The sequence below is a fragment of the Sphingobacterium sp. LRF_L2 genome, assembly GCF_965644235.1.
Lineage (GTDB): Bacteria > Bacteroidota > Bacteroidia > Sphingobacteriales > Sphingobacteriaceae > Sphingobacterium.
This window is the reverse complement of the sequence record NZ_CBFFRI010000005.1, coordinates 44,135-101,805: the sequence shown is the minus strand read 5'-3', so window position 1 is coordinate 101,805 and position 57,671 is coordinate 44,135. Positions and strand designations below refer to the sequence as shown.

The following is a 57,671-nucleotide window of genomic DNA, read 5'->3' as shown; positions in this document are numbered from 1 at the left end:
AAATTGGCAACGGACAGGTCAAAGTCCTGTGTGGCCGAAGGTGGCAGGAAGGCCGAAATGGATTTCAGGGGTGCTCCCCACATTCCGGGCACCAAGTACACGACGAAGGCAAATACGACAATGGCGAAGATGGTCCGCGGTACGGAAAGATAAGCAAGGGGACTATCGTGCGCGAAGCTGATCTTGCCGATCAGATAGAGCCCCATCAGTCCGAATATGACGATCCACAGTGCCAGGAACACTTCGCGGTCCAGCCAGTCCCAGTGGTAGGCAAGGTCGACATTGGAGAGAAACTTCAGGGCCAGTGCGAGCTCCAGAAAACCGAGTACCACTTTCACGCTGTTCAGCCATCCGCCCGACTTGGGCAGGGATTTGAGCATGGAGGGGAAAACGGCAAAGAGCACAAAAGGTATGGCCAGTGCAATGGAGAATCCCAACATCCCGATGGCTGGTCCCATTCTCTCGCCCTTGGAAGCGGCATCCACCAACAGGGTACCGATGATCGGTCCTGTACAGGAGAAGGATACCAATGCCAGGCTGAAAGCCATGAAGAAAAGACCGATCAGGCCACCCTGATCCGACTTTGCATCGATCCTGTTGACAAAGGAGCTGGGCAAGGTCAGTTCGAAGGCCCCAAAGAAAGAGGCCGCGAAGAGCACCAATACCAGAAAGAATATAAAATTGAATACCCCGTTTGTGGAAAGGGCGTTCAGCGCATCGGAGCCAAAAGTAATGGTGATGAGCATCCCCAGTGCCACATAGATAATAATGATAAACAGTCCGTAGAGAAGCGCCTGCGATATGGCCCTGGCCCGTGAGCCGCTACGTTTGGTAAAAAAGCTGACGGTAAGGGGCACCATGGGAAATATACAGGGCATGATGAAAGCGGCGAAGCCTCCGATCAGACCGGTGATAAAGATTCCCCAAAGGGATCTATCCTGTGCGGTATCTGTTGCCCCTGTTTTTGTTTGGTCTTTGGCCAGGCTATCCTGGGCAACACTATCTGTTGCTCCATCGGCAAATACCAGATCATCAGGAACAGCCAGAAGACTGTCTGCTGCTGTTTGTGAAGGACTATCTTCGACTGCTGGTGACGCTGTAAACGCTACGCCATCCAACGAAAGAAGGCTATCTTGCTCTTGCCCAATTAATGCAACGGGAAAGAGCAAAACAAACCAAACTATAAATCTACATACGACTTTCATATACTTTAGGTAATAATTTTTAAATCAATGGATTCGCTAAACGACTAATAGGATGGAAACCATCAAAATTTATTTCTGTCGAAATAAAACCCTCTCGAACAGGCTCATCTTTTACTAAATCTGTGCTTAGGTATTTTTTATTATCGTCACACAGCAGGGTAACCACGGTAGCGCCTTCTCCGAGCTGTTCCTTCAGCTTGATAGCTCCAATTACATTGGCTCCTGAAGAAATTCCAACCGCCAAGCCGAGCTGTTTGGCTAATTTCTGCGCCATCAGGATGGAATCGCCATCTGATGCTTGGATAACTTCATCCAACTGATCAAGCTTGACAATCGCAGGAATAAATTCGTCTGAAATACCTTGAATACGGTGTGATCCAACTTTATATCCAGTTGTCAGCGTTGGGCTTTCTGCGGGTTCCAAGGGGTGTATTTTAACAAAAGGATTAATCTGACGAAGATAGTTACCAACCCCCATCACAGTACCACCGGTACCTACCCCGGCAACAAATGCGTCGGCAGTTTTACCTACACTTTCCAGCTGTAAGGCAATCTCTCTTCCGGTTGTGAGTTCATGTGCTTCAGCATTGTATTGGTTTTCAAATTGGCGCGGTAAAAAAACGCCGCCTTGCGCAGCTAATTCTTCGCTTAGCCGAATACTGCCTAAAAAGCCTCCTTGTTCTTTGGTGATCAACTCGATATCTGCCCCCATACTTTTTATGATATCGATACGCTCTTTACTTAACCAATTGGGCATAATAATTTTCACCTGATGCCCTAAGGCCTTACCTATAGCCGAAAACGCGATACCGGTATTCCCGCTTGTTGCTTCGACAATGGTATCCTGAGGACGAATGGCACAGTTCATATAGGCTTTATACAAAATGTAAAGCGCCATGCGATCTTTAATACTACCTGTTAAATTATAGTTCTCGCATTTCACATAGATGATACCAGGCTTACCTTTATAGGTATACTGTAGTTCAAGCATGGGTGTATTTCCTACTAAACACCACAAATGCTTAAATTTACTATCTAGTTTGGGAGATAGACATTTACTGATTACAGCTTCCATATTTGTATAAAATTATTTTACAAAAGTTGCATTTAACAAGATATTATTCAACAATAAACATATATTTTAAAAAATATTATTAAAAATTTTAATAATACTGAATTTATTTCAGATGTAATTATTAATTTCGTATTAAATCAAGAAATCTTATTATGGAACTCGACGATGTAGATGTAAAATTATTGCGCTTGCTGCAGAAGGACGCTTCGATGAGCAACAAAGAACTTTCTTATCATTTGAACAAATCGATCGCCGCGGTACATGAACGGGTAAAAAAGCTGAAAAACAATGGCTATATTAAACGTACTGTAGCTATATTGGATCGCAAACGCGTAGGAATTGACTTAATTTCTTTTTCTCAGGTTTTTCTAAAAGCCCATACGGCCGAAGTCTTAAATGAATTTGAACGAGAGGTCGCCAAATTTCCGGAGGTGATGGAATGTTATCAAATGGCTGGATCCTATGATTTCATGCTCCGGATAGCCACAAAAGATATGGAAGCTTATCATATGTTCTTACGGCATAAATTGGCTGTACTTCCACAGGTAAATACCGTACAAACGTATTTTGTTCTCTCTGAAACGAAGAGCGAAACGGCGTATCCTATTTAGGGATGTCCAACTGATTGTATGTAATATAAAGGCTTTGCTTCTATTTTTCGTAAGTTAAAACTTAATTATGTAGGGACTGACACAGCAGGTACTCGTATCGGCTCTTGCAATTATACTATTGTACATAAAAGTGAATTTATGTAAGTTTGGACTAGAACAACATCGTTTATGACTAAACTATCTGTTAATATAAACAAAATCGCCACTCTGCGAAACTCACGAGGTGGGAATATACCGAATGTCGTATCCACAGCATTGGCATGCGAACGTTTCGGAGCAGAAGGAATTACAGTACATCCTCGACCTGATGAACGACATATCCGTTATCAGGATGTCTATGATCTCAAAGCTGAGATCGTAACGGAATTTAATATTGAAGGAAACTGTCAAGAACAGAAATTTATTGATTTAGTTATCGCAAACAAACCGACTCAAGTCACGTTGGTGCCGGATGCACTCCATCAAATCACATCTAATCATGGGTGGGATACGATAACGCATCGCGATTATCTTCGCGAAATGGTGAAACGATTTAAGGATCAGGGAATCCGCGTGTCAATTTTTGTGGATCCAAACGAAGACATGGTAGAAGCGGCTGCGGAAACGGGTACAGATCGTATTGAGTTATACACCGAATCTTATGCTGCAGAATTCGGCTTTGACAAGGCAACAGCAATAGCACCTTATTTTAAAGCGGCAAAGAAAGCAGAGGAGGTTGGACTTGGTTTAAACGCTGGCCATGATTTGGATCTTAACAATTTGAAGTATTTCAACGAACATATTCCCGGCTTATTGGAAGTGAGCATTGGACACGCCCTGATTGCAGATGCCTTATATCTAGGCTTGGAAGAAACTATTAAACGTTACCTCGCTTGTTTAAAGGCCTGATGGATGTTTAAAAAAAAGGGGACTGCAATAGTCCCCTTTTTTTTAAACATTTATCTTAAAATTTTTACTTTATACCTTTAAATATTCTATTCCAACGAATCTTGCTCAGGAATGTTCCATCAGTGTCATAACTCATCCAGGTGAATAAGGCTTTACCAACAATATGATCTTCAGGAACAAAACCAAACTCACGCGAGTCAGACGAATTATCCCGATTATCTCCCATCATCCAATAGTAATTCATCTTGATCGTATAGGTGTCTGCTTTTGAACCATTAATATACACGCCATCATTACGCTGCTCTAACGTATTCCCCTCATACACTGTTATTAATCGGGAATAGATAGGCAACGTTTCTGCGTTAAGCTTAACAACATCGCCTTTTTTAGGAATGGCTAAAGGGCCAAAATTATGGAAATCCCATTTCTTATTGTTGTCATGTGGAAAGGCAGATCCAGAATTATCATAGGGAAGCACCTGCTTGACATTTGTCCATTTCTTCACCTCCTCTATTTCTTCAGAAGTTACGTACAATAAATAGGGCTCTGCAATGGCTACGCCAGTCATCGGATCCTTTGCGTATTCAAAACGCTTCTCAATCAACCGTTCTAAGTTCAATCCCGATCCATCGGTATAGATTAAGTAGGCATGCTGTACATCGTCGGAATCGTATCCCACCTCATTATTTACATAAAGAACAGCATTACGCATTTCCACGACATCCCCAGAAATAGCAACAGCTCTTTTGATATAGTTTTCACGCTTATCAATTGGCCTATTGTAAGGCGCATCTGCTTCCATCGGAAAGTTAAAGACAACAACATCATTTCGCTTGACCTCCTGAAAACCGGGCAAACGCTTATACGGTATTTTTATCAGTTCGGAATATGCTTTTCCGCCGGTTATAGGCATCGTATGATGTGCAAAAGGAAATGCTAATGGCGTCATTGGAATACGTGGTCCGTAATTTAATTTGCTTACAAACAGGAAGTCTCCGATAAGTAGGCGACGCTCCATTGATCCCGTTGGAATCATATAAGCTTCAATTAAAAATCCACGAATCAAAGAGGCTGCCACGGTTGCAAATATTATAGCATCGGCCCACTCTCGTGTTACCGTTTTTTTATAAGGGTACTTCTTGCGAAACTCTTCTGTATTCGACACGCCTAAATATTTCACAGCAGGATCTCGCCCCCACAACGGCAAATAAATGAACGGAAAAAGAACAGCTACGGCCGTTTCCCAAAAACGACGTTTTCCGAAACTCTTCAGAAAGTCTAAATAAAGTCCATAGAAAATAAAAATATTTACAATGGGGACGATAAGCAATATAACCCACCAAGCGGGACGATTAGTAAGCTGTGTAAGAATATACTCCCTATAAAAGGGAACGATTGCTTCCCATCCTTGTTTTCCAGCTTTTTTAAACAGTAACCACAAGCCGTAAAGCGCAGAAATGGTGCATACTGTAAAGATTATATACCACATATTTTAAATGTCAATATTTAAAAGTAAAATTTAAAAGGCAAAAGTCAAAACGCCCTTGTCTTTGGATTCTTAAAAAAGATCTAGAAGTTAAAGTCAAACATCTCCGTCACTTGGTAGAATCCTTTCTTTTCCTGCAGCCATTCTGCTGCAATGACCGAACCTAAAGCAAAGCCAGCACGGCTATGTGCAGTGTGTTTAAATTCAATTTGATCTACTTCAGAGCTGTAAAGAACGGTGTGCGTCCCCGGTACCTCTTCAATCCGATGACTTTCAATTAGAAGCTCTTCCGAGCTTGGAATTAATTCATCCCCTTCACCAACGAGGTTGTTTACCCATTGTGATTTGTCGTCCAAACCGTCCAATATCCCTTCCGCAATTGTAATAGCAGTGCCACTAGGCGAATCTAACTTATGTATGTGATGAATCTCTTCTACTTGCACATCGTATTGCTTATAGGGATTCATTGCCTTGGCTAGCAACTTATTGATATGGAAAAATACATTGACACCGATACTGAAATTGGATCCGTACAACAAGGTCTGATCTGCTTCTAAACAAACGGATTTGATCTCCTCTAAATGTTCATACCACCCGGTTGTACCAACAACGATAGGCAAATTGGCTTCAAAGCAGAGGCTTATATTTGCAATAGCCGCCGCAGGCTCACTAAAATCAATCGCGACATCCGCACCAGACAGATCATCGATGCCAACAGATTCTCGATTATCTTTATCGACGATAAGGTAGATTTCATGACCACGCTTAACAGCAAATTGCTCAATAAGCTGACCCATTTTTCCATACCCTAGAAGTACTATTTTCATATTTATCTGATTATTTATGCTTGAGCTCTCACGTAAATGATGAGTTCTCTAGTCTTGGTTTGCTTCGCTATTATAGTCTATTTTTCTAAATGCCCTATTGCTCGATACAGGAGTATTTCCTATCTATCTCACGTCATCGCTACAACTCTACGCTTACTAATTTATATTCATTGTTAACTTAATCCCCGGTGTTATGCGATAGCCGCTCAGCACGTTACTACTGGCATAGCCTGTCGAGGGGAGGAACGTCGGACTAACCTTCATCGTCATGTCACGACCAATATTCCATCTATTCTTTAACATCGAATCGACATAAGCTTCAATGACATTGAGCCCCCACCATCCCGCTGTAATCAAGATCGTCAAATCTCTGTTACGACGCCCATAATCTTTATAGGTCACTAATCCGGTTGTACTAAAATTTAACAAATCCGGATCGAGTTTATCAGAATCATTGACGGAAATCCGGTATTCAAGTTCATCCAAAAATTTCTTATAATACCATTGCCAATAGTCGAAGACGAAATATCCCGTTGCAAGCCCCCCATAGATAATCGGAACTTTAATCCACCACAATCCCTTATTGGTATACTGCCCCCAACCTGGCAACATCAGAGACCGTTTCCAGGCAACATCCGACAAATGCTCAATTTCTAGACGTGCCGAATCCTTTTTTATATCCTTGTAATAATACTTCGCACGCTCCTTCTCAGCCCGTTCTCTCGCTTTACGCTCCTCACGCGTCTCTTTTTTTACCGTATCCTGTACCGCACGAGCAATGGAGTCTGCCACTTGCAACTTCGACTGAAGGGAATCTGTAGCAACTTTCTGCTCCTGTGCTTGGAGGAGAAAAAGAGAAGAGAAAAATAAAAATAACGTTAAAAAATGCCGCATTACCAATCTAAAAGCTCAAGGATACGACTCAGGTCGTCTTCACTGTCAAAAGGAATTTCGATAGCTCCTTTTCCTTTGCTATTTTTCAAATTTAAACGTACTCTTGTCGAAAAACGAGACGCCAAATCGTCTTCTATCTTTTGATACTGAAAATCCAACTGCTTTCCAACTGGCGCTTTTTTCGGTTTACTTTGCTCTTGGATATTCCGCACTAAAATTTCCGTCATCCGTACAGACAAACCTTTCTCAACGATCTCCTGATACACATACAACTGCTTATCCACTTCACCCACATTGATCAAAGCACGGGCATGCCCCATAGAAATCTCGCCATCCCGAATTCCCGCTTGAATTGCCGGGGGTAATTTGAGTAGACGCAGATAATTCGTAACTGTAGAACGGTTTTTACTCACACGTTCTCCCAGCTCTTCTTGCTTCAGGTTACATTCTTCAATCATACGATGAAAACTTAGCGCAACCTCTATTGCATTCAGATTTTCACGTTGAATATTTTCGATAAGCGCCATTTCCAGCATTTGCTGGTCATTTGCTGTGCGTACGTAAGCCGGTATTTCTGCAACTCCTGCCAATTTGGATGCACGTAAACGGCGCTCTCCACTGATCAGCTGGTACTCATTTTTGCTTACCTGACGTACAGTAATCGGCTGAATCAACCCCTGCAATAAAATGGAGTCTGCAAGTTCGCGAAGCGCCTGTTCATCAAAGTCTGTCCGTGGCTGAAAAGGATTGACAGCAATCTGTTCTACTTTTATAAAATTAATGCTGCCGGCCACAGCTCCAGGACTTTCTTTAGCTATACCATTGCTCCCCGTATTCTTTGAAACATCAATATCCTCGCTTTGCAATAATGCACCAAGCCCTTTTCCTAATCCTGTTTTTCTTTGTAATGCCATACTATACTGTTGCTGCTTGCGAATTTTCTGTTACTAGGCCGTTTTTTTGCAATATCTCCCGCGCCAAATTCAAGTAGTTAATAGCCCCCTTGCACGATGCATCGTGCATAATAACCGAGATCCCAAAACTTGGGGCTTCACTCAGACGGGTATTCCGTTGAATAATTGTATCAAAAACAAGATCGCTAAAATGTGTACGCACTTCTTCCACCACCTGATTGGAAAGACGTAAACGAACGTCATACATCGTAAGTAAAATTCCTTCGATCTCGAGATTGGTATTTAAGCGGGTTTGTACGATCTTAATGGTATTCAACAATTTCCCCAAACCTTCTAATGCAAAATACTCACATTGAACGGGTATGATAACAGAATTGGACGCTGTTAACGCATTGATGGTAATTAACCCTAACGATGGTGAACAGTCAATGATAATAAAGTCATAATCGTCTTTAATCTGCTCCAACATTTTCATCATCTTGAACTCCCGTTCGTGCATATTGATCATTTCTATCTCTGCACCGACAAGATCAATATGTGCGGGAAGTAAATATAAATTTGGCGTATCTGTAGATTGAATTGCATCGTGAGGATCCAAGTCATTGACCAAACATTCGTAAACACTAGCCTTTATTCCGCGAGGATCGAATCCAATTCCAGATGTCGAATTCGCTTGTGGATCTGCATCTACTAACAACGTTTTGTGCTCTAAGACAGCCAAACTTGCCGCCAAGTTAATAGATGTTGTCGTTTTTCCTACACCGCCCTTTTGATTAGCTATTGCAATAATTTTTCCCATGAGATTGAAATCCTTTCTAAATCTAAACATCGAAGATGCAGACCTTTTCCAAAATTAACCCAAATTTACATTCCTTAGGTAAAGAAAATGCTTAAATCATGTTAAAATTAGTATTTTTGGCCAAAGCTCCTAATCGCCGACTAAGGTTGCTAAGATACAAAAAATAGCGTTATACCTTTGTAAAGATTTTTGGGCTTTTTGTAACAGAACTATCCGCATGAATTTAATTATATCAGGAACAAACAGAGAACGCAGCAACTCTATAAAAGTGGCCCAATATTACCAACAGGAACTCGCTAGAAAAGGAGAAAACTGGAAAATTCTTTCACTTACTGAACTACCAGCAAACTTCAGCATATCTGACCTTTACGGCAAACGAAGCTCCGACTTTGAACCCATACAGAAAATGGTATCAGACGCACAGAAATTCATCTTTATTATACCTGAATACAACGGCAGTTTTCCTGGCATTTTAAAACTGTTTGTTGATGCATGCGCCTTCCCCGCCTCTTATTACCACAAAAAAATTGCACTTGTGGGACTATCTTCAGGAAAGTATGGGAACATCCGAGGATTGGACCATTTTACAGGCGTGTGCAATTACATGAGAATGCATGTGCTACCACTAAAAATACATTTAGCAAAAATACAGGATGAGCTCGACGAGGAGCAACAGTTTCACGATGAATTAACGCGTAAATTTATACACGAGCAAATCGAGGAAATTATACGATTTTAAACGCTTCCTTTGATAATATTTTCAAGCAACTCATCAAGGTTGCTTCTAAACTGAATATCATCAGCTGGATATTGCTGCAGTGTTTCTTTCATTTCTTCGTAGCTAAACATCTGCCAATCTCCCTGATGATATTCCAATGCGGTAAGATTTTCGATCCAATCTCCCGAATTCATATAAATACAGCTTCCTTTCTTGGTTTCCACTTTACGAATCTGCGGCTGATGAATATGCCCACAGATCACATAGTCGTATTTGTTCTCAATGGCTAAATGCGAGGCTGTCTCTTCAAAGTCTGTGATAAACTTTAACGCTTTTTTCACCGAATTTTTAATCTGCTTCGACAGTGAATACTGCTCCCGCCCTAAACGGGTCAAGCACCAATTCACCAGCGTATTGAGCTGAATCAAGCGATCATACCCCCAGCCCCCCAATTTTGCTAACCATTTGGTATGTTGAATAGATGCATCAAAAACATCCCCATGAAAAATCCAGCTCTTTTTTCCATCTAAATTCAACAACAGCCGGTTGGTTAACGTAATATGACCAAACTGCATTTTCCCAAACTTGCGCAACATCTCATCATGATTACCTGTAATATAAACTACTTCACAACCTTGATAAGCCAGGTCTAGGATATATTTTAAAACACGCAAATGGGACTCTGGAAAATAGCTCTTACGAAACTGCCAGATATCAATGATATCACCATTGAGAATAAGTTTCCGTGGATTGACAGAGGATAGATACCGGAGCAATTCTACAGAGCGACATCCATAGGTTCCAAGATGTACATCGGATATAACAATCAAATCAACGTCTCGCTTCATATTCGTTTTTTCAAAGTAACCACATTCACGTTAATGTATGATTGTGAAGACATTAAGTAATTATCAAATTTTAAAAAAGAAATGGAGAGCGTTGAAAAACAACACAAAAAAGAAAAGCACCGAAAAATCGGTGCTTTGTGGAGGCTACTGGATTCGAACCAGTGACCCTCTGCTTGTAAGGCAGATGCTCTGAACCAGCTGAGCTAAGCCTCCTTTTATTTGGTGGAGAATACTGGATTCGAACCAGTGACCCTCTGCTTGTAAGGCAGATGCTCTGAACCAGCTGAGCTAATTCTCCAAGCCTTTTCGCTTATTGCGTGTGCAAATATAGGTCTAAAATCTGATTTGCAAAATTATTTTTCGTTTTTTTTACCAACGAATCAGCAATACACTAGCTACCAGCAAAATAATTTCTACGGCTAATCATAAAACTTCCAAGATACACCAAATCTAAAGTTTGCATCGTTCATTGGATAACGGCGAACGGTATAGTAACCTTTCGGATAAAAGGACTGGTTGAAGAAATTATATGAAACAAATAGATTGACACGATCGATATTTCCGGTGAACCATAGGTCACCAATAGGATAGGTGGAGTAGTTAATCCCTACATTATCGTTGTAGAATTGACCTGAATTGATCGAATATGATGGCGATCTAAAAGGAGTATTAAACCGGACATCCATACCTAACCGGAAGTCCATGACATTGTACAATTTGTTGGTATAGTAGAAACTATGCCAGGTGTAGAACTCCGGAATGGCTAACACATCAGCGGCATCGCTTTTTTGATAAACAACCAGATTATCCAGGTGAAACCGTCTAAATCGGAAGTTTTGTCCCACGGATACTTTCAGAAGGTTGAGATTTCCGGTTTGGGCAGGCGTAATTTGACGCAATAAACTCTCATCATTATCTGGATTATCTACTTCTTTAAAGTATAGGTACTTGTCCATCAGAAAATATTCCGCCTTCCCGGAGAATCCAATCTTCTTATTTGAATAGGCGAACGATAGATTTTGTGTTTTTGTCTTATCCCAAGCATAACTCCATTGGTGATAAGTATAGTTGATACGATCAAAGATCATCTCTGGCGACTTATTTTGAGAATAGGCTCCAATATTAATCTTACCCGCATTCTCACTTAAAAATACGTCGGCATTGGCCTCGTAAAGATAGTCGCCAGCATTCTGTCCGACTACGATCTGATTGACCGTAGCCCTTAGATCAACCCGATCACTGAACTTATATCCTAAGGTTCCCTTGACCATACTATTCTGGTAAAAATCAGAAGTGAGACTATCCTTATACCAAATAAGGTCATTCTGAAATGCTAGATCAAGCTTTGCTTCATTTTTGAAAACTCCTTTGCCCCGCAAATAAAAGCTGTAAGTAAACTCATTCGTAATGGTCGTAATACTAGTTGTATCGTCAACCAGCTTAACGTCGGCTAATGGAAAAGCTCCTTGCAAATCTTCTTCATTTTTAAAGAAGACAAACTTGCGCTGCCTAATAGAACTGTTATGCGCAACACTATTCGTTGGGTGAATTTCCATATCGGGGGTTCCAGCATACAGGGTATCTAAGCGTCCGATAAAATACGATTGTCTTATGAAGAGTCCGTTATCTTTCCACTTATTGTAGGGACGATTGGCATTTGTTCCGGTTAGTCGGGTGGCATATCCCATATTCGATGTACTCGTCGTATCCTTGAAGACATCGTTACCGTATATAGTCCCAGCGTCGTCTACCACCGAACCATTTTCTGGTGAATTCAGATTATTGAAAGTTGCATTGAGTAAAAGGTTATACCTGCTATCCTTGGACTCATACCAAGAAAATACAGCCGCTTTTCGATCGTTATATTCCTGATTATTGTAATACCCATCGGTATTGGTTGCATAATACTCTGCACCAATGTTTAAACGAGGATTTATATTTTGCGCCAACCTTACCCGAAACACCTGATCGTCAAAAAAGAATCCTACGGTATACAATTCTGAAAAACGGGCCCGTGCCCGGAAATACTGAATAGAATCCGAATGGAGGGCATACCGCTCTAATGCGTGAAAACCTGGCTGAAAACCGATAGTCTTATTGGGATTGAAAAGGAGATCTCTTGTCGCCAACCCGTAGGAACCGAGATTAATGGAGGGATTCCAAGGGAGGTTCTGTTTATTATAATATTGGAAATTGACGTGAGAGGTATCCAGTTGAACAGTACGTGTAGACTGTTTCATTATGTTCAAGGTGGTATAACGCACATACTTTGCAGTGAACACCACCGAATCCTTCTTGTTATCTTCTTCTGCTCTTGCAGAATCTAAAGCGCTGCTAAACTCTTCCTCGACCTGTGCATTCACATAGGCTATACCTGTCATAAAAAAAACGAAAAGAAGGAAGAGTCGCTGTACGTATCTGTTCATCAATACCTATTGTTCTAAATGTTACGCCAAAAATAAGGCTAAAAATTGCATTTATTGCAATGCTATTAATTCTTTTAGAATCTTCGTCATCTTTGGCTCGGCCTCTGTGGCCACATCGACAATTTCCTGGAGCGATACAGGTTTTAGATCGGCATGGAATCCCTCGTCGGTAATCACCGAGATCGCAAATACAGGAAGCCCCATGTGATTGGCGACAATAACCTCCGGAACGGTACTCATACCGACAATATCACCTCCTATAATGCGCATGTAGCGATACTCTGCACGAGTCTCTAAATTTGGGCCAGGAGCAGAAACATACACTACTTTATGCGCACGGAACTTTAGTTCACTGGCGATTTCCAGCGCTTGATGTACCATTTGTCTATTATAGGGTTGACTCATATCCGGAAATCTTGGACCGAAATCGTCGTCGTTTGCTCCACGAAGGGGATTATCAGGCAAAAGACTGATATGATCGTCTATAATACCTATATCTCCCTTTAATATACTTGGATTTAAAGAACCTGATGCATTGGACACAAAGAGTTTTTGTATTCCCAAGGCTTTCATAACACGTACGGGGAAGGTAATTTCTTGCATATTATACCCTTCATAGTAGTGTAAACGCCCCTGCATGGCCACAACCTTGCGACCATTCAATGTTCCAAAGATCAATTTTCCAGAGTGAAACTCTACCGTCGAAATCGGAAAATTGGGAATATTGGCATACATCATTTGATGACTTACCTCGATTTCGTTGACAAGTTTACCCAGTCCTGTTCCCAGGATTATGCCAAATTCAGGTTGAAAGTCGCCTATTTTTCTACGTATGACATCTACGGCTTCTGCTATGAGTTGATACATGGGATGATATAATCTGTTTATTCAAACTTAGGTTATTTTTTGCTATCGCACAAATTACACATAACGCCCGATTTAGACTTTAACAAAGATTAACCGATTATTTATAACACAAAAGCCTATCGTAATCTGATAGGCTTTTGTTAAGACGTGGGAAATACTGGGTTCGAACCAGTGACCCCTACCTTGTCGAGGTAGTGCTCTAAACCAGCTGAGCTAATTTCCCTAAGGACTCTTTGCGAGCGACACAAAGATACATTTTTTGCAGATTTGAGCAAGAAAAATCGCGCAATATTTAACTGGATTTCGATGCTCGTCCAACCTTTCCCTGTGAGGTTGCCCCCAATAGCAAGAATGTTGTCAACCCGTTATAGACAATTAGTTCAAAACCTATACGATAGCCCGTGTGCGGAATAATGTAATAGGTATTTAAGAGATACCAAATAACCGGTGAGAGTATGCAGAAATAAGGCACCAAATTATCGTTTGCTTTATAACGCGTCAATATTCCAAAGGAGAAAAGCCCTAACAATGGACCATAAGTATAACTGGCCGCTGTAAAAATAGCAGTAACAACAGAATCATCGTTCAATAAACGAAAAACCAAAATGACCGCCAACATCAATACACTAAATACAAAATGTACAACATTGCGCTGCTTCACAAGGGAGGGATGGTTTGGGTTTTCCTTTTTATTAAAATTTAGAAAATCTACACAATAGGACGTTGTAAGAGCCGTCAACGCTGAATCTGTTGTCGCAAACGTAGCTGCTGTTAATCCCATCATGAAGATGACTCCAGCAGATACCGATAAATAATTTAATGCAATTTCCGGATACAGGTAATCTCGGGTAAGCAAACCACTGATATCAATACCTTTATCTGCCACATAGATATAAAGAAGTGCACCAACAGCCAAGAAGAAAAGATTAATAACAACAAAGACTCCGGTAAAGGTTAACATATTTTTTTGTGCTTCTCCAATAGTTCTCATACTGAGATTTTTCTGCATCAGATCTTGATCCAATCCAGTCATGGCAATGGTTGCAAAAGCTCCTCCAATGACGTGTTTCCAGAAATGGTTTTTATCACCTAAGAGATTCTCCCATACCATGATCTGGGAATACGAACTCTCTTTTACTTTTTCAAAAGCCTCCATTACCGACAAGCCTAGCCCATCCGCCATAAAATAAATCGAGAGCAACACCGCCAATAGTAAACAGAACGTCTGCAATGTATCGGTAATGATAATAGTCTTAAGCCCTCCTTTATTCGTATAGAGCCATATTAGTACCAAACAGCCCGCTACGGTAACGCCAAAAGGAATACTCCAGGCATCGAATATAAATTTCTGTAAAATGATCGCCACCAGGTAAAGACGAAATGCAGATCCAACGGTCCGAGAAACCAAAAATATCATGGCCCCCGTCTTGTAACTCTTATACCCCAATCGCTCTTCCAAATACGTATAAATGGACGTTAAATTCATACGATAATAGAGTGGAAGCAGCACATAGGCAATAACAATAAAACCTAAGGCATTTCCCAACACGAATTGAAAGTAGCTAAAATTAGAGGCGCCAACGGCTCCAGGTACAGAAATAAATGTTACCCCCGACAGCGCGGTACCAATCATCCCAAAGGCAACCATGTACCATTTGGAGTTTTTGTTAGCAACAAAAAAAGTTGAATTATCTGCTGTATTACGGGATGTAAAATAAGAAACCGTCAGAAGCAGACCAAAATACACGAAAAGAAAGGTCAGAAGGATAAAAGGAGACATGTTTAAGTTTTAATGTTGATTAGTTGTTAGCAAATAGTAGCCGCTCTATTTCAGCGCATGGCTATTCTCGATAGCTTTACGCACACTCCCGTAGCGTTCCAATAAGGTGGTAGCAGTTTCTTCGTCCAGCTTTGTTTCATCCATAATCATTCGCACCCCTCGAGCAACAAGCTTAATATTGGACAATTGCATATCCACCATTTTATTTCCTTTTACACGCCCTAATTGTATCATAACGGAAGTACTCAGCATATTCAACACGAGTTTTTGCGCTGTTCCTGACTTTAATCGAGTAGAGCCTGTGACAAATTCAGGACCTACAACCACTTCTACAGGATATTGTGCAACTTGGGCAATAGGCGAACCATCATTACAAACGATACATCCCGTTATCAAGCCTTCTTCGTTTGCACGTTGAAGTCCGCCGATCACATAAGGTGTCGTACCTGAGGCCGCAATACCGATAACCACATCATCTTTACTCATTCCGTATTCCTTCATATCTTTCCAAGCCTGCGCAGTATCGTCTTCCGCAAACTCGACAGCCTTGCGTATCGCTTTATCTCCCCCTGCAATCAAACCAATAACCCAATCGAAAGGTACACCAAATGTAGGTGGACATTCGGAAGCATCCAATATACCTAACCGACCACTTGTTCCGGCTCCAATGTAAAATAGCCTCCCCCCCTTCTTCATACTATCCACCGTGACTTGTACTAGTTTTTCCAATTGAGGTATAGCTTTCTCCACCGCAAAAGGTACAGTTTTATCTTCGTTATTCATGTTTGTTAGCAATTCTGCAACAGACATCTTATCTAAGTCCTGATAATTCGACTCCTTTTCCGTAACTCTATTCATATCACTAATAAAAACTTCTATTCTACAAATATGCAAATTTACGCATAAAACATGCATAAAAACGCATTATTTTTTTGTTTCGATTCTTTTTCCTGCCGTGAGTTATAACAAACCTGCTAACCAACGCTTGCCATACAGTTCTTTAGGCTCTCGCGGAGCCTTTCTTCTGATAATCAACGTCAAACATAGATAATTTTATATGGATTTGTAAGGACAGTTAAAAAAAAAGATGATATGCGATCTGATGCAGAATATACTGTTATCCCTTATCTGATCGGCAAATCCCACTTTCCAATAAAAATGGAATGAATACAATTCAATCTAACACTTTATTTGCTACTTTCATAAGCTACTTTCATGAGCGAATTTGCCCCTCTTGCATCTTGACTATACTCCCAAAACATAACCCCATTACCACTTTGTTTCGCCAATTCAACTTTATCTTTTATCGTGTTTATTCCATTGTAGTAGTACGCTGTATTGTTGAACAAAAATTGATCTTCTGTAGGAACGGCACCGTTATCAAGCAAACTTGAGAATGTCATCGAATTATTATTGGCACTTTTTCCATATAAAGGCAACCCCAATACAGCTTTTTCTCTAGGCAAGTTCTTATCTGTCAACCAGGTTTCCAAAACCCGATTAGCCATAACCAATGTAGCATGATGATCTGGACTATCTGGATCAATACCAATACCATCGTATGCCATTAGATTCACAAAATCCATAGCTTCCAGTGCGCCATTAGTAATCCCCTCTTTGATCGGCCCTGCATACAAACCCGCTGTCACAGCTACACTCAAATACTTATGCCAAGAATGGAGCTCGGCAGACAATTCACTGGCAAAAAGCTCAAAGGTTACATCACTACCATAGTTTGCCCGCGGATACTCCCAATCCAGATCAATTCCATCTAAGTCGTACCTGACAGCAAAATCTACTAAGTTCTTCACCAACAAACTTCTCGTTTGTTGATTTGCTGCAATCGTCCTAAACATAGTCTCATTTCCTTGTATAGAAAATGCCGTTTTTACACCATGTTCTTTCGCAAGTTTATTCAACGCCTCAAAGTTGGTGTGGCTTGTTAATGTTTGCAACGAACCGTCTTCCTTTGGTGTCAAAAATGCAAAATGCAGATGGGTGATATAATCCAGCTTTACGGTATCAAAAGACGAGATTGAATTCGTATGATAACAATAGGCTATACGTTTAAAGTTGTCGTCAGCAATGTATTCCCCATCGGGCTTTTGCACTTCTGAAGCTCCATAGCCTTCCGGAACCCAGACGACTTCTTTATTACAAGAGCTCAATATAAAAAGCGATACAACCGCATAAATCATGCTCTTACTTATATTCATATATGCTAATAAATTATTCATTTGTTTTGATTTTATTGATCATTTTTTCTCACACAATTGATACGCTGTTTAATTCGTGCGCTAGCAACTAAAAAACTTCATTTGTTATAACATTGGAATGGTCCAAAATCCATCAGTGACCATAGACCATTCCAATAACGATCATCGTTTTACCTGATCAATTGCCAATCCGTAAGGGGCATACCCTTTGACCAAGAAGCTAGGCACTTCTGAACCATCCAGCTTGTATCTCTTGATTCCTGAATTACTTGCAGAACTACCTAAAGTTGGCGGATTACCACTTCCATTAATATCTGTATTTGATCGATAGCCATAATAAAGATAACCCTCACCATTTTCGTCTACATCAATATCGAGATTAGTAATATAGATATATTCTCCCGCCGCTCCTTGATTACTATACGCTCCCGTTCCGATAAGCATCGTCGAACCATTATCAATGGCCACGATGTTCGATCCATCAAGATTCGCCCGATACAATCCTTCGGTACGTCCAGCATCAGCTCGATTTGTCGCAAAATAGATCTGGCTGTTTACTTGATCGACAACGAATGCCCGTATTGCGTGAGACTGTATAGCTGTAGAGAATTTACTAATATAGTTACCATCCAGGCCATACTTATAGATTCCCTTTCCTGTAGTTCCTGCATAGGACACCCAGATTTCATTCCCGACTTCCTTAATGTCTGATGCGAAATAGGTACTCACTCCCTCTCCGGCAATAGTAGCATTGATATTAAATTTAATCGATGGATAAGCTGCCTCCGAAGACCCCGCATTGAGAACCCGGACACCCCAGTTTCTACAGGTCCACCAGATATTACCGTTCTTATCTACAGTATGCATCCATGGATCATCGCGGTAATCCAAGGCAGAAGCGACCGGCTTTGTAATCAAATTCTCACCTGTTCCGTCCAAATTATAAGATTTCAATGCACCGTCTGCAATAGCTGCATCACCCGAAGAAAAACGAGTTCCGAAGCCCGTCTCTGAAAGATAGAGTTTACTTCCTTTTACAGACAAACCAAATGCATTATAACCGGTCGTTATACCAACCGACTCTACCTCACTCTGCGTATTTGTAGTCAACTTATATTTGTAGACTCTGCGCGTGAAAGCATCCGTGAAGTAAATAGTTTTGGCCAATTCCCCTTGCACAAGGACTATTGTCTCCGTTGTTAGTGTTTCTTCACCATCGTTAACTGTAAGCGTAACCAACTGCGGACCTTCGACGGTAAATGTCACTTTTGGATTTGCCTCAGTAGACTTCCCAGAGGCACCAAAATCCCAATCGTAGGTAACCTGTTTACCCGGAAATTTGAACACCTGCGCGGAGAACGTCACTTCCAGAAAAACACCGATATTCTCCGGTACTAAGATCGCTGGTTGCTGCTTCTGAACAACAAGTTTTTTTGTTGTTTCCTTCTGCTCACCATCCTTCCAGGTCGTTAATTTCACCTCATATTCTCCGGGCAGCTCATAAAACAGCGTATCCGGAACCATCTTGTCGGTATTTCCTGTTTCAATGGTATCTCCCATAGCCGTGATGGTTTTCGCATCTGAAAACTCCCAAAGGAACCTATCTGCATTCTTAGAACGATTAGTTAAAAAAACCTTTCCTGGCGCATAAATCTGCCCTGTTGGAAAATCAAAATTGGAGATATATTCTCCTTGTTGCCCTATGGAGGTAATCTCTTGTTTAGCGCAACCAAAAAGAAACATCATACTTGCTACAATAGCGTATAAATATTTAAAGTCTTTCATCATCTTAAATATTATTCTCAAATACTCGTGGTGTGGTTGTTGTAACAGTACCTGTTGGTGTAACTGCATCCACTTGAATGGTTATAGTGTATGTACCTTTTTTACCTACAGATTTTACAGCCGTCAACAAGGTGTTTACATGTAGATTTTCCTTTAAATTGTTTATACCCAATTGCGTCAACGCATAGGCACCAGCATTTGTAAAATGTGTACTTGGCGCATCGGGAAACAGTAGAAGATAATCTTCACGATTTATGGCATAAGCCAAAATACTTTTCAGTACTTCAAATTCACTAACAGAAAGTGTTGAAAGAAGGGAAGTATTGCTTGGATATCGTCCATCCAGTCTCTTTAATTCATAATTTCGACGGACAACATAGTTATTGGATGCTGTTACCCAATAACTATCCAATTCATCTCGCTCAACAACATTCCATACCGATTTATTTTTGATGGTGTCATTCAACACAAGTGTGGAAAACGTGACACCACTAACCTCCTGGTCCTTTGTTTGGATAGTACTTCCATTTTCTAAGCTCACGAGGATACCAAAGGACTCCACGATTGTTTCCTGAAATTCTATTTTTTCTATCTTATCATCTCGTTGCCAAGAGGATGCTGTAACAATAACAGTATCGCCGATAAGAGGCTTCGTATTGTTGAAGCTGACGCTCAATTGCGCAGAAAATTCACCGTTGGTTTCACCGAGTTCAGTAATCGGATCGTTTTTATCACAGCTATTCAACAATAAAAGTGTACCAACCGATGCTATATAATATTTTATCTTTTTCATAAGGATTCTAGCGATTTGTCAATGTTGATTTGCTTGCCCACCAAAGCGGTGTAAAAACCCAATCTCTTGCATTAGCGCCTAAGCGTTCGATTTCCTTCGGATTATAGATGTACTCGGTTTGAGGATCGTATACAAATCGCTCAATATATCGCCCACCCCATTCTGCCAACGCAAAACGTGGATAATACAAGTCTGGATAGGCATGTGTCCCATAAGCATATCGACGAATATCGACCCAACTTTCGCCTTGCAAATACAACGCGATCCATTTTTGCATCATAATATCCGAAATCTGCAAGGCCTGAGGATCTTGCACAATTTTTGATGAACCTAGAAAATTGATCACTTGTCCTCCGTCGACTCCCAAGCGCTTTAAATTTTCTTCAATCCCTTGCCTATATGCCGCCAATGCTCCCGATCTATCGTTTAAATAAAACAGGGCTTCTGCCTTAATAAAGTATAACTCTTCTTTGATCAAATAAGGATAAGCCGAGGAGTCTGCAGTCCAATATCCATTATAGAGATTTGCAAAATCCTGATAAACGACTCCAGAGGGAAGAGCTAGATCACGAAGTCCTTCCGACATTTTCGCTCCTAGATATTTTCCATTTGTTCCTGGTGTAGTCAATTTATAAAGTCTCGGATCGTATTGGCCCGCCTCAGCATTAATCGTTAACGCTTTCATCAATACGTCTGTAGGCAAGCTGTTTAAAAGATCATTACGGATATCCGCAAATTGCCACTCGGGATTGGCTCGACTTTCTCCCCAAAGGTTTTTCTCCCAGTTGGACGTTGACGAAGCTGGATACCTAAAAATAGCATCTTCGAAACCGGAGATAGCGCGATTTACAACAGTCAAAAGATCTGAATAACCATTGGTAAAATTAGCTGTGTGTAACTTTAGTCGTGATCTTATAGCATCTGCAAAGGCTATCCATTTATTATAATCCCCCCGATACAATAGATCTGCTGATGCATTCATCGTCCGTGCCGCCTCACGCACATTCCTCAATTCTTCTACCCCTTCATCTAAAAGCTTTTCAACTCCGGCATATATTTGTTCTTGGCTATCGTAAACGGGATTAAATGAGCCGTTATATGCCTCGTTGAACGGCATATCTCCAAACACATCTGTCGCTGAAAGATAGCTTAGCGCCAATAAAATTTTACCTACTCCAACGTAATTGTTATCTCCGTCTTCTAAAGCACGCACAAGCATACCCGCTGGCCCCGCAATATTCGACCCAACGTCAAAATAATGCCAACGCCAGGCTCCCATTCGCGTAATACTGTTATAATTCCACGTATCGGTCTGCGCATTTGAGTTCCCCAGACGTGTCGTAACATAATAACTATGGTATGAAGCAAATCGGGCTTGCGAATACAACGAATACGCTAAATTGGCTTGTATAGCTGGCAATCGCTGATTAGACGGTACAGTCACAGGTTGTACGGGGTTGTAATTTAGATCCAGATCGTGGCAAGACAACAACGTAATGCACGTGACAACGAAATATAGAATTCTACATGTATTTTTCATAATCTTATAATCCTATGTTTAAACCAAAAGAGAAAGATCGTGGTAATGGTATCGCACCATTATCAACCCCCATTGAACTAGCTCCAGATCCTCCTGCATTCGGTCCAGCACTATTCACCTCTGGGTCTCCTCCAGAATAGTTCGTAAACACAAAAGGGTTCTGTGCAGAAAATTCAAGCCCTAATCGCTTAACACCTAATAGTTCACTTATCTGCTTTGAAAATGTGTACCCTAGGGTGATATAGCGTACACGCGCCCAATTAACCTTCTCCACGAAATTGGTTCCCACCTGATAGTAGTTATTTGCAAAAAAATTATAATTGAGAACGACGGGTTGTTCATTTTTCACATAGGAACCATCCTCTTGTGCAACAACGCCGTTAAAGACAAACTCCTTATCCCGCCATTCACCAACATCATAGCCCGTACCGACAGACATCATACGCTGACGGGAGGCATTGAGAATATCACCGCCGAATCGAAAATCCCACATAAAGGAAAGATCAAATCCTTTATAACGGAACTTATTTAACCATCCGATATTAAATTCAGGCTCTCTATTGCCAATATCTCTTTCAATGCCATCAATCAACGGATAACCTTGATTATCCACGATCACATAGCCTTCCTCGGTTCTTTGATAATCAGTACCGACGATCCCCAGCACATGTTTATCTAAAGTAGTGGCGGCAGATCCTGCCGTTAGTTGTGCATTCGTATATTTAAAAGTCACGATATCACCCGCAAAGGCTAGCATTTTAGACGTATTTTTCCACGCATTGACAGTCGTACTCCATGTGAAAATGTTATTTCTCCAAGGAACCATGTTAATCGACGCTTCGTAACCTCTATTTTGTAACGACCCTGCATTAAAAGTCATAATCACATAACCTGATGGCAAGGGCACGCGAGGCGTCATGATCATATCAATACTTTTCCGTTCATAGTACGTCAAATCGATATTCAATCGCTTATTTAGAAAATTCAGCTCGGTACCGATTTCAAATTCTTGTGTTTTTTCAGGCCTTAAATCAGGATTGCCTCCTGTAGAACTAACCACAAAGCCGCCTCCTGTTGTTAACGTATTGACTAGATTTGTATTGGTGCGGTATATAGGCGCATCTTTACCGACTTTTGCATAACTTACTCTTAACTTACCATACCAAGCCTCTGGGTCGATCAACTCACTGAAGGTGAAACTCCCCGAATAGGATGGAGAGTAGAACTGACGGTTCTGGGGAGAAAGCGTAGACGTCCAGTCATTTCGTCCGGTGACGGCAAAGGAAAGCATATTTTTATACTCAACACGAAAGTCGCCATATACCGCATAGCGTTGTCGACGAGTCAAGAGATCGGTTAGCAGCACATTGTTTCTATCGATCACATTGGGGGAGTAGATATCTGGAACAAGGAAATTTTCACCAATATAGGATAATCCATCAGACTCATAATAATCGCTGTTTCCTCCTAAGATTAAGGAGACATTGAAATCGTTTAAGAAGGTATGCTGTAAAGTTGCGTTAAAAATAGACGTGACATATTTCGAAGCACTGTTTGATTCGGAAATACGTCCCTCGAAATTTGCTCCTGGTGTTCCCGGAGCGGTTACAGTACGATACTTGGAAGCAGTATAGTCCTGTCCTAAACGATAAGAAAGTGTCAGCCAATTCAAGGGCTTGTAATCCACATTAGCATTCACAATAAAGCGATCTACATTATTGTTCCTTGGATTACGCATAACACCCCACATTGGCGAAATCCGCGCATCACGCCCGTCATCTTCCGGCTCTATATACGAGTACCACGGCTCGCCATTAGGACGCTCATACTGTAAAATATCATAACGTAAGGGGTAGGTCAATATGCTATTGATCCATCCGCCTGTACTACCTCCATTCAAACCCTCCTGGATATTATTCTGAACGTAATTTGCCGATGCTGTTGCGCTGATCTTATCGCTCAGCTTGGCCGTGCCTTTCATGAGAAAATTGATCTTATCCTGATGTGTATTAGGAATCATAGAGCCTGCTTTCCGATAGCCCCCAGACATGTAATATTGCAGGTTTTCAGAACCTCCATTGATGTTTAAATTCACATCATTCGTCATTGCGGTTTGAAAAAAACGCTCAACATTATTGTAAATTTTTTCGTCGTATCGAAACTTACGCCCCCAGGAAGATCCTGACGATTCATCGTATGTCCCACCAGTTCCTGTCGTATAAATTGTTTGCTGACGTGGCAAACGCCCCATCGTCTCCACAAAACCTCTATAAGTACCTGCAATCTGCATAACTCCTGCTTTCCCCCGTTTGGTTGTGATGATTATTGCCCCTGAAGCCGCATCAATTCCATACAAAGCTGCCGCTGCTGCGCCTTTTAAAATAGAGATATCTTCAATGTCTTCTGGATTAATATCTGCGACCCGATTGACGGTTCCATTCGAAGAGGCATTATTCACGCGGATTCCATCTACAATCATAAGCGGTTGATTATCGCCTGTAAGCGTTGTTGATCCGCGAAGAATTATTTCAGTCGGTAGACCTGGCGAACCTCCAGAAGAAGAAATTTGAGCCCCAGCTATTTGTCCCTGTAACGCGTTAATGATATTGCCCTGGTTTGAGGCCCGCAAGTCATCCCCGGAAACACTTTGAACGGAATAGGTTAAATTCTTTTTACTCCGCTCGATCCCGAATGCAGTTACCACAACCTCTTCGAGTGCTGAATCATCGCGGATAAGTACAAGTGAAAGTTCTTGATGCTCAACTTTCACATCTTGTGTTAAGTAGCCGACAAATGAGACTCGCAAAATATCACCCACCTTGGCTTGGAGAGAAAACTTTCCTTCGACATCAGAAACTGTAGATATCGTCGTTCCAACAATCGAAATTGTCGCTCCTGCAACTTTTCCGTCCGCATTGGAAACAACACCTTGAATCACCGTCTGCATGGCATCCATTGAGTAGACCTCCGCCCCTTGCGACCTAACACGCGCAAGCTCTCCATTATTCGTTACCCAGGAAGAATACGCAGGAAAAAAGCAGCCCAAAGCAATGGGAAAGAATAAGTATTTGTGCATTCTTAATTTAGTTAGTTTAGAAAAACTGATTAAACTATAATCAGGCTAGTTAATTGCGTTTTTAAACGTAAAAAAAAATGTACGCGCTAAAACATGCACTAATATAGTTAATAAATGTTAAAATCAAAATTTTAATGCATTTTTTTTCCGACTGATTCATAAACCAAAAAAAACACGCATGAAAGCGTGTTTTTTTGAATCTAAACAACTTTATTCAAAATCTGGATATAGCAGATATTTCTTGCGCATTTTTTTATATGCGTCAAGCTCTTTTTTCCAGCTATCTCTAATCTCTTGCTCCGATTTGCCTGCTATAATCTGAAGTCGCAAGGCATCCGTTCCCGCGAGTTTATCGAAAAATTCTGGACGGGTAAAAAACTTACTTTTATCGGGCATTTTATGGTAGAAATCCAGCAAGTATTTTAACGTAAATTTTTGTTGATGTGCATCCAAAATACGTAGATCCAATCCATACATCGTCGCTCCTTTACCTTCTACATGCTTTGTCATGCCAGATTTCTCACCAGGAACGAACGTAAAATTCCCGTAAAGAGGATCTGTAAATCCCAGCACTTGAAAAGGCCAATCTGTACCACGTCCAATGGATATATCAGTAGCTTCAAATAGACATAATGAAGAATACAGACGGACAGACAAATAGTTTGGCAAGCTCGGCGAGGGGATAACAGGCAATTCGTACATCGTCTTGTGATCCCAGCGCTGAATCGGAACAACAGTCAGTGCACACTGACGACCTTCGCTTAACCAATTTTCGCCATTGATCATCTTCGCAAGCTCACCGATTGTTACCCCATGAACCATCGCAATCTTATGATAGGATACGTTAGACTGGAATTTATCATCGGTTCTTACCGGACCGTCCACCTGATCGCCACATGGATTTGGACGATCAAGCACAATCAGCTCCTTGTTATGCTTTGCACAGAGCTCCATCACGCGATGTAGAGATGTAATATAGGTATAAAAACGAGCACCCACGTCCTGAAGATCGAAAATCATAACATCAATAGACTGCACAATTGAATCTTGCTTTTCGTTCCCTCCATACAGTGTGAATAGAGGTAAGCCCGTTTTGGCATCAACCTCATTACTCACTTTCTCTCCACGTTCTACTTCGCCACGAAAACCATGCTCGGGAACGAAAGCAAATTTTAGATTTACTTTTTCTCTAAGGAGTACATCGACAAGATGGTCTTTATTTTCGCCAACAATAGACGTTTGATTTCCCATAAGCCCTACCTTCTTTCCTTCTAATAAAGGGAGATAAATAGCTAATTGATCCGCTCCAGGAATGATGGTCGCGCTATTTCTGACAGTATCAGCTTCTCGTTCGATAGTAGCAGCTGGCTTGTTGCTGCTGACGGTATTGCAAGAAACCGCAACGACGCTGTATACAAAGGTAAAAAGAAAGCCTATGGTCTTTTTCATATTTATGCGTTTTTAATGGTACAACAAACATAAACAAGAAAATTGAAATATAAAAAAATCCCGAGATTGCATCTCGGGATTTTTTTATATTTCACCTTATTCCGCAGTATCCCACCAAATACGTTTAGCCGTATAAGTTGCAGAAGTGGCATCAGGATCTGCCGCTAATACTTTTTCTTGATTATAAGAATTTCCATACACCGTTATATTAAATCGGCGCGGCCACATATTATTCGAAGGAAAAGCAATAGTATACACATTTCCTGGTCGATTTAGCCCTTTATAAATACCAGATGATTCATTATATTGCCCAGAGCTATCCGTACAATATTCCATTCTTCTAACATCATTAAATAACTCAGGAGAGTAGGAAAGAGAAATATACTTCTGAATCATAATCTGACTAAGAGTTAACTCAGCGGCATCACTAACAACAGAGGTACTTGCTAGATAGTCTGCCGGATCCAGCCCCAAGTGATTGAAATGAGCCTCTATTCCAGCTCGATAGGCCTCCAAAGCTTTTACCTTCTCTCCTTGCTTAAAATAAACTTCCGCCTTAATAAAATTCATTTCAGAATTTGTAAGCAAAAGCCCCTTACTTCCACGTTGGGTATACCATGTCCCCGTTGATGTCGCCGTTGAACGAAGACCAGCATAACTGGCATTACCTGCCGCAACACCTGCTGTTGTTAAATTTGGGATATCAACTCCAGTAGTAACACTTTTAGTTCCATCGGAGGCAATAATATATGGCACCAAAATCCCAAGCCTTGGATCAACAGAATCATTATTACCCGTTGGGGCCCCTAAATATGTTCCAGACAAATAATCGATATACAATTTCGACACGCGGGTTGCACTATTGTTTGTATACTGTAGCGCCTGTGTAGCAGTAAATCCTGAAATTTCCTCGTCTTGATATTGATAAACAGCACTCTCTGCAACACTTGAAGGAGCCTGTTCCAAAGCCGTAAGTATTGCAGATGGATCATACTGATCCGTCTTTGACAAGTGATTTAACATCCTTGCTTTAATACCGTTCGCTAATTTAATCCAGTTTTCCGTATTTCCACCATAAAGAACATCGCCCACAGACAGTTCAGGAGCCCCCGTTGACTGCTGTTGCCTTAATAAGGTAACGGCTTCATCCAACATAGGCAGCAGAGCATTGTATACATCTGCTCCTTGATCGTATCTAGGACTCATAATATCATCTTGAAATGCCTCTTGATAGGGAACAATCCCGTAAAGATCCGCTAAAGTACTAAATCCCCACACCCATATTATTTTACCCACAGCAGCATAATGATTTGCACCAACCACCTCTGCGGCATCTATCATATAGGGTATATTTACAGCACAATAGACATACCAAGACTGATAGGGCCAATTAACTGACGCGTTAGTAATTTGCCAAGACTGCAGATAATAATTATTACTTGTAGTACCCGTAGCCGCTAGCTGTCCAGATATCAATGCAGCTCTTGTTCCTGCACTTTCATACCCATCAACAAACTGCGACAAGATCGCTGGCAATCTTATTTCCACAGAGGCATCTGTCGCTGTAGGATTATTAGGATCGTCATTTACATCAAGCCATTTTTCACAAGAAGATATAACAAGTGTAAACAAGACGGACAGAATCGATAGAATTTTTTTCATGTTATTAGAATTTTAAATTAACACCAAAAGTGACACTTCTCGTGTTAGGTACACCAGCATAATCAATACCGACAGAACCAGACCCAACAACACCTGCACCTGCAGCGCTCGTTTCAGGATCCATTCCTGAATAATTAGTAAACAGCAATAAATTTGTTGCATTTAAGCTTAAAGACGCTCCTTTAATATACTTAGACTGCTCCAATAAATGCTTTGAAAAATCATATGAGAGATTTACAGAACGCAAACGCACCCAATTTACATTCTCAATAAAGTTCGTAGTTTGCTGACTGTAATATTGCTGATAATATTTTTGATCCGCCACGATTTCTCTTGTTATTTTTTCATATTCACCTGTTGAAGGATTCAATCCTACTCCCGATAAAGAAATGGTCTCACCACGCTTAGCTGTTTGGCCACTCAAACCATAATAAGTCAACAGATATTCAGTCCCATTTAATACATCTCCTCCCTTTCGGAAATCTACTAAAAACGATAAATTCCAATTTTTAAAGCTAAAACTGTTATTTAAACCACCAATAAAATCAGGTTCGCGGTTACCAACCTGCTTTAACGTTGTGTTTACTGTAGGCAAACCTGTGCTCCAGTTTAAAATATAGTTGCCTATATCATCTGTTACCCACGTCCGCCCACTAATTGCCATAAAATCTCCATTCTCAAAAGAAGCCGCCTGTCCGCCAGCAACTTGTACATCTGTTACATACAAAATGGATATATCACCAGGTAAATCTTTCACTTTACCTGTGTTATGCGAAAAATTCAAAGATAAATCCCATGAGAATTTCTCCTTCTTAACAGGCGTCGTATTTAACGTCATTTCCACCCCTCTGTTCTGAAGAGTACCCGCATTGACATACTTCAAGATCCCTCCTGTGGCATTGTCTACTCTAGGGGATAGAATTTGATCAACAGATTTATTATCGTAGTAAGTAAACTCCATGCCAAATTTGTTGTTGAATAATTTTAAATCCGCACCTAATTCAAAAGACTGCGTCTTTTCGGGAATCAAAACACCATTTCCCAACGTGTATTGATTAATAACACCTCCTCCTATAGTATTCAATGGTGTCCCCAAATAAGTTTTTGTTCTATAAGCAGGAGCATCTTTACCAACGGATGCCCATGACGAGCGAATCTTTCCGTAGGAAATTATATTATTTTTTTCAAAAAGCTCGGTAAAGATTAAACTTCCGCTAAAAGATGGATACATAAAAGATTGATTCTCCTTCGGCAAAGTCGATGACCAGTCATTTCTTAGCGTAGCACCTAAGTATACAAAATCCTTGTAACCAACTTTAAAGTCACCGTAAACACCCATCCTCCGAATCCGAGTTACATTATCATAAGAAAATTTATCGACATCTGCAGCATTATTGAACGAGTAAAAATTTGGAACTAAAAAATTTTGAGCTTTCGTAGCTGTAGCTTTCGCATAGCTATCCTCGGTTGCACCACCTAGAAGAAAATTAAAATCCCAATCATCAGCTACCACTTTGTGAAAATTAAGCAATAAATTGTGCGTTAAAAAATTGTACTGTCTAATATTTTGGGAAATCATCCCCTTCTGATATGCTTCAATTACAGAAGATCCTGCCGATATTTTGGAGTTATATGTAGAAGTATAATTATCCAACCCCATTCTATATGTAGCCTCTAGCCAATTTGTTAATTTAGCTTGTGTATAAAAAGTACCTAAAAACCGATTAGTCCTGTCCATTTGCGGATTCTTGTAAATAGTCCAATAAGGATTATCCGTGTTGTCTTCCAAAGGAAGTGCTGGAAAAAGCAAATTCTGACTACCATCCGCCTTCTCCCAATCCTTCATATTTTGATTACGAGGCCATGCTATTATAGACTCCATGTAACCATTCCCCCCGGAACCGTAAAGCCCAGTTCCGGTTAAAGTTTTTGTTGTATTACTATTACTGAAACTACCATTTGCACCAAATGTAAAAATCCCTAATTTTTGTTCCGCATTTAAACGAAAATTGGTTCGATCATAATCTGTTGTAGGCACGATTCCTGTTTGCTTTATGTTTCCTCCAGACAAGTAGAAATTACCCTTTGCATTTCCTCCCGTAACATTAAAGTTATTGTCGTATGTGACGCCCGTTTTGAAAAAATCTTCTAAATTGTTATAAATAGTTTCACCTTCTTCAAACTCCTCCCCCCAAGAGTAGTATGTTTCGTCAGTATAGTTTCCATCCAGATTCGATCCTTGTTTGTAAATCCCCTGCTGTTCCGGCAACTTATTAACGGTATTAATACCAAATCGTGAACTTACCCCAACAGATGTCACACCCTCTTTTCCTCGTCTTGTGGTAATCACAATAGCACCTGCTGCTGCACGAATTCCATATAAAGCTGCTGCTGTTGGCCCTTTCAAAACAGAAATAGACTCAATATCCTCAGGGTTTACATCCATCGCCCTATTACTATTGGTCGTCGCTATGTTAGTATTCCCGTCAAAAGCAGACATGTCACCCATTCCTGTAGAATTATCCATAGGCATACCATCAATTACGAATAAAGGTTGATTGTCCCGTTCTAATGAAGTCCCCCCTCTTATAATAATGGATGCAGAAGCCCCTGGAGATCCTCCAGAATTAGTTATATTCAAACCCGCAATCTTGCCATTCAGGGAGTTAATCATGTTTGGGTTTTTATTTTTCATTAATTCGTCACCCTGTATATCTTGAACAGCATAGCCGAGACTTCTCTTCTCCCTTTTTATTCCAAGCGCGGTGACCACAACTTCATCTATCGCCGTATCATCTTTCTCCAACTGTACAGTAATCTGATTGGATGTCACCAATACGTCTTTTGGTTTATATCCGACCGCGGAGAAACGCAGCGTACTACCTGCTGAAGCATTTATTAAGAACTTCCCGACTTGATCCGTCTGCACGGTATTGGAAGTTCCCCCCACAGAAACTGTTACACCGGCGATAGGGCCATCGCCGTCACTGACCGTCCCGGAAATTTGATTTTGGACGACAACATTCTCTTTAGGAAAAATACGACGATTCTCAGCTGCTCTTGCAGACTTAGACCCAGCATAGCCATGCTGCATCGCACACCCTAAAGCCACTGTTAAAAGTAGAGCTTTGTTCATTTTTGTCTGTTTTTGGTTAATTCATAAAAGAAGGCTCAATGGCAGTCTTTTTACTACTATATGAAACAATAGTAGTGATTTTCCATCAAACACGCAACACATTGCATTATTTTTTTTATTTTAGAACCAAAAACAACCCAAAAAACCGCAAATAAAATATTTAAACGCACAAATACGCAAAAAAACTTATGTGATTTTTTAATTAAGAACTATAACAGCGTTTAACCCTAAATTAAGGCGCAATCTCCCCATAAAATCGCTGCCAGGATCGTCTTTATCGGTAAAATAATTGGGATCTACTTCTTTCCACCACTTCGTATCTTTAAAAGATTGATACTCGTTATGTCCAATAACATACTCTATTGGATATTTGCTCATCAAATACTTGATTAATGCTGTATTTGCATTTAATTGTGCTTCCGTCAACGGATAACGGGCCGATCCAATATTCTCAATCCCTATTGCACAATAGTTCAAACCGATAGTATGACGAGCAAAAGTCGTTTCAGGAAGTAATTGATAGATTGTACCGTCCCGACCAACAACAAACTGAGCAGAAACATTCAGCGAACTGGCTTTTTGAAGATTGGCTCTACCAGGCAATTCTACAGGATCAAATACACGTATGGTTTTGGTTACGGATAAGACATCAGTCCAATGCACGACAACTATCTGAGGGAGTATATCAACACTGTTGTTTTTTATACCATGCCTCTCTTGGAGATATTCAAGAGACAGGCGCTCACGCTTAGCATTCCAAGTTATTGGCCTTTGTACGATCGTCGGGCGGTCCTGTGCAAAGACTTGACCCGAGAGACTGAATTCAAACAAAAACAATAACAAACCTAAAACCCTAACCAGCATAAAAACAAAACTACCGAAAAATTTTCGGCAGTTCTGTAAATAATTAGTTATAAAAACGATGCTATAAAGCTTTCTTTGCTATATAATCGCTTTCATTACCTAAGCGGTCAATCGCACGGATAACGACTGCTTTCAACGGCTTTCCATCTTTTGTTTTTGGAAAACTTCTTTCCGATTGCTCTTTATCTAAGATCTCATATTCCCATGTATCACCGTACTGCGCATAAGCAACCCATAAGAATACCTGCTCTGGCTGTTTATGCAACCATTTTGCAAACACACTACTCGTTTGTTGCGTCAATAGGAGGCTAGGCGCCAACAAAGGATTTGATTTTAGCCAAGGCGATCGTGGTATTAGCGCCTTATGTGCATAAGGTCCCGACTTTAGGGCCTGTGTCATAGCCGGGCTTTTTGTTAATCCAGCTATACTCCAGTGTACAGCGCCGATACTCTCGGGCACGATTTTTCTTGTTTCCGCAATCTGATTGACAATCTCCTGAGGCTTGTTTCCCACACGAATTTCTACGGTATTTAGCCCTGGCCAAAGGTGACGCTGATGAACGTTTTCCGATTGCCACCAACGGAGTAGTGCTGTAAAACTTTGTCTTGTAGGCTGTATTGGCCAATATAATTGTGGTGTGAAATAATCTATCCAACCTTTATTCAGCCAAAGCTTTGCATCCGCATAGAGTTCATCATATTGCGATGACCCGGTGATACCAGCGGGGTAACCTGGCTTCCAAATACCAAAAGGACTTATTCCAAACTTCACATAATTTTTTTCTGTTTTTATTTCGCGATACACACGTTCGATAAACCTGTTCACATTGTCTCGGCGCCAATCGCCCCTAGACAAGGAACCGCCGGAGCGTTTGTAAGTCGACCACGATGCATCATCTGGAAAATCCGCCCCCCCATTGTACTCAGCATAGGGATAAAAATAGTCATCAAAATGAACCCCATCAATATCATACCGTTTCACAATATCTAGGACAACTTTGGCCGCATGATCTTGCGTTTTTGGATTTGCTGGATCAAACCAATACATGCCGTTACGCAAACGAACAACCAACTCCGGAGCCTCTCTTACCATGGAAGCATTAGTTACCGCACCACCACTCGAGTGATGCGCCCGATAGGGGTTTAACCAAACATGCAATTCTAAGCCACGCTTATGTGCTTCCTCAACCCAAAAAGAAAGTGGGTCATAAAATGGAGTCGGTCTTTTCCCCGTTTCTCCTGTCAAAAAATAAGACCAAGGTTCGTAAGGACTTTCATATAGCGCATCTGCGGATGGTCTCACTTGAAAAAGAACGGCGTTAAAGTTATTTTCTTTCAGAAAATCAAGCAGCTGAATGGCCTCACGCTTTTGCGATTCACTATTAAAGTTTCCTCTAGTCGGCCAATTGATATTCGCAACTGTGGCAACCCACGCCCCTCTAAATTCTCTAGAGATAAGGGGGAGATCCACACGTAAAGGCTCCTCAACAGGAGCTGGCTTTGTAGCCACAGGCTTAACCTGCGTAGTGGTAATCAATGGAACCGAAGCTGCTGACGCAGGGTCTGCCTGGGGAATCACATCTGTTTTTACAACCTCAACGATAGGGGATTTTAACTCTTTTGCAGCTTTTTTATTCTTACGTGATGCACAGGACATGAAAATCACAGAAAGAATAAAAAACAAAAAAGCCAAGTTCTTTATTGTTTTCAAACTCATAGGTTACAAAACTACACTTTTTCCTATATGGAATGAAATGTGGAAATACCGAATGTTTTCCTTGAAAAGCTAACAGCACTTAACCCCTTCAAAATAAACCGACTGCACATCAAAACCTTCGTTAAACACGAGAACATTCGCCTTAGACTTTTCATTTAGATTTCCTATATCCGAACGCTTGATCAATGCAGCAGGATAAGTTGTCGCCATCCTTATCGCTTCATCTATTGGTATACCACCTTGCCGAACACAATTTCGTATAGCCTGTAACATTGTTAATGCAGAGCCACTTAGTGTGCCATTGGGCAACGTGTAGTGATCGCCTTGGAAGACATGTTGATAAGGTTCTTGATCACAGGAGCCTACCGCATCGGTAATTAAAAACAGACGATTCCCAAGCAATGCTTTACTGGTTCTTAATGCCTGAAAATCCACATGTATTCCATCTGCAATAATCGACGCAAAAACATTATTTTGATAGAATGTGCCTCCTGGCAAGCCCGTATCTCTATGGTGAAAAGGCGACATCGCATTCCAGAGATGTGTTACGGCTTGGATTCCTTTTTCAAACCCTATTAAAGACTCCTGAAATGAGGCATCACTATGCCCTGCACTTAATAAAATCCCTTTTCTTAATAATAAGTCAAGACTTGCCTGATCTATCTTTTCGGGTGCAACAGTCATCATCTTCACTGCCCCAAGATCTCCAGCCAATAAATAGTTGATACAATCCGGCGACGGTGAAATAATCAATTCCTCGGGGTGGGCCCCTCTTTTTTTTGCATTCAGAAAAGGTCCTTCGAGATGTAATCCAAGAGCGACTCTTGGAGCAGCCTCTTGAAAAACAGCAATTGCTTCTTTGAAGATTTCTAGTGTATTTGTAGCCAGTGTCAGCATAAAAGAAGTGCATCCTTGGAAAAGAAGACTCTTCTCAATACGAGCTAGCGCTTCCACGCTTCGGTCTGCAGAAAACACATCTGTCCCCGTCCCGTAAATTTGCAAATCTATGAGCCCTGGACAGATGTTCGCCTGTTGGACATCATTTAACACATAGTCGACAGGAACTTCCGATACAACCGTGATCCCTTCGATCTTGCCTGAATTGAGAAGCAATGCATAGTCTGTATAGTACATATCTCCATTATATATCTTTCCGTTGACCAATACGATTTTTGTTGTATCCATAAGGTTTATTTGTTAACCTGCACAATTTAAGGAATTTCAGAAAGAAGCTATAGCACAAAAGATTACTAAGAAATCTTATCCCAAGAGATCCCAGGACTACGCTGAGAAAGATAATGTACCAACAACCTGTTCTTCTCGAGCTGAAGATTAGGATCTTCTTTAAATAGCTCCAGCACGGAGCTTCTGGCCTCGGTGAGAATCGCTTGGTCTGACGCAAGATTGGCTATCTTCATTTCCAATATGCCTGATTGCTGTGTTCCTGATATATCTCCTGGACCACGAAGTTGTAGATCAACTTCTGCGATTTCGAATCCATCTGAAGTTCGAACCATCGTTTCGAGACGCGTGCGTCCTTCTTTACTCAGCTTATTTCCTGACATCAAAATACAAAAGGACTGTTCAGCACCTCTTCCCACACGACCGCGTAATTGATGAAGTTGCGAAAGTCCAAAACGTTCTGAATTCTCGATGATCATCACAGAAGCATTGGGCACATTCACTCCAACTTCAATAACTGTGGTCGCCACCATAATTTGTGTTTCTCCCTTTACAAACCGCTGCATCTCGAAATCTTTGTCCTTCACAGGCATCTTGCCATGCACAATACTGATCTTATACCCTGGCAACGGAAATTCGCGTTGTAAATTTTCTAATCCAGCCTCCAAAAAAAGCAAGTCCATCTTCTCACTTTCCTTAATTAGGGGATACACAACATATACTTGCCTTCCTTTAGCAATTTCGTCACGCATAAAGCCGAAGACCCGCAATCGCTGATTTTCAAAAAAATGTACCGTCTTAATCGGTTTACGTCCAGCAGGCAATTCGTCAATAACGGAAATATCGAGATCACCATACATTGTCATCGCTAATGTCCGAGGTATTGGTGTAGCTGTCATAACCAACATGTGAGGCGGAATTACATTTTTTCTCCAGAGTTTCGCCCGCTGTTCCACACCAAAGCGATGTTGTTCGTCGATAACGACGAAACCGATATTTTTAAACTTGACTTTATCTTCTATTAAGGCATGTGTACCTATCAGAATATCCAGCGATCCATTTTCAAGCTCTTGGTGCACCAACCGCCGCTCCTTTGTGGACGAGGATCCTGTGAGCAAGCGAACACGGCAGATATCCTCTCCCAACAACGCTGTTATACCGGCAAAATGCTGTTGAGCAAGAATTTCAGTAGGAGCCATCATACAGGCTTGATAGCCATTATCGATTGCCAATAACATAGACATCAAAGCCACAACAGTCTTACCGGAGCCCACATCTCCTTGCACAAGTCTATTCATCTGTGCTCCGGTATTGGTATCTAAACGTATTTCTTTAATAACTCGTTTTTGCGCATTGGTCAGTGGAAAAGGCAACCGGTCATTGAAGAATGTTGTAAATCGCTCTCCGACCTGGCCAAACCTGTGTCCTCTATATTTTTGTGTATTCAATTGTTTATTCCGCAAGAGACGTAGCTGAATAAAAAAGAGTTCTTCGAATTTTAATCGCCGAATAGCGGCATTTAACTCGTTAACCTGTTGAGGGAAATGAATCGAAAGCAGTGCCTGTGGGTATGCCAATAGCTGATGTTTCTCCAAAATATAAATTGGCAACGGTTCTTGTAAGCTTCTATAAACCGTCTCCAAAGCAGTCTGTTGTAAACGCTGTATTCCCTTTGTATCGAGGCTGAATTTCTTTAGCTTCTCGGTCGAAGAATAGACCGGCTGCATCGTTAAATTACCTATTTTCTTTTCCTGCGACTGAAATAATTCCATCTCAGGGTGCGTCACAGAGATCTGCCCATTGAATTCGGTAGGTTTACCATACATCACATACGCAGCCCCTACTGTTAAACTTTTTTTCAACCAAGTAATACTCTGAAACCAGACAAGCTCTATGCTTCCCGTATCATCTCGAAATTGACCAACGAGTCTACGCGCTCTTTTTTCTCCCACTTCTTGAATGGAGATCAAACGTCCAAGAACCTGGGCACCAATCATATCGGCATGAAGCTCCCTTAACTTGTGAAATTTGGTTCTATCAATATAACGGAAAGGATAATACTGCAGAAGATCACCAATGGTGAAAACCTGCAACTCTTTTTTCAAGACATCAGCTTTCTGAGGCCCTACGCCTTTCAGGTATTCGATCGGAGTTATTACAGATAAATCAGCCATTTTATTAGAGTGGCTAATTTAAGAAAATTATTCTTTAGCACTCATCACTAAAAAGGCTAGTTATCGCCAACCTCTTCATCATAAATAAAAACTGGCTTGCCTTCTTCGCAAACTATTCCGGACGGCTCCCGAAACGCCTCACAACTAATAAATGCAGAGATAAGCGGGGCATAGACTTTAATCAAGGCATTATAGTCCTCTACCATCACTTTCAACTTTGCCACATCGACAGATTCATGATAAATAAGCCGACCTTCACCACAGACGCTATTCATATCCATTTTTAACCAGACAGACGGATCTGTGCAGACTTCTGGTTGAGCAAACGCTTGTATAGCGTCATACTTCTCTCTTTCAAGCTCCGACAGTTCCTCTTCGGATAGATTTGTGTAAGATAGATCGTCCTTTGCACAAGATATTAATGTGATCGCAATAATAACAAAACAACGCACAAGCGATTTGAGATGCAGTAATTTCATATCTATTATTTTTTATTTATTCATTTATAATTTCTTGTTCTTGAATAAGAACAGGCTTCCCTTTTACACAATCTATCCTTATAGGAGGAGAAACAAAACGACAATCCGAAAAAGCATTGTATTTTTTGTTAAATGCTTTCTGCGCTTCTGTAAATTTGGAAACTAGAGCGAGAAAAGCTTTTACATCAATGGATTTAGGATAGGCTATATAATGGGTTGGCCCGCCACAGGCCTTGGCACCGATTGCTGCAAACAACCATTCTTCAGTACCCGTACAGGGGACGTCTTTTACATAAGCGTCAATCCTTTCCGAAAGAAGCATCAAGTGTTCTTCATCTGTCGATCTGGTGCTCTCGCTGACTTTTTCACAAGATGTACACAGGAAACCGATAACAACATAAAGTAATACGAATTTATTTTTCATAACGGTCTTTTATTGGGCCCATTTTTACTTCTTTAAACGTCAACAAACAACAAGACGCGACAGCTGCTTTTTCAAAAGAAAAATAATTTTCGCATCTCCTCGTATCGCAGCTCTATTAATGAAACGTCATGCACATGCCCCTCTTTTCTTTTTATCCTTCCTGTAAAAGCCAACGGACCGTACCGGCGATACTTCAAATAAAAAAGCCGCTAGTTTATCACATAGCGGCTTTTTTGTAAATATATTTTCTACTATGCTTTCCAAGCAATAACAGATATTTCAACATTTACATTTTTTGGCAGCGTTTTTACGGCTACACACTCACGCGCAGGCTGATTTGCTGTAAAATATTGCGCATAGACTTCATTAATCGTCGCGAAATCGCCCATATCGCTGATAAAGATTGTGGCCTTCACAACATCTTCAAATGTGTAATCTGCATTATTCAAGATGGCCTGTACATTTTTTAGAACTTGGTGTGTTTCATCTGCAACACCAGAAGTAACCAATTCCATGCTGCCAGGAATTAACGGAATTTGACCGGACACATATAATGTGTTGCCTGCTTTGACAGATTGATTGTACGGACCGATAGCTGCAGGTGCTTGGTCGGTATTTAAGATTTGCTTTTGAGACATATTACTTTATTTTGAAAAAAAAATCTTGTAAATAATAGCCAATAAAAAAACAGAAATGGCCATAATATTCATGACACGCATTGCTTTTCGATTAAATCGAGAGGATTTTGAAAGTTCTGGTCGATTCTTATTGGGTTTCATATATAAATTATCTATTTTCTAAAGGCCATATAGAATATCCGGATTTCCTTTGGAGAGCTCCCTTCGTTCGGTTATCTTCGATGAGCCCTTCGGGTTATTTTCATTTGTATTTGTGTTTATTCATCGTGTTTAATTCTAACGGCATCAATGAGCTCATTACATTCGGTTTGCAATGATGAACATTTCATGTATATCTAATTTACGTGGCAGAGTTTAAATTAGCAACCCTGATTTCAATTTAATCATGCCACCAGATCTTTTAATATAACAAGTTATTATATGGATACCGAGCATTATGCAAATCAACAACGATCTGATACATTTTCTCCTTGAACTCTTCTACATTTGTTTTGTTGGTTGCCGAAATGAAGATCGCTGGATCAGAATTCTTCGCCATCCAGGAATTTCTAAAATCTTCCAATGTAACTTTTATTTCCTCTCCTTCCTCATCCTCGGCTACAGGAGCTTTGTAGGCATCAATTTTATTAAATACGGTAACGACCGGTTTATCCAAGGCATTAAGCTCTTTTAATGTCTCATTTACAGCCTGGATGTGATCTTCAAAATTGGGATGCGATATATCTACAACATGGATAAGTATATCTGCTTCGCGCACTTCATCAAGTGTAGACTTGAAACACTCTACAAGATGATGGGGTAACTTACGAATGAAACCAACGGTATCGGACAACAAGAAGGGCAAGTTATCAATGACGACTTTGCGGACAGTTGTATCTAAAGTCGCGAAAAGTTTATTTTCGATGAGTACCTCCGACTTGGAGATCATATTCATGATGGTCGACTTGCCGACATTGGTATACCCCACCAAGGCCGCACGGATAAGTTCGCCACGATTTTTTCGCTGCGTCTCATTTTGCTTATCGATTTGTTTTAGGCGGTCTTTAAGCAAGGAAATCTTATTTAAAATCATTCGGCGATCGGACTCAATCTGACTTTCACCAGGCCCACGCATTCCGATTCCGCCTCGCTGTCTTTCTAAGTGGGTCCACATGCGCGTCAGACGAGGTAATAAATATTGAAGCTGAGCTAGTTCAACTTGGGTTTTTGCTTGAGCAGTCTGCGCATGTTTCGCAAAAATATCCAAGATCAGATTCGAACGATCCAATACTTTGACCTGAAATTCCTTTTCAATATTTCGAAGTTGAGAAGGAGATAACTCATCATCAAACACAACCATATCGATTTCCTCAGCTTTAATATGCGCTTTAATTTCTTCCAATTTTCCACTTCCTACGAAAGTAGCCCGATCTGGATAAGCCAGTTTTTGCGTATAAATAGCTTTAGTCGCTCCACCAGCAGTTTCGACCAGAAAGGCCAATTCTTCCAGGTACTCATGTGCTTTTGCCTCTGTTGTATCTGGAGTTATGACAGAAACGAGTATAGCTGTTTCTTGCTTTATTGCGGTATCGTATATTTTTGTTTTTGCCATTTGTCTTCTCTTTTTTATGGTAAAATGCCTGTACAATAGGCATTAGAAACGTTGATGTTGTTTGTTATACTGGAACCAGCAAGCATTTTACGGCATAAAGTTCTACCATCCGCTTGTTATTCTGTTGCCTACTCGCTTTTTTTCACGCGAATAAGGATACAAAGATAATTGTTTTTATGTACTCTTCGTTCTCCTAGGTTATTACGACAACGTATTTCGTTTCAAATTATGTAAATTTGAAGCAGTTTATTATGCTATTCAGCATAACCTTTTGAAGAAGAGATCATGGAACCGCAATACATGCAGAATAAAGAGGTACAATTTATCGACTGGGGACTAGTAGACTATCAAGATGCTTGGGACCGACAGGAAGAGGTTTTTGCAAAAACGCTGGCCGTCAAACAAGACAATAGAGTCAACAGCCTGCACGAGCCAACTCCAAACCACCTTATTTTTACAGAGCATCCTCACGTTTATACGTTGGGAAAAAGTGGACATCCAGAATATTTGCTTTTAGATGAGCGTGGTCTCATAGAAAAAAAAGTAAAATTTTATAAAATTAATCGCGGAGGAGACATTACCTATCATGGTCCCGGCCAAATTGTAGGCTATCCTATTTTAGATTTAGATAACTTCTTTACCGATATTCATCTTTATCTCCGCACATTGGAAGAAGCCATTATTCTTACTTGTGCAGATTATGGCATTCAGGCAGGTCGCTATGAGGGATATACAGGTGTTTGGATTGATGCCGACAATGAGCGCGCTCGTAAGATCTGTGCGATGGGTGTTCGGGCATCCCGCTGGGTAACAATGCATGGCTTTGCCTTTAACGTCAACTCGGATCTCAGTTATTTCGGTAATATTATACCCTGTGGAATTGACGATAAAGATGTCACCTCGTTGGAACGTGAATTAGGATATACGTTAGATTTAGCTGACGTGAAAGATAAGCTGAAAAAACATATCGCAGATCTTTTTGGTATGCGACTCGTCTAAACAGTTCGATTGAATTGGCATTTTCTTGCCAATTATCCTGCCGTAGAGTTGCGCCATTGTTGCAACTCTCTATCCAACAATGTAATTTGTTTTTCTAGCGATTGGATTGTTTTATCCTGAGATTCGATAACTTTATATAAAGCATTTGTCATGGATGATTCTGATCCCGAAAGAATGGAATCATCATTCTGGTACATTTTTCCTTCCCCCATAATCAGCCAGGTCGGATTAACGTCTTTATGACTGCACAAAATAGTCGCGATTGCGTCAGAATTTAGAGCCGATTGTTTTTGGATTCCTTTAAAGTTTGCATAAGATAAGCCGAGCTCCTTAAAGAAGTCCGTTTTACTAATTCCCTTACTCTCCGCTATAGCCAATACTCGATCTTTGATGTTCGTCATTTTTTATCGTTTATCTTTAAGAACCCCCAAGGTCATCTGCAGTATAATACATTTTAGCGGAAAACAATGCTAGAATCCATTGTTTCTCGCACATCAAAGAGTGCTGTTTCTTCATAGCGAGTGGCCACCGAAAGTTTTATCTGCATACAATGAGATTCAAATGTTTGGTAAACTTGTTCGACTGTATTATTTTCGCCCGACAGATGCGATAGAATCAGGTGCTTGAGGCGTGGCGAATGATTTTCCACAAAGGCTTCCAAAGAAAGCGTATTAGATAGATGCCCCCAACCACTTCGGATTCTATTTTTCAGGTAAAAAGAATAGCGTCCTTTTTCAAGCATTTCCTCGTCGTAATTCGCCTCTAAGAGTAATACATCACTGTGCTGTATTACATGTTTAACATTTTCACAAATCCGTCCGACATCCGTCAAAACACCAATATTTGTTTGGCCGTCGCTAACGAGAAAACTACAGGGCTCTTTGGCATCATGATATTTGGGTATACCATATACCGTCAGCCCCCCTACATCGACCTTATCGTTTGGCAATATCAGCCGCACCAGATGTTCTGGCAGATGTAAACGGGAACCTTTATAGGAACCGGCCGTGATATAAACGGGAATTTGGTAACGCTTACAAAATACTGATAAGCCACGAATATGGTCGGTATGCTCATGCGTAATAAAAATAGCATCAATAGCCGATGGATCTATACCTAGGTTAGCCATGCGTAGTTCGACATGCTTTGTGTTAATCCCTACATCAATCAGAATCTGATGTGTATCCGTCCCCACATAGTAACAATTTCCATTACTTCCGGAAGCAAGCGCACTATATTTCATAAATAATTATTTATAAGCGTTAGAGTTCATTGGAATAAATAAGCTCATTTCACTTGTTCTAACTTTTAAGATCCTTTGGAAATCCAGATTTCCTTTGGAGAGCTCACTTCGTTCGGCTATCTTCGAGGTTATTTGCATTCGTGGTTGCGCTTTGCAAGCATGGACATTTCATATTAACATTCTGGCAAGCTCAAAGGCACTTTGATAGCAAGGCCACCATCTGCCGTTTCTTTATATTTCACATTCATATCTTGCGCTGTATCCCACATTGTGCTCACCACAGCATCGAGACTCACTTTCGCTTTATCCGGATTGGAGTTTAATGCCAACTGGGCTGCCGTAATCGCTTTTACGGCCCCCATAGTATTACGTTCTATACAGGGAATTTGTACTAACCCACCAATAGGATCACAGGTAAGGCCTAGATGGTGTTCCATAGCAATTTCCGCAGCCATCAACACTTGTCGTTGTGATCCCCCGAGGCATTCGGTTAACGCTCCTGCAGCCATCGCAGAAGAAACTCCTATTTCTGCCTGACACCCACCCATAGCGGCCGATATTGTAGCTCCCTTTTTAAAGATAGATCCTATTTCTGAGGCTGTAGCTATAAATTGAATGATCTTGTCGTCTTGAAAACTATCGTGAAAAGTAATATAATATTGCAATACAGCCGGTATAACGCCCGATGCTCCATTGGTCGGCGCTGTCACAACCCGCCCAAAAGAAGCATTTTCCTCATTAACAGACAATGCAAAGCAACTCACCCAATCTAAAATATAAGCAAATTCTTTTCCTCCAGTGCGAATTGCGTTAATCCATGACTCATAATCCAGGTATTCCCTTCCCTGCAATAAACGCTTATTCATCTTCGCCGCTCTACGTTCCACGTGTAAACCACCTGGCAATACTCCCGTTGTATGACAGCCTTTGTAAATGCAGTCTTTAAGCGTATGAAAAATCTGCAGAACCCCTTCTCGCGTAACTTCTTCCTTCCGCCAAGCCAGTTCATTCTCCATTACCAATTCAGAAATTTTCAGTCCCGTCCGCATACACCAGACCATCAACTCTTGAGCTGTATCCACAGGAAAGGGTAAATCGATTTCACTTAAAGCACCTTCGGCATCTTCTTCTTGCACGACAAATCCACCACCAATCGAATAATAAGTTTCAGAAATAGCCGTCCCATCTTTTAAAAATGCCTGAAAAGTAACAGCATTTGGATGAAAAGGTAAACTTTCGGAATATAAAAAAGAGAGATCGTTTTTGTAGGAGAAAGGGATTCGATGTGTTGCCCCTAAAGTGATTTCTCCCGAATTCTTTATCGTATCCACCTTAGGCATAACCTGATAAACATCAAAGGTGACAGGGTCATCCCCACTGAGACCAAGCAGAACCGCAATATCTGTACCGTGCCCAACACCTGTTTTCGCTAAGGAGCCATAAAGCAAGATATTGATGCCTTCCACGGCATACAACGCCTCTCTATTTTTCAGAACGTCGATGAAACGTTGTGCTGCACGCCAAGGTCCCAACGTATGTGAACTGGAGGGGCCTATACCGATCTTGAACATATCAAAGATGGAGATACTTTCTTTCGCCATTTTCAGAATTTAAGCTGCACAAAAATATCGTTTAAACAGCAAGATAGGGAATTATTCCTAGCAATTTTTAGAACCAACAGTTAGCAATATGCTAACTATTTTGTACCATTCTTAAAAATTTTACATTTACGCTCTTTTCAAGCCACCAACTCTCTAGATTAAAACACCGAATTTCAACAAGTTAAATACAAAAAACCTACTCCCGATCTTTAAATCCCGTCAGCAAATTGAAACTTTCTATTGACACTGATAGGTAATTTACCACTGGCACGCACCTGTCCCAATAGAACTTTCAGTGCAGCTTTCTGCATAAAGCTATCATTCTGGTAACCCATAATGATTGAGGCACTGCGATAGATCGGCACATTGTCCAGCGCATAGGGATTCGTAAACATAACCGTTATTGTACGTCTGCCAGCAAGCTTATTGACAAAGGCCTTAATAGCATCACTCAAATCAGACTCACTTTTCGGTCTTGGACGATTATCGTGTATCACGAGCACAATTTGTGCATGCCCGCGAATTTGCTTCGACAGGTCTTTCAACTCCTCCTCTGTTTCCTTTCCTGTAATGAAGAAATTTGTACTTTTTGCAAGCTGCTCTGTCAATCCTTTTTCGAAATCTTGAGGCTTATTGATCCCTAAGGAGACGATTGCAGTTTCCTCACTTTTTACAAAGCCCTTGATTTTTTTATCTGCTTTTAGCACTGTGACAGATGCTTCAGCCAAACGTTGTACAAGAAGCTTTGAGGAGGGACTATTCAGATCCGCAAATAGATTTTGTAAACCAACCGGGCGATATTGATGAAGCCCTAACCAGTATTTTGCAGCTAAAACACGCTTTACCCGGGCATCAAGTTCAGCCTGTTTCAACCGACCGTTCTTTACGGCCTTTTCTACTAAATCTATTGCTCTCGCACTGTTTTCGGATATTTCCAACAAATCGTGCCCTGCTTCAATAGCCATCACATCAGCCTCTCCGTTTGGAAAAAACTTTTTCACACCTTTCATATCCATTGCGTCAGTAACTGTAAGTCCTTTGAAACCTAACTCTTTCCGCAACAAATCGGTCACTACTTTTCGAGAAATAGAGGATGGAATATTTGGAGTAGCATCCAAAGCAGGAATATTCATGTGTGCCACCATAATCGCTGGAGCCCCCGCTTTAATGAGCTCTCGAAACGGAAAAATCTCTAGGGTATCTAATCGTTTCTTTGAAAAGTTGAGCTGTGGCAAATCATGATGGGAATCAACATCAGTGTCTCCATGTCCTGGAAAATGTTTAAGCGATGCTATAATACCTCCATTGACCATACCATCCATATAAGCTTTTGCTTTTCTGGTTACATTATACTTACTATCCCCAAAAGACCTAAAATTAATAACAGGATTTTGCGGATTGTTATTGATATCAACTACCGGTGCAAAATTAAAATGCATCCCCAGTCGTTTGAAATCTTTGGCCACTTGTAACCCCATTTCATACAGTAGATGCTCATTTTGAATTGCTCCAAGCGTCATTTGATAAGGGTATGATATCGTGGAATCTGGAAGACGCATACCTAACCCCCATTCCCCATCATAGGTTACCAAAAGAGGTACTTTGCTCAATTTCTGATAACGATTTAACATCTGGGCATGACCTACTGGCCCTCCTTGAAAGACCACCAATCCACCCAATTGCTCTTTTTGGATAACCAACGCTACAGAATCTATATATTTTGCGCCCAAATTTGTGTGTGCACGAACGAGAAACAACTGCGCTATACGTTCTTTTGGTGTCAATTTACTGAACACAGAGTCTACCCAAGCATGCTTACTGTTGATAAATGTTACAAAATCTACTTTCTGTTGTGCACTAGCGTATGTGCAGACAATCAGCATCCAAAAAAGAAAAATCGCTTTTTTCATCCTATTTTAGTTCCTTACGAGGAATCGAATTACGTTAAAAAAAATTGAACTCACAAATTTAAGCGTGTTTAAAAAAAAACATGCACAATACCGCATGTTTATAAATCGTATTTTTTTTCTAGGAGTAGGGCCAGGTCTAAGCTATTGGTAATATCTTCATTCGCTTCTCTTTTCCAAAGCATATCAATAATGAGAAGCAAAAATTGTGTTTCTAACTCTGGACTTTCATACCCCAACTCTGTGAATGCTTTCACAAGAATAGGCTGTACTGGTTTCATAAATTGTTCATGCTGTTGCTTTGAGAACCCATTATGAGACAACCGTTCTTGTAATTTCCAAAACAGAGGCTCTTCTGTCACGAGTTTACTAGGCAAGAAAATCATATTCCTTAAAAAATCTTTCGGATTTTTATACATCATCATGCCACGATGATGTGAAAGGACACGGCGATAACCCGCTTTTACTATATTGGCAAGCAACGAATCTTTATTTCCAAAATGTTTAAAAATCAACGCTTCAGAAACACCCGCTTCCTGTGCAATCTCTTTAGTCGAGGTATCCACATAGCCTTTGGTAGCAAACAGGGAAAGCGCTACTTTCATAATCTTCTCTTTACGGCTTATAGTCGTATCTTTCATCTGAAACTATTTTTAACAAAGATATCATTTTTGTAGGTACAGCTTTTTCCATTTTTTATATGCAATGTATTTGTTGCTGTACAGTTTATACATTTAATTTCCTTCAACTATTTGCTAAGAACCAATGGGACCTTGAACGCGAGTGCATACATCTAGATCCTAATCCTAAGGATTGGAAAGAAGTACGCCTCCTGCCTGTTGGAAAATAGTCTTCTTTTTTTCAAAGACAGCGTCATCTATAGCCTTCGTTAATGTTGTCAATATTGCCGTTGAAAAGCCCTGTTGAAGGCTATCCATAGCGGTATAATACACACAAAATTCAGCGGCCAATCCACAAACATGGACTTCTGTTACATTCTTATCTTTCAGATACCCTGCTAAACCCGTACTCTTCTGATGTCCATTATCAAAAAATCCAGAATAGCTATCTATTTCTACATCCGTCCCCTTTCTAAAGACTGCTTCTATTCTTTTAGTATCCAGACTAACAGACAGTGCCGCTCCTTCAGACTCTTGTATACAATGATCTGGCCAAAGTGTCTGATTCAAACCATTTACTATAATCTGATCGAATAGTTTATGATCTGCATGTTGGGAAGCAAAACTCTTATGTCCCTCAGGATGCCAATCTTGCGTAGCTATGACCAATTCATATCCTGACTGTATCTGATTTATTTTTGGAATGATGGTATCTCCGTCTGGAACAGGCAAAGCTCCTGTTGGCAGAAAATCATTCTGAATATCTACGATAATAAGTGCTTTCATCGGATTCAATCTATGGTTAACATGTATCCAATACTTCTGATATTCGTTATCTTGATGCGCTCATCTTTGGATAAATATTTTCGAATTCTACTAATAAACACATCCAAACTACGCCCAGTGAAATAGGTATCATCGTTCCAATATGCCCTAATAATCTCCTCTCGCGGAACCACCTCATCCTTATGCTCGAAAAGCCGACGCAGCAACTCCGTTTCTCTAAATGATAACTTTTCTTGTTCGTCGCCAAAAGTTAACGTAGACTTGATGGTATCTAAAACATAATGACCTATTGCAAATTGCTTTGCTGTTGTCGCCGTAATCACTTTTTTTGTTAATGATTCAATACGAACAATAAGTTCCTCTATCTTGAAAGGTTTGCGCACATAATCATTTGCACCGAGGTGAAAGCCTTTGACCACGTCTTCGGTTTGCGTCATAGCCGTAAGAAATAATATAGGTGTACTTAGATCTACCTTGCGTATTTCCTGTGCCAAGGTGAATCCATCCATTTGAGGCATCATAACATCAAGCACGACAATATCGGGCTTCCGGTGTTTGAAAGCAACAAGAGCTTCACGACCGTTTTCTTTATGGTTTACCCGAAAACCATGTGCCTCTAAGCTGTCTGCCACAATAAGCGCTAGACTCGTTTCATCTTCGATATACAGAACATCAACCATTTTCTATTTCTTTGGTATTTTGATCTTAAAAGTACTACCTTTTCCAAATTCACTTTTTACACGGATGCTACCGCCATGTTGTTCTACGACATGTTTTACATAGGCTAGTCCTAAACCGAACCCCTTTACATTATGCAAATTCCCTTGAGGAACTCTATAAAACATATCAAAAATACTGTCGACATGTGTCGCTTCTATTCCATCGCCTTGGTCAATTACCGCAATAAAAACCGCTTCTTCATTCTCCTCGATAAGGATCTTAATCTTAACAGGTTCCCTAGATGAATATTTGATCGCATTATCCAGTAAATTACTGAGCACATTTTTGATATGCGCTTCATCCGCAGCGAACATCAAGACATCCTCTTTTGCCTCACAAGTCATTTCCACAGACTTCTTAGTTCCGATACGCGCCGTCTCCAACGTATTTCTGACAACAGCAATTAAATCAAATGGACGCTTCACTACACGTATGCGATGCGTCTCATCAACATCCAACTGCAAAACTCTTTCAATCATATTACTTAGATGTTCCAGCTCCGACTTCGAAATATCAAGATATTTGTTCATACGAACTTTATCATCACTCGCCACAAAACGTTGAATGGCTTCCACCGCCGCCATAACTGTTGCGACAGGGGTCTTGAGTTCATGAGTCATATTATTGACGAACGCCTTTCTCAATATGGCTAGTTGGTTCTGTCTGCGAATCGTCTTGAACAAATATAAAAAAGTACCCGTAAAAGCGGTCAACAATAATAGAGAAAATAAAATCTGCCCCGTTAGCCTAATCAGCAAATAAGGGAAAGGATTTTCAAATTTAGCAATCAAAAACTGCTCATTCCCTGGATTTATAAGAATAGGACGCGTGATAAGTTCTCCCTTTTTTGCACGTTGTTCTATAAAATGCTCAAATTTATCGCGATTGATAACTTCTGTCGTTAATTGAAAGCCTATTTGAATACCATTCCGTTGTAGGGCTCGGGCGAGTCGAGGTTCTAAGGTATCCAACAATTGCGCATTGAAATCCATTTTTTCCAAAAGATAGAGCGGCAACAATTGATTGGACTCTTCTTTGTTCCGTTCATTCTCTGGAGATTTCCGTCCACGCCAACGCCTCACATCACTCGTATCAAGCACGTACTGTAGCGGTTTTAAATCCAAATCCGGATAAACTTTATTTAACAGCATCATAAGCCCCCGATGCCTTCTATTCGAATCTGCAGAGTCTGCTGCGGCCAGCTTACCATTTTCCGAAAACTCTTTTTGGTAGTAATTCTGCAATACATTGAACAACGAACGCTCCGCTGTTCCTATAAACAACTCTCGTTCGCTTTTATAACTGCCGTAAAGCCAAAAAGACAATACAAGCATAATTCCAGCAGCTGTCAAAATAATGACTGCAAGCAGAAGATTATATTTCTTAAACATCATGAATACAAATGTAATTTAGGAGATTGAAAGCACATTCGCAAACGATCAAATTTTAACAAAATATATGCTTTATTAACACTTTGGAGATATCCATCGCTATAAATTCACACTTTAAGTTGTTTTAAACGATATTTACTCCCTTAAACAATTATGATATTTTAACAAAATATAACACTCATTAACCAATCTATTTTCATTACTTTTGCTCCCAAACATTCAGTATGAATCATTTTTTCAAGAGAAGTATTGGCTTTTTAGGGGGGATAATCCTAATTTTTATGCTAGCGATAGGTTGTAACAAAGACATGAGTGTCATGTTGGACAATTCTGCTACAGGAAATGTGGGCGTATCTTTAATAGATACTTTTACGATAAATACGTCAACGGTTCAATTAACAAGTATACCATCCGCCTCAAGAGGATCGGTATTAGTTGGACGAGTTAGCGATCCTAGCTATGGAAGTATTTCTTCTAGCTCTTATTTTCGATTGGGTTTTTCATCATTTACAAATGACATTCCGGAAACAGCTGTATTTGACTCCATTAATCTTGTCCTTAAACCCAATAATTCGCGGTATTATTTCGGGGATACAACGAAAACACAAACTATCCGTGTCCATCGTTTAACACAAAGATTGGAAACAAAGACTGCAAACCCTTTATTCCCAAATCAATCATTGCCTGTATACGTAAGTGGTGCATCTATCTTTTCCTCACAAAAATTCACGTACGAAGAAACACCTCTTGGCGAATTGACCTTTCGTCCTCGTGTTACAACAGTCGATTCGTTAACCATTAAATTAGACAACAGCCTCGGTAACGATCTATTTAATCTTATAAAACTAAAAGATATTAAGGTTTCTTCAAATGAAAACTTTATCGATTATTTTAAAGGAATGGCGCTTGTTCCAGATGACGAGAACACCGTTGCGTTTGGGTTTAGCGATACTGTTCAAGTGAAGGTAAATTACAATTATTTCGCTGCTGATGGGAGCAAGAGGAGAGGCGAAAAAGTATTGAATATTACAGATAGAACATATCAGTATAATCAAATCGATTATGATAGGACAAACACCTCCTTTGCCTCTCTATCTGCCACGAACAGAGAAATAAAGACATCGGAAACTGATGGTGAAACGTTTATACAATCTGGCAGTGGTGTTGTAACAAAAATAACTTTCCCTTCTTTAAAAGATTTTTTATTAGAAGAGAATCTTTCGGTCAACAAAGCGGAGCTCGTCATAGAAACAAGCAATAGTGGTACTGGAATGTATGCAGCACCAAGTGCGGTACAACTGTTCATCGCTGATAAGGAGGGGATTCCTGTTTCTTATGTCTCAATACCTTACAGACCTCAGAATATACAACAGACGGCTCTAGTAACAGAATCTCAAATAGGAAAAAATAACCGTTACACATTTGACCTGATTCAATACTTAAAAAATTTAAAGTCAAGTTCTACTTACGATGAGGTTTCTTTCTATCTAAGCAGTGCAGAACCGACTTTATTCTCCACATTTAATACTGCTTTCATTGCAAAAGAGAATGAAAAACCAAAAATAAAATTGAATATATTGTACACTAAATTTAAATAATTTATGAATAAGAAAAATTGGCTATTATTAATCTTAGCCTGTGCTGTTGCTTTTACGTCCTTTAATTCCTGTAAAAAAGATAACGATGATGATAGTACAGACACGGGGCCAACGGAATGGACGAAATCGGTCGTTTTCAAGAATGCCCCAAGAAGCGGCGCTGCTTCCTTTACAATAGCAGAAGAAAATAAAGCGTATGTAGTAGGTGGTTATGTAAACCCAACTGTTGGCATTTCCCTAGATGGAGCAGCATTTAATGGAACAGCCTGGAGCAATATCGCTGACTTTACAGGCCCAGCAAGACATGAAGCTGTAGGGTTTGCTGTAGGAGGAAAGGGCTATGTAGGGACAGGACAGAATCTACAAAATGAACTTTTTAAAGACTTCTATGCTTACAACCCTTCAACAAATTCCTGGACTGAAGTTGCTGAGTTTCCAGGAGAGGCTCGCCATGGCGCAGTGGCTTTTAGTCTTGGTCAATATGGATATGTTGGACTCGGAAGAAACGTTGCCGGCCAGAACCTAGGGGATATGTATAGATATAATCCTATGACAGATTCTTGGACTGAAATGGAGAATTTGCCTTTTGTTGATAAGACATCCTACGCGTTTAGCTTCGTAATCGGCGATAAAGCGTACGTAGGTGGTGGGTATACAAATAGTAATGATCTGCCTGACGGATTCTACTCCTTTGATGGCACAAACTGGAAAACACTGAATAGCTTGAACCGTTCTGACGACAGCTATACCTACGATGCTAGAAAACAACGCGCAAGCACGTTTGTGATAGGTAACTATGGTTATGTCGTAAGCGGAAAAGGCACATCTGGTAGCGTAACAAGTACTGTTTGGAAATACGAGCCGTCAACAGACTCTTGGACAGACAAACACCAAGCTTTGACAAAAGATGCGCGTGAGAAAGCAGCAGGCTTTTCTATCGATGGAAAAGGATATGTTGTTACAGGTGTATCTGGTTCTACTGTTTTTGATAACATGTATCAATTTACTCCGGTACGATAATCTAATTTTACGGATTAAAAAAAGCGGAATGAGTAACTCTCATTCCGCTTTTTTATGTTCTCTCCGGTTCTCAGCATGCGTTCATATCTTCAATCGCTTACATCAATCCACAAAGCACATTCTGATTAAACGCTTTTCATATTTACTTCACATAACATATATAAACGAAGTTGCAGAGATTAAAATTATACATGATCAGATACAACTTCATAATGCACATTCCCAAACAAGCGTGATATAAAAAACAGAAGGGCTTTATCAAAGAATGATAAAGCCCTTAAACTCCTTAAGAAGAAGAGACTTAAATTAGACCTCTCTTACTTAATAATTCAGCAATTTGCACGGCGTTTGTAGCAGCACCTTTTCTTAAATTGTCTGCAACAATCCAAAGATTTAATGTTTTATCTTGTGATTCATCGCGACGGATACGCCCCACCAAGACTTCATCTTTTCCATGAGCGTCTTTAGGCATTGGGTATTTTAAATTTGCAGGATCATCGACCACAATAACTCCTTCTTGCGAAGCCAAGAGTTCGCGAACTTCGTTTACATCAAATTCGTTTTCGAATTCGATATTTACGGATTCCGAATGCCCCCCCATCACCGGTATACGAACTGTAGTCGCTGTAACGCGAATAGTGTCGTCTCCCATGATTTTGTTGGTTTCCTTGATCATCTTCATCTCCTCTTTCGTGTACCCATTCTCTTGAAATACGTCGATATGTGGGATAACGTTCAAATCGATTTGGTAAGGATACGCTTTTTCTCCCTCTTTACCTGCACGTTCATCCATCAGCTGATTAACCGCCTTAACACCAGTTCCTGTAACCGACTGGTAAGTAGAAACGACAACACGCTTGATTTTATATTTTTCATGTAGCGGTTTTAAAACCACAACCATTTGTATTGTTGAACAATTAGGATTTGCGATAATTTTATCTTCAGCAGATAAAACATCACCATTTACCTCTGGCACGACCAATTTCTTAGAGGGATCCATACGCCAAGCCGATGAATTATCGACTACGGTAATCCCTGCTTCCGCATATTGAGGGGCAAATTCTGTTGAGGTACCTCCACCAGCAGAAAATAAGGCCACTTGAGGTTTAAGTGCAATAGCTTCCGTTGGAGTCACGACCTTATACTTCTTTCCCTTGAACTCGATTTCCTTACCCTTGCTCTTTTCTGAAGCAACGGGAATCAATTCTGTTACGGGGAAATTACGTTCTGCTAAAACGGTCAAAATCTCTGACCCAACAAGGCCTGTTGCGCCTACTACTGCAACTTTCATACTTAATTTATTTTGTTTGTATATTAAATGATTAAATTTTTCTTAAATTTATTCCAAGGAACCAAACATACAAAATAAGCCGCTCCTTTTATAATTTATTATGTAAAATTTAACAAAAGTTTCGCCCAAACTTTTAAAAATTAATCAAAACATGCTCATTTTACTAAAAATTAAACAACAATTTTTATTGTTCTTTTTGATATTTTCAATCAACATCCCCCATGCGGTAGGCCAACTCATCATCACAGAAATCATGGCAAATCCATCGGGAAACGTTGTTTTTCCTAGCGAATACATTGAGCTGTACAACCAAGGGCCTTCAACGGTTTCATTGCAAAATATACGCTTAAAAGTTGGGGGCAACAGTATCGAATTGGAAAAATCTTTTTTAGCAGCAAAACAATACTTGTTATTGACGAAGGCTGATCAAGTCAGTTCTTTCGAACAATTTGGCAACGTTATAGGCCTCCCTACATGGCGATCCTTAACAAACCAAGGGATTTCGGTGGCCTTGATTGGAGCGAATGATGAAATCCTAGACGAAATCACATACCATGACTCTTGGTATGGAAATACTTCAAAGAAATCTGGAGGGTGGAGCCTAGAACGTATCAGCCCTGTGATTTCCTGCCATAATGCACAGACGTGGAGAGCTTCTGAAGATGCGCTAGGAGGCAGTCCCGGCAAGCAAAATAGCATTTGGCAAGAAGATTTTCTGCCAGAGCTTCACGCAACAATACTGGAAACCTCCGATAATAAACTTGTTCTTTCCTTCAACATGAGTGCAGACGACATTCAATTCGATGCAACAACAACGATATCTTTTTCTACTACAACCTCCCACATACTAGATTACAAAAACTATACGGACTCTCTGGTATTATTTCTTAATCAAGCTCTCCAAAAGGACATGGAACATACCCTTTATCTTAATAACATTCGATGGTGCAATCATACTTACTCGATTTCAGCACCTTTTCTTATCCCTTCTGCAACGGAATTCAACGACATAGTCATTAACGAGATCTTGTTCAATCCGAAGACTGAAGGTGTCGATTTTGTAGAAATTTATAACCGTTCAATGAAAGCTATAGACCTCAAATCCTGGAAAATAGGCAATCGTACCATTACAGAGAACGCACACATTATTCTTCCGAAAGAATATCGTGTGCTAACCACCTCTGCAGAAAGTGTGTCAAAAGATTATCCAAAAGCCGTTTTAAAAAATTTTATCCCTATGGCTAGTTTGCCCGCCTATCCAAATGAGAAAGGCACGGTAACCCTGTCGAGTGGAACAGTTATGGTTGACAGCCTTTATTATCAAAACAATATGCATCAACCATTTTTGACGAACACGAAAGGTATTTCACTAGAAAGACAGGACCCTGAATATGGAACCAATGAAGCCGGAAATTTCTCTTCTGCCTCCACAATGGAAGGAGGTGCAACGCCGGGTTACCAAAATTCAAAATCGGTCATGGAGAGCACCTCAAAAGACAATCTGCTATTGAAAACAAAGGTCTTCTACCCGCAAGCTAATGAACAACAACAAAATATCCTATTGCAGTACAACTTTAGCTTAGACCATATGATGCTTAATCTTACACTCTTTAATGATCGAGGTCTGGTCGTAAACCGATTAATCCGTAACAAAAGCACAGGAACAACTGGTGATATTTATTGGAACGGCCTTGATGAGGCTTCACAGCAATGCCCAAACGGCATTTATATATATTCCGCTGAGATCTACAATTCAGCGGGTCATTTTCAGCGATTTAAAGGAAGTTTTGTACTGGTTAACGAGCAGAAAAACTATTGACTTATGCTCAAAAAATGCCCTATCTTTGTCCAATGAAAGAGCGTATTATTTTAATTGGTGCAAATGGTCAAATCGGCTCCGAATTGGCCATTGCCCTACGTCAAAAATTTGGCGACGAAAATGTCATCACATCTGATCTCAAAGAACCAGATAAACTTAAAGATGGCGAGATATTTGAAACCATCAATGTACTCGATAAACAAGCGTTAAGGGAGTTGCTTGAGAAATATAAACCAACACAGATTTATCTTTTGGCAGCCATGCTTTCCGCAACAGGAGAACAATATCCACAGAAAGCCTGGGATCTCAATATGAACGGTCTTCTCCATGTATTAGACCTCGCTCTAGAGCTCGGGATTAAGCGAATATTTTGGCCAAGTTCCATTGCTGTTTTTGGTCCGCATTCCCCGAAGAATCAAACTGCCCAATATTGTATCATGGATCCAAATAGCATCTATGGTATCAGCAAATTAGCCGGAGAGAGATTATGTGAATATTATCACCTAAAATATGGATTGGATATCCGAAGTGTTCGGTATCCGGGTATTATCTCTTGGAAAACAGCGCCAGGGGGTGGAACGACAGACTATGCTATTCACATTTTCTTTGAAGCCCTAAAATCGGGAAAATACAATAGCTTCTTATCCGCTCAAACGGAACTTCCTATGCTATATATGGACGATGCCGTCCGAGGAACCATTGCACTCATGGAGGCTCCATCAGCACAGCTTCGCATTCGATCTAGTTACAATTTGAGCGGCGTATCTTTTACTCCTGAACAGATAGGGAAAGAAATTAAAAAAATTCTTCCTAATTTTGAGCTGTCGTATGTCGATAATGACCCTCGTCAAGCAATAGCTAACTCGTGGCCAGCAAGTATAGATGATTCTTATGCACGTGAAGACTGGGGTTGGAAGCCAACATTTGATTTAGAGGCACTGACAAAAGACATGATTGAAAACCTCAAAACAATTTTATAGAAATGGGTAGAGCCTTTGAATTTAGAAAAGAAAGAAAATTTAAGCGCTGGGCCAAAATGGCCGTACAGTTTACGCGTCTAGGTAAAGAAATTGCCATGGCTGTGAAAGAAGGAGGACCTCACCCGGAAAACAACTCTCGTTTAAGAACAGCTGTACAGAATGCTAAGGCGGTAAACATGCCAAAAGATCGCGTAGAGGCGGCTATTAAAAGAGCTTCTGAAAAAGATGCAAAAGGGTATGAAGAGTATGTATACGAAGGATATGGCCCGCACGGAGTACCCGTTCTTATTGAAACCGCAACCGACAATACGAATCGTACGGTCGGCAATATACGGAGCTACTTTACGAAAGCTGGTGGATCTCTCGGGAAAACAGGTTCCCTCGATTTCATTTTCCAACGCAAATCTATTTTTCGCTTTGATGCAAAAGAAGAACTGGATGTGGAAGAGTTAGAACTGGAACTAATTGATGGAGGATTAGACGAATTGTATGTAGAAGCCGATGAAGAGGGAAACGACATTGTTGTTGTCCAAACTTCTTTTGAAGATTTCGGAAATATGCAAAGCTTACTTGAACAAAAAGGCATAGAAGTTAAGTCTGCAAAGCTGGAACGTATCGCTCTTTCGCATACTTCGATTACCGAAGAGCAAGCTGCGGAGGTTCTAAAAATGATCGACAAAATTGAAGAAGATGATGATGTACAGGCTGTATATCATAATATGGAATAATTATTCTTTTTTTTCGTAAAAAGGAGGGCCATATAGCCCTCCTTTTTATTAATATTTCCTAAATTTAGCACCTTAAGATGACAACATTTGAGGATTTTTTTGCAAAAAAGAAGATAAACATTTCACTTCTACAAACGAATGAACGCTCTTTATATGAGGAGTTCAGGGTTCACTATGCCCAAATGGGAGAGAAAAGTTTTGATCACAGCAAGAAATTCTGGTTTAATAAACTTAGGAAACGTTATCTGTTAGTAGACGAAGAAGTAATTAAAGTACAACCTCAGGTAACTTCAACCGCCGTCAAAATTGATGAACAAAGAGCAGACGAAAAAACCGTCACGGTTAAACCTGCAGGCTTTAAACCACGGTTCAAAGCAGGAGCTGCTTCGTCATCAGCCGCTATCGATAAGACAATTGTAGAGGACACAGTAGAGACTAAAAACGATAAAGAGAAATCATCGGGAGACGGCTCTAAACCTAGTGGCTTTAAACCGCGATTTAACGTTAGTACTGCAAAACCTGAAAAGGAAGAGACCGATACTGCTCCTAAAATAGAGAACAAAACAGGAACGGAAGACTCCACAGCTAAGCCAATAGGTTTTAAACCGAGGTTCAAAGCAGGGGTAACCAAAAATACAGCGGACGAGGTAAGTCCTGCGGAAAACACAGACGCCGCTCCTACAACGGAAAACAAAACACAATCCGAAGATACGCCCGCAAAACCGCTTGGGTTTAAACCACGGTTCAAAGCAGGGCTAACCAAAAATACCACTGATGAAGGAAATCCTGCGGAAAACATCGACATTGCGCCTACAGCGGAAAATAAAACACAATCCGAAGATACGCCCGCAAAACCGCTTGGGTTTAAACCGAGGTTCAAAGCAGGGGTAACCAAAAATACACC

46 protein-coding genes and 3 tRNA genes (1 of these 49 cut by a window edge) are annotated in these 57,671 nt (G+C 40.5%); 9 read left to right on the top strand and 40 right to left on the bottom strand.

Going from position 1 to position 57,671, the window contains the following annotated elements:
• Both ACSZOX_RS11905 and ACSZOX_RS11900 read right to left on the bottom strand, forming a co-directional pair.
• Window positions 1-1,205: the 5' portion of a protein-disulfide reductase DsbD family protein gene (locus ACSZOX_RS11905; protein ID WP_437920201.1), read on the bottom strand. Its footprint begins 508 nt before the window's first position; only the first 1,205 of its 1,713 coding nucleotides appear in the window; the start codon lies at window positions 1,203-1,205; the stop codon falls past the left edge of the window.
• 19 nt (window positions 1,206-1,224) lie between these two features.
• A complete protein-coding gene (locus ACSZOX_RS11900) occupies window positions 1,225-2,280 on the bottom strand; it encodes a PLP-dependent cysteine synthase family protein (protein ID WP_437920200.1) in 1,056 nt (351 codons plus the stop codon).
• Window positions 2,281-2,429: 149 nt separating this feature from the next.
• Here ACSZOX_RS11900 and ACSZOX_RS11895 point away from each other — a divergent pair, with 149 nt between their 5' ends.
• Together ACSZOX_RS11895 and ACSZOX_RS11890 are read left to right on the top strand one after the other, a co-directional pair.
• Window positions 2,430-2,891: an Lrp/AsnC family transcriptional regulator gene (locus ACSZOX_RS11895; protein WP_437920430.1), complete on the top strand. Its 462-nt coding sequence runs from the start codon at window positions 2,430-2,432 to the stop codon at window positions 2,889-2,891.
• Between the two features lie 168 nt (window positions 2,892-3,059).
• Window positions 3,060-3,779, top strand: coding sequence for a pyridoxine 5'-phosphate synthase (locus tag ACSZOX_RS11890; RefSeq protein WP_437920199.1), 720 nt, complete (start codon window positions 3,060-3,062; stop codon window positions 3,777-3,779).
• Window positions 3,780-3,843: 64 nt separating this feature from the next.
• On the opposite strand, the gene lepB is transcribed toward ACSZOX_RS11890, so the two are convergent.
• The 5 genes from lepB to ACSZOX_RS11865 all read right to left on the bottom strand — a co-directional run bounded on the left by lepB (window position 3,844) and on the right by ACSZOX_RS11865 (window position 8,699).
• Window positions 3,844-5,268, bottom strand: a complete 1,425-nt coding sequence (lepB, locus tag ACSZOX_RS11885) for a signal peptidase I (protein WP_437920198.1) — start codon at window positions 5,266-5,268, stop codon at window positions 3,844-3,846.
• An 80-nt stretch (window positions 5,269-5,348) separates the two neighbouring features.
• Entirely contained in the window at window positions 5,349-6,092 is a 744-nt protein-coding gene (dapB, locus tag ACSZOX_RS11880) for a 4-hydroxy-tetrahydrodipicolinate reductase (RefSeq protein ID WP_437920197.1), read from the bottom strand.
• Between the two features lie 156 nt (window positions 6,093-6,248).
• Window positions 6,249-6,986, bottom strand: coding sequence for a DUF5683 domain-containing protein (locus tag ACSZOX_RS11875; protein ID WP_437920196.1), 738 nt, complete (start codon window positions 6,984-6,986; stop codon window positions 6,249-6,251).
• Window positions 6,986-7,900 (bottom strand): ParB/RepB/Spo0J family partition protein, encoded by a 915-nt coding sequence (locus ACSZOX_RS11870; protein ID WP_437920195.1) that lies wholly within the window; start codon window positions 7,898-7,900, stop codon window positions 6,986-6,988. Before ACSZOX_RS11870 ends, ACSZOX_RS11875 begins: the two co-directional genes overlap by 1 nt.
• A 1-nt stretch (window position 7,901) precedes the next feature.
• On the bottom strand, window positions 7,902-8,699 hold the full coding sequence (locus ACSZOX_RS11865; protein ID WP_437920194.1) for a ParA family protein: 798 nt from the start codon (window positions 8,697-8,699) through the stop codon (window positions 7,902-7,904).
• Between the two features lie 217 nt (window positions 8,700-8,916).
• On the opposite strand from ACSZOX_RS11865, the gene ACSZOX_RS11860 reads away from it, so the two are divergent.
• Window positions 8,917-9,438: an NADPH-dependent FMN reductase gene (locus tag ACSZOX_RS11860; RefSeq protein ID WP_437920193.1), complete on the top strand. Its 522-nt coding sequence runs from the start codon at window positions 8,917-8,919 to the stop codon at window positions 9,436-9,438.
• Here ACSZOX_RS11860 and ACSZOX_RS11855 read toward each other — a convergent pair.
• The 24 genes from ACSZOX_RS11855 to hflX all read right to left on the bottom strand — a co-directional run bounded on the left by ACSZOX_RS11855 (window position 9,435) and on the right by hflX (window position 40,064).
• Entirely contained in the window at window positions 9,435-10,265 is an 831-nt protein-coding gene (locus tag ACSZOX_RS11855; protein ID WP_437920192.1) for a UDP-2,3-diacylglucosamine diphosphatase, read from the bottom strand. The genes ACSZOX_RS11860 and ACSZOX_RS11855 overlap by 4 nt on opposite strands.
• Before the next feature lie 138 nt (window positions 10,266-10,403).
• A tRNA-Val gene (locus ACSZOX_RS11850) sits at window positions 10,404-10,478 on the bottom strand.
• Between the two features lie 7 nt (window positions 10,479-10,485).
• Window positions 10,486-10,563, bottom strand: a tRNA-Val gene (locus ACSZOX_RS11845).
• Window positions 10,564-10,684: 121 nt separating this feature from the next.
• Window positions 10,685-12,691: a putative porin gene (locus ACSZOX_RS11840; RefSeq protein WP_437920190.1), complete on the bottom strand. Its 2,007-nt coding sequence runs from the start codon at window positions 12,689-12,691 to the stop codon at window positions 10,685-10,687.
• A 51-nt stretch (window positions 12,692-12,742) separates the two neighbouring features.
• Window positions 12,743-13,558, bottom strand: coding sequence for a purine-nucleoside phosphorylase (locus ACSZOX_RS11835; RefSeq protein ID WP_437920189.1), 816 nt, complete (start codon window positions 13,556-13,558; stop codon window positions 12,743-12,745).
• 148 nt (window positions 13,559-13,706) lie between these two features.
• Window positions 13,707-13,781, bottom strand: a tRNA-Val gene (locus tag ACSZOX_RS11830).
• Between the two features lie 69 nt (window positions 13,782-13,850).
• On the bottom strand, window positions 13,851-15,338 hold the full coding sequence (locus tag ACSZOX_RS11825) for a sodium:solute symporter (RefSeq protein ID WP_437920188.1): 1,488 nt from the start codon (window positions 15,336-15,338) through the stop codon (window positions 13,851-13,853).
• Between the two features lie 45 nt (window positions 15,339-15,383).
• A complete protein-coding gene (gene murQ, locus ACSZOX_RS11820; protein WP_437920187.1) occupies window positions 15,384-16,196 on the bottom strand; it encodes an N-acetylmuramic acid 6-phosphate etherase in 813 nt (270 codons plus the stop codon).
• Between the two features lie 329 nt (window positions 16,197-16,525).
• The gene (locus tag ACSZOX_RS11815; RefSeq protein WP_437920186.1) at window positions 16,526-17,575 is read right to left on the bottom strand and encodes a glycosyl hydrolase family 18 protein; all 1,050 of its coding nucleotides are present in this window, start codon (window positions 17,573-17,575) and stop codon (window positions 16,526-16,528) included.
• Between the two features lie 141 nt (window positions 17,576-17,716).
• The gene (locus ACSZOX_RS11810) at window positions 17,717-19,342 is read right to left on the bottom strand and encodes a PKD domain-containing protein (RefSeq protein WP_437920185.1); all 1,626 of its coding nucleotides are present in this window, start codon (window positions 19,340-19,342) and stop codon (window positions 17,717-17,719) included.
• A gap of 1 nt (window position 19,343) precedes the next feature.
• Window positions 19,344-20,132, bottom strand: a complete 789-nt coding sequence (locus ACSZOX_RS11805; RefSeq protein ID WP_437920184.1) for a hypothetical protein — start codon at window positions 20,130-20,132, stop codon at window positions 19,344-19,346.
• Between the two features lie 7 nt (window positions 20,133-20,139).
• Complete coding sequence (locus tag ACSZOX_RS11800; RefSeq protein WP_437920183.1) at window positions 20,140-21,672, bottom strand: SusD/RagB family nutrient-binding outer membrane lipoprotein; 1,533 nt, start codon at window positions 21,670-21,672, stop codon at window positions 20,140-20,142.
• 4 nt (window positions 21,673-21,676) lie between these two features.
• On the bottom strand, window positions 21,677-24,748 hold the full coding sequence (locus tag ACSZOX_RS11795; protein WP_437920182.1) for a SusC/RagA family TonB-linked outer membrane protein: 3,072 nt from the start codon (window positions 24,746-24,748) through the stop codon (window positions 21,677-21,679).
• 210 nt (window positions 24,749-24,958) lie between these two features.
• A complete protein-coding gene (locus tag ACSZOX_RS11790) occupies window positions 24,959-26,197 on the bottom strand; it encodes an exo-beta-N-acetylmuramidase NamZ family protein (protein ID WP_437920181.1) in 1,239 nt (412 codons plus the stop codon).
• A gap of 96 nt (window positions 26,198-26,293) precedes the next feature.
• A complete protein-coding gene (locus ACSZOX_RS11785) occupies window positions 26,294-27,859 on the bottom strand; it encodes a SusD/RagB family nutrient-binding outer membrane lipoprotein (protein WP_437920180.1) in 1,566 nt (521 codons plus the stop codon).
• 4 nt (window positions 27,860-27,863) lie between these two features.
• Window positions 27,864-30,995 (bottom strand): SusC/RagA family TonB-linked outer membrane protein, encoded by a 3,132-nt coding sequence (locus ACSZOX_RS11780; protein ID WP_437920179.1) that lies wholly within the window; start codon window positions 30,993-30,995, stop codon window positions 27,864-27,866.
• Between the two features lie 198 nt (window positions 30,996-31,193).
• Window positions 31,194-31,838, bottom strand: coding sequence for an N-acetylmuramoyl-L-alanine amidase (locus tag ACSZOX_RS11775; protein WP_437920177.1), 645 nt, complete (start codon window positions 31,836-31,838; stop codon window positions 31,194-31,196).
• A gap of 82 nt (window positions 31,839-31,920) precedes the next feature.
• Window positions 31,921-33,576, bottom strand: a complete 1,656-nt coding sequence (locus ACSZOX_RS11770; protein WP_437920176.1) for a glycoside hydrolase family 10 protein — start codon at window positions 33,574-33,576, stop codon at window positions 31,921-31,923.
• 69 nt (window positions 33,577-33,645) lie between these two features.
• Window positions 33,646-34,761 (bottom strand): N-acetylglucosamine-6-phosphate deacetylase, encoded by a 1,116-nt coding sequence (nagA, locus tag ACSZOX_RS11765; protein ID WP_437920175.1) that lies wholly within the window; start codon window positions 34,759-34,761, stop codon window positions 33,646-33,648.
• Between the two features lie 65 nt (window positions 34,762-34,826).
• Complete coding sequence (gene recG / locus ACSZOX_RS11760; RefSeq protein WP_437920174.1) at window positions 34,827-36,932, bottom strand: ATP-dependent DNA helicase RecG; 2,106 nt, start codon at window positions 36,930-36,932, stop codon at window positions 34,827-34,829.
• A 56-nt stretch (window positions 36,933-36,988) separates the two neighbouring features.
• Window positions 36,989-37,411, bottom strand: coding sequence for a hypothetical protein (locus ACSZOX_RS11755; RefSeq protein WP_437920173.1), 423 nt, complete (start codon window positions 37,409-37,411; stop codon window positions 36,989-36,991).
• Window positions 37,412-37,427: 16 nt separating this feature from the next.
• Window positions 37,428-37,835 carry a hypothetical protein gene (locus ACSZOX_RS11750; protein ID WP_437920172.1) on the bottom strand — a complete coding sequence of 136 codons (408 nt, stop codon included), beginning with the start codon at window positions 37,833-37,835 and terminating at the stop codon, window positions 37,428-37,430.
• Window positions 37,836-38,086: 251 nt separating this feature from the next.
• Window positions 38,087-38,473, bottom strand: coding sequence for a RidA family protein (locus ACSZOX_RS11745; RefSeq protein ID WP_437920171.1), 387 nt, complete (start codon window positions 38,471-38,473; stop codon window positions 38,087-38,089).
• Between the two features lie 400 nt (window positions 38,474-38,873).
• Window positions 38,874-40,064: a GTPase HflX gene (gene hflX, locus ACSZOX_RS11740; protein ID WP_437920170.1), complete on the bottom strand. Its 1,191-nt coding sequence runs from the start codon at window positions 40,062-40,064 to the stop codon at window positions 38,874-38,876.
• A 285-nt stretch (window positions 40,065-40,349) separates the two neighbouring features.
• On the opposite strand from hflX, the gene lipB reads away from it, so the two are divergent.
• The gene (gene lipB / locus ACSZOX_RS11735; RefSeq protein ID WP_437920169.1) at window positions 40,350-41,063 is read left to right on the top strand and encodes a lipoyl(octanoyl) transferase LipB; all 714 of its coding nucleotides are present in this window, start codon (window positions 40,350-40,352) and stop codon (window positions 41,061-41,063) included.
• A 32-nt stretch (window positions 41,064-41,095) separates the two neighbouring features.
• Here the strand turns inward: lipB and ACSZOX_RS11730 are convergent, their stop codons facing one another.
• The 8 genes from ACSZOX_RS11730 to ACSZOX_RS11695 all read right to left on the bottom strand — a co-directional run bounded on the left by ACSZOX_RS11730 (window position 41,096) and on the right by ACSZOX_RS11695 (window position 49,334).
• Entirely contained in the window at window positions 41,096-41,464 is a 369-nt protein-coding gene (locus ACSZOX_RS11730) for a hypothetical protein (RefSeq protein ID WP_437920168.1), read from the bottom strand.
• A gap of 53 nt (window positions 41,465-41,517) precedes the next feature.
• Window positions 41,518-42,306 carry an MBL fold metallo-hydrolase gene (locus ACSZOX_RS11725; RefSeq protein WP_437920167.1) on the bottom strand — a complete coding sequence of 263 codons (789 nt, stop codon included), beginning with the start codon at window positions 42,304-42,306 and terminating at the stop codon, window positions 41,518-41,520.
• A 173-nt stretch (window positions 42,307-42,479) separates the two neighbouring features.
• Entirely contained in the window at window positions 42,480-43,907 is a 1,428-nt protein-coding gene (locus ACSZOX_RS11720; protein WP_437920166.1) for an L-serine ammonia-lyase, read from the bottom strand.
• Between the two features lie 209 nt (window positions 43,908-44,116).
• Window positions 44,117-45,817 carry a glycoside hydrolase family 3 N-terminal domain-containing protein gene (locus ACSZOX_RS11715; protein WP_437920165.1) on the bottom strand — a complete coding sequence of 567 codons (1,701 nt, stop codon included), beginning with the start codon at window positions 45,815-45,817 and terminating at the stop codon, window positions 44,117-44,119.
• A 98-nt stretch (window positions 45,818-45,915) separates the two neighbouring features.
• Window positions 45,916-46,455: a TetR/AcrR family transcriptional regulator gene (locus ACSZOX_RS11710; protein WP_437920164.1), complete on the bottom strand. Its 540-nt coding sequence runs from the start codon at window positions 46,453-46,455 to the stop codon at window positions 45,916-45,918.
• Window positions 46,456-46,620: 165 nt separating this feature from the next.
• Window positions 46,621-47,220, bottom strand: coding sequence for a bifunctional nicotinamidase/pyrazinamidase (pncA, locus tag ACSZOX_RS11705; protein ID WP_437920163.1), 600 nt, complete (start codon window positions 47,218-47,220; stop codon window positions 46,621-46,623).
• A 5-nt stretch (window positions 47,221-47,225) separates the two neighbouring features.
• Window positions 47,226-47,900: a response regulator transcription factor gene (locus tag ACSZOX_RS11700; protein ID WP_437920162.1), complete on the bottom strand. Its 675-nt coding sequence runs from the start codon at window positions 47,898-47,900 to the stop codon at window positions 47,226-47,228.
• Window positions 47,901-47,903: 3 nt separating this feature from the next.
• On the bottom strand, window positions 47,904-49,334 hold the full coding sequence (locus ACSZOX_RS11695; protein WP_437920161.1) for a sensor histidine kinase: 1,431 nt from the start codon (window positions 49,332-49,334) through the stop codon (window positions 47,904-47,906).
• 221 nt (window positions 49,335-49,555) lie between these two features.
• Between ACSZOX_RS11695 and ACSZOX_RS11690 the strand changes: the two genes are divergently transcribed.
• Window positions 49,556-50,929, top strand: a complete 1,374-nt coding sequence (locus tag ACSZOX_RS11690) for a DUF4270 family protein (protein ID WP_437920160.1) — start codon at window positions 49,556-49,558, stop codon at window positions 50,927-50,929.
• Between the two features lie 3 nt (window positions 50,930-50,932).
• Window positions 50,933-51,949: a Kelch repeat-containing protein gene (locus ACSZOX_RS11685; RefSeq protein ID WP_437920159.1), complete on the top strand. Its 1,017-nt coding sequence runs from the start codon at window positions 50,933-50,935 to the stop codon at window positions 51,947-51,949.
• Between the two features lie 301 nt (window positions 51,950-52,250).
• Here ACSZOX_RS11685 and ACSZOX_RS11680 read toward each other — a convergent pair whose 3' ends face one another.
• A complete protein-coding gene (locus tag ACSZOX_RS11680; RefSeq protein ID WP_437920158.1) occupies window positions 52,251-53,240 on the bottom strand; it encodes an aspartate-semialdehyde dehydrogenase in 990 nt (329 codons plus the stop codon).
• A 151-nt stretch (window positions 53,241-53,391) separates the two neighbouring features.
• Between ACSZOX_RS11680 and ACSZOX_RS11675 the strand changes: the two genes are divergently transcribed.
• The 3 genes from ACSZOX_RS11675 to ACSZOX_RS11665 are packed head-to-tail and all read left to right on the top strand — an operon-like array spanning window position 53,392 to window position 56,767.
• On the top strand, window positions 53,392-55,059 hold the full coding sequence (locus ACSZOX_RS11675; protein WP_437920157.1) for a lamin tail domain-containing protein: 1,668 nt from the start codon (window positions 53,392-53,394) through the stop codon (window positions 55,057-55,059).
• Between the two features lie 32 nt (window positions 55,060-55,091).
• Window positions 55,092-56,039, top strand: a complete 948-nt coding sequence (locus tag ACSZOX_RS11670; RefSeq protein WP_437920156.1) for an NAD-dependent epimerase/dehydratase family protein — start codon at window positions 55,092-55,094, stop codon at window positions 56,037-56,039.
• A gap of 2 nt (window positions 56,040-56,041) precedes the next feature.
• A complete protein-coding gene (locus ACSZOX_RS11665) occupies window positions 56,042-56,767 on the top strand; it encodes a YebC/PmpR family DNA-binding transcriptional regulator (protein ID WP_437920155.1) in 726 nt (241 codons plus the stop codon).
• Window positions 56,768-57,671 lie beyond the last annotated feature (904 nt).

Bases quoted from the DNA above. Each gene is read 5' to 3' on its own strand.
- pncA (WP_437920163.1), bottom strand. From the start codon at position 47,220: ATGAAAGCACTTATTATCGTAGATATTCAGAATGATTTTCTGCCAACA.
- ACSZOX_RS11675 (WP_437920157.1), top strand. From the start codon at position 53,392: ATGCTCATTTTACTAAAAATTAAACAACAATTTTTATTGTTCTTTTTG.
- dapB (WP_437920197.1), bottom strand. From the start codon at position 6,092: ATGAAAATAGTACTTCTAGGGTATGGAAAAATGGGTCAGCTTATTGAG.
- ACSZOX_RS11785 (WP_437920180.1), bottom strand. From the start codon at position 27,859: ATGAAAAAAATTCTATCGATTCTGTCCGTCTTGTTTACACTTGTTATA.
- ACSZOX_RS11870 (WP_437920195.1), bottom strand. From the start codon at position 7,900: ATGGCATTACAAAGAAAAACAGGATTAGGAAAAGGGCTTGGTGCATTA.
- ACSZOX_RS11800 (WP_437920183.1), bottom strand. From the start codon at position 21,672: ATGAAAAATACATGTAGAATTCTATATTTCGTTGTCACGTGCATTACG.
- recG (WP_437920174.1), bottom strand. From the start codon at position 36,932: ATGGCTGATTTATCTGTAATAACTCCGATCGAATACCTGAAAGGCGTA.
- ACSZOX_RS11900 (WP_437920200.1), bottom strand. From the start codon at position 2,280: ATGGAAGCTGTAATCAGTAAATGTCTATCTCCCAAACTAGATAGTAAA.
- ACSZOX_RS11890 (WP_437920199.1), top strand. From the start codon at position 3,060: ATGACTAAACTATCTGTTAATATAAACAAAATCGCCACTCTGCGAAAC.
- ACSZOX_RS11725 (WP_437920167.1), bottom strand. From the start codon at position 42,306: ATGAAATATAGTGCGCTTGCTTCCGGAAGTAATGGAAATTGTTACTAT.
- ACSZOX_RS11685 (WP_437920159.1), top strand. From the start codon at position 50,933: ATGAATAAGAAAAATTGGCTATTATTAATCTTAGCCTGTGCTGTTGCT.
- ACSZOX_RS11720 (WP_437920166.1), bottom strand. From the start codon at position 43,907: ATGGCGAAAGAAAGTATCTCCATCTTTGATATGTTCAAGATCGGTATA.
- ACSZOX_RS11815 (WP_437920186.1), bottom strand. From the start codon at position 17,575: ATGAATAATTTATTAGCATATATGAATATAAGTAAGAGCATGATTTAT.
- ACSZOX_RS11795 (WP_437920182.1), bottom strand. From the start codon at position 24,748: ATGCACAAATACTTATTCTTTCCCATTGCTTTGGGCTGCTTTTTTCCT.
- ACSZOX_RS11755 (WP_437920173.1), bottom strand. From the start codon at position 37,411: ATGAAATTACTGCATCTCAAATCGCTTGTGCGTTGTTTTGTTATTATT.
- ACSZOX_RS11750 (WP_437920172.1), bottom strand. From the start codon at position 37,835: ATGAAAAATAAATTCGTATTACTTTATGTTGTTATCGGTTTCCTGTGT.
- ACSZOX_RS11715 (WP_437920165.1), bottom strand. From the start codon at position 45,817: ATGAAAAAAGCGATTTTTCTTTTTTGGATGCTGATTGTCTGCACATAC.
- ACSZOX_RS11865 (WP_437920194.1), bottom strand. From the start codon at position 8,699: ATGGGAAAAATTATTGCAATAGCTAATCAAAAGGGCGGTGTAGGAAAA.
- ACSZOX_RS11730 (WP_437920168.1), bottom strand. From the start codon at position 41,464: ATGACGAACATCAAAGATCGAGTATTGGCTATAGCGGAGAGTAAGGGA.
- ACSZOX_RS11770 (WP_437920176.1), bottom strand. From the start codon at position 33,576: ATGAGTTTGAAAACAATAAAGAACTTGGCTTTTTTGTTTTTTATTCTT.
- ACSZOX_RS11780 (WP_437920179.1), bottom strand. From the start codon at position 30,995: ATGAACAAAGCTCTACTTTTAACAGTGGCTTTAGGGTGTGCGATGCAG.
- ACSZOX_RS11855 (WP_437920192.1), bottom strand. From the start codon at position 10,265: ATGAAGCGAGACGTTGATTTGATTGTTATATCCGATGTACATCTTGGA.
- ACSZOX_RS11670 (WP_437920156.1), top strand. From the start codon at position 55,092: ATGAAAGAGCGTATTATTTTAATTGGTGCAAATGGTCAAATCGGCTCC.
- lipB (WP_437920169.1), top strand. From the start codon at position 40,350: ATGGAACCGCAATACATGCAGAATAAAGAGGTACAATTTATCGACTGG.
- ACSZOX_RS11875 (WP_437920196.1), bottom strand. From the start codon at position 6,986: ATGCGGCATTTTTTAACGTTATTTTTATTTTTCTCTTCTCTTTTTCTC.
- ACSZOX_RS11835 (WP_437920189.1), bottom strand. From the start codon at position 13,558: ATGTATCAACTCATAGCAGAAGCCGTAGATGTCATACGTAGAAAAATA.
- murQ (WP_437920187.1), bottom strand. From the start codon at position 16,196: ATGAATAGAGTTACGGAAAAGGAGTCGAATTATCAGGACTTAGATAAG.
- ACSZOX_RS11790 (WP_437920181.1), bottom strand. From the start codon at position 26,197: ATGAAAAAGACCATAGGCTTTCTTTTTACCTTTGTATACAGCGTCGTT.
- nagA (WP_437920175.1), bottom strand. From the start codon at position 34,761: ATGGATACAACAAAAATCGTATTGGTCAACGGAAAGATATATAATGGA.
- ACSZOX_RS11805 (WP_437920184.1), bottom strand. From the start codon at position 20,132: ATGAAAAAGATAAAATATTATATAGCATCGGTTGGTACACTTTTATTG.
- ACSZOX_RS11710 (WP_437920164.1), bottom strand. From the start codon at position 46,455: ATGAAAGATACGACTATAAGCCGTAAAGAGAAGATTATGAAAGTAGCG.
- ACSZOX_RS11665 (WP_437920155.1), top strand. From the start codon at position 56,042: ATGGGTAGAGCCTTTGAATTTAGAAAAGAAAGAAAATTTAAGCGCTGG.
- ACSZOX_RS11690 (WP_437920160.1), top strand. From the start codon at position 49,556: ATGAATCATTTTTTCAAGAGAAGTATTGGCTTTTTAGGGGGGATAATC.
- lepB (WP_437920198.1), bottom strand. From the start codon at position 5,268: ATGTGGTATATAATCTTTACAGTATGCACCATTTCTGCGCTTTACGGC.
- ACSZOX_RS11680 (WP_437920158.1), bottom strand. From the start codon at position 53,240: ATGAAAGTTGCAGTAGTAGGCGCAACAGGCCTTGTTGGGTCAGAGATT.
- ACSZOX_RS11700 (WP_437920162.1), bottom strand. From the start codon at position 47,900: ATGGTTGATGTTCTGTATATCGAAGATGAAACGAGTCTAGCGCTTATT.
- ACSZOX_RS11860 (WP_437920193.1), top strand. From the start codon at position 8,917: ATGAATTTAATTATATCAGGAACAAACAGAGAACGCAGCAACTCTATA.
- ACSZOX_RS11810 (WP_437920185.1), bottom strand. From the start codon at position 19,342: ATGATGAAAGACTTTAAATATTTATACGCTATTGTAGCAAGTATGATG.
- ACSZOX_RS11695 (WP_437920161.1), bottom strand. From the start codon at position 49,334: ATGATGTTTAAGAAATATAATCTTCTGCTTGCAGTCATTATTTTGACA.
- ACSZOX_RS11840 (WP_437920190.1), bottom strand. From the start codon at position 12,691: ATGAACAGATACGTACAGCGACTCTTCCTTCTTTTCGTTTTTTTTATG.
- hflX (WP_437920170.1), bottom strand. From the start codon at position 40,064: ATGGCAAAAACAAAAATATACGATACCGCAATAAAGCAAGAAACAGCT.
- ACSZOX_RS11825 (WP_437920188.1), bottom strand. From the start codon at position 15,338: ATGTCTCCTTTTATCCTTCTGACCTTTCTTTTCGTGTATTTTGGTCTG.
- ACSZOX_RS11745 (WP_437920171.1), bottom strand. From the start codon at position 38,473: ATGTCTCAAAAGCAAATCTTAAATACCGACCAAGCACCTGCAGCTATC.